The sequence below is a fragment of the Geobacillus sp. G4 genome, from assembly GCF_040327975.1.
Lineage (GTDB): Bacteria > Bacillota > Bacilli > Bacillales > Anoxybacillaceae > Geobacillus > Geobacillus thermoleovorans.
This window is the reverse complement of the sequence record NZ_JBEPJY010000015.1, coordinates 1-51,554: the sequence shown is the minus strand read 5'-3', so window position 1 is coordinate 51,554 and position 51,554 is coordinate 1. Positions and strand designations below refer to the sequence as shown.

Annotated in this window: 53 protein-coding genes, 2 tRNA genes and 2 rRNA genes; 56 read left to right on the top strand and 1 reads right to left on the bottom strand. The window is 52.0% G+C overall.

Annotation, left to right across the window (positions count from 1 at the left end):
- From rrf (ABS784_RS17400) to rsmI, 9 genes are all read left to right on the top strand, one after another.
- A 5S ribosomal RNA gene (gene rrf / locus ABS784_RS17400) occupies window positions 1-74 on the top strand; the annotation flags it as partial.
- A 152-nt stretch (window positions 75-226) separates the two neighbouring features.
- Window positions 227-433: a sigma factor G inhibitor Gin gene (locus ABS784_RS14415; protein WP_011229538.1), complete on the top strand. Its 207-nt coding sequence runs from the start codon at window positions 227-229 to the stop codon at window positions 431-433.
- 170 nt (window positions 434-603) lie between these two features.
- Entirely contained in the window at window positions 604-2,037 is a 1,434-nt protein-coding gene (locus ABS784_RS14410) for an aminotransferase class I/II-fold pyridoxal phosphate-dependent enzyme (protein ID WP_025039043.1), read from the top strand.
- A 26-nt stretch (window positions 2,038-2,063) separates the two neighbouring features.
- The gene (gene tmk, locus ABS784_RS14405; protein WP_014194560.1) at window positions 2,064-2,696 is read left to right on the top strand and encodes a dTMP kinase; all 633 of its coding nucleotides are present in this window, start codon (window positions 2,064-2,066) and stop codon (window positions 2,694-2,696) included.
- 79 nt (window positions 2,697-2,775) lie between these two features.
- Window positions 2,776-3,768 carry a DNA polymerase III subunit delta' gene (holB, locus tag ABS784_RS14400; protein WP_021322628.1) on the top strand — a complete coding sequence of 331 codons (993 nt, stop codon included), beginning with the start codon at window positions 2,776-2,778 and terminating at the stop codon, window positions 3,766-3,768.
- Between the two features lie 14 nt (window positions 3,769-3,782).
- Window positions 3,783-4,610: a PSP1 domain-containing protein gene (locus tag ABS784_RS14395; protein ID WP_012820432.1), complete on the top strand. Its 828-nt coding sequence runs from the start codon at window positions 3,783-3,785 to the stop codon at window positions 4,608-4,610.
- 15 nt (window positions 4,611-4,625) lie between these two features.
- Window positions 4,626-4,988 carry a DNA replication initiation control protein YabA gene (yabA, locus tag ABS784_RS14390; RefSeq protein ID WP_011229543.1) on the top strand — a complete coding sequence of 121 codons (363 nt, stop codon included), beginning with the start codon at window positions 4,626-4,628 and terminating at the stop codon, window positions 4,986-4,988.
- Between the two features lie 60 nt (window positions 4,989-5,048).
- Complete coding sequence (locus ABS784_RS14385; protein WP_014194562.1) at window positions 5,049-5,798, top strand: tRNA1(Val) (adenine(37)-N6)-methyltransferase; 750 nt, start codon at window positions 5,049-5,051, stop codon at window positions 5,796-5,798.
- Window positions 5,799-5,813: 15 nt separating this feature from the next.
- On the top strand, window positions 5,814-6,725 hold the full coding sequence (gene rsmI / locus ABS784_RS14380; RefSeq protein ID WP_014194563.1) for a 16S rRNA (cytidine(1402)-2'-O)-methyltransferase: 912 nt from the start codon (window positions 5,814-5,816) through the stop codon (window positions 6,723-6,725).
- Between the two features lie 16 nt (window positions 6,726-6,741).
- On the opposite strand, the gene ABS784_RS14375 is transcribed toward rsmI, so the two are convergent.
- Entirely contained in the window at window positions 6,742-7,041 is a 300-nt protein-coding gene (locus tag ABS784_RS14375; protein WP_011229546.1) for a transition state genes transcriptional regulator AbrB, read from the bottom strand.
- A gap of 395 nt (window positions 7,042-7,436) precedes the next feature.
- Here ABS784_RS14375 and metG point away from each other — a divergent pair, with 395 nt between their 5' ends.
- The 47 genes from metG to rrf (ABS784_RS14140) form a co-directional block, all read left to right on the top strand.
- Entirely contained in the window at window positions 7,437-9,389 is a 1,953-nt protein-coding gene (gene metG, locus ABS784_RS14370) for a methionine--tRNA ligase (RefSeq protein ID WP_014194565.1), read from the top strand.
- A 136-nt stretch (window positions 9,390-9,525) separates the two neighbouring features.
- On the top strand, window positions 9,526-10,296 hold the full coding sequence (locus tag ABS784_RS14365; protein WP_013143959.1) for a TatD family hydrolase: 771 nt from the start codon (window positions 9,526-9,528) through the stop codon (window positions 10,294-10,296).
- Window positions 10,297-10,496: 200 nt separating this feature from the next.
- Window positions 10,497-11,702, top strand: coding sequence for a G5 and 3D domain-containing protein (locus tag ABS784_RS14360; protein ID WP_014194566.1), 1,206 nt, complete (start codon window positions 10,497-10,499; stop codon window positions 11,700-11,702).
- Between the two features lie 257 nt (window positions 11,703-11,959).
- Entirely contained in the window at window positions 11,960-12,523 is a 564-nt protein-coding gene (rnmV, locus tag ABS784_RS14355) for a ribonuclease M5 (RefSeq protein ID WP_014194568.1), read from the top strand.
- Window positions 12,516-13,397, top strand: coding sequence for a 16S rRNA (adenine(1518)-N(6)/adenine(1519)-N(6))-dimethyltransferase RsmA (gene rsmA / locus ABS784_RS14350; protein ID WP_352512929.1), 882 nt, complete (start codon window positions 12,516-12,518; stop codon window positions 13,395-13,397). Before rnmV ends, rsmA begins: the two co-directional genes overlap by 8 nt.
- 139 nt (window positions 13,398-13,536) lie before the next feature.
- Entirely contained in the window at window positions 13,537-14,436 is a 900-nt protein-coding gene (gene yabG, locus ABS784_RS14345; protein ID WP_014194570.1) for a sporulation peptidase YabG, read from the top strand.
- A gap of 183 nt (window positions 14,437-14,619) precedes the next feature.
- Complete coding sequence (veg, locus tag ABS784_RS14340; RefSeq protein WP_011229553.1) at window positions 14,620-14,877, top strand: biofilm formation stimulator Veg; 258 nt, start codon at window positions 14,620-14,622, stop codon at window positions 14,875-14,877.
- 250 nt (window positions 14,878-15,127) lie between these two features.
- Window positions 15,128-15,307, top strand: coding sequence for a small, acid-soluble spore protein, alpha/beta type (locus ABS784_RS14335; protein WP_013143961.1), 180 nt, complete (start codon window positions 15,128-15,130; stop codon window positions 15,305-15,307).
- Between the two features lie 219 nt (window positions 15,308-15,526).
- Entirely contained in the window at window positions 15,527-16,399 is an 873-nt protein-coding gene (gene ispE / locus ABS784_RS14330; protein WP_023634489.1) for a 4-(cytidine 5'-diphospho)-2-C-methyl-D-erythritol kinase, read from the top strand.
- Between the two features lie 55 nt (window positions 16,400-16,454).
- Complete coding sequence (gene purR, locus ABS784_RS14325; protein ID WP_014194574.1) at window positions 16,455-17,276, top strand: pur operon repressor; 822 nt, start codon at window positions 16,455-16,457, stop codon at window positions 17,274-17,276.
- A 42-nt stretch (window positions 17,277-17,318) separates the two neighbouring features.
- Window positions 17,319-17,693 (top strand): RidA family protein, encoded by a 375-nt coding sequence (locus ABS784_RS14320; protein WP_011229557.1) that lies wholly within the window; start codon window positions 17,319-17,321, stop codon window positions 17,691-17,693.
- 125 nt (window positions 17,694-17,818) lie between these two features.
- A complete protein-coding gene (gene spoVG, locus ABS784_RS14315) occupies window positions 17,819-18,109 on the top strand; it encodes a septation regulator SpoVG (RefSeq protein WP_003247437.1) in 291 nt (96 codons plus the stop codon).
- A 132-nt stretch (window positions 18,110-18,241) separates the two neighbouring features.
- A complete protein-coding gene (gene glmU, locus ABS784_RS14310; protein WP_023634490.1) occupies window positions 18,242-19,618 on the top strand; it encodes a bifunctional UDP-N-acetylglucosamine diphosphorylase/glucosamine-1-phosphate N-acetyltransferase GlmU in 1,377 nt (458 codons plus the stop codon).
- A gap of 12 nt (window positions 19,619-19,630) precedes the next feature.
- A complete protein-coding gene (locus ABS784_RS14305) occupies window positions 19,631-20,578 on the top strand; it encodes a ribose-phosphate diphosphokinase (protein WP_012820445.1) in 948 nt (315 codons plus the stop codon).
- A 77-nt stretch (window positions 20,579-20,655) separates the two neighbouring features.
- Complete coding sequence (locus ABS784_RS14300) at window positions 20,656-21,288, top strand: 50S ribosomal protein L25/general stress protein Ctc (protein WP_012820446.1); 633 nt, start codon at window positions 20,656-20,658, stop codon at window positions 21,286-21,288.
- Window positions 21,289-21,348: 60 nt separating this feature from the next.
- Window positions 21,349-21,909 carry an aminoacyl-tRNA hydrolase gene (pth, locus tag ABS784_RS14295; protein ID WP_021322636.1) on the top strand — a complete coding sequence of 187 codons (561 nt, stop codon included), beginning with the start codon at window positions 21,349-21,351 and terminating at the stop codon, window positions 21,907-21,909.
- Between the two features lie 111 nt (window positions 21,910-22,020).
- Window positions 22,021-22,251 carry an anti-sigma-F factor Fin gene (gene fin / locus ABS784_RS14290; protein ID WP_011229562.1) on the top strand — a complete coding sequence of 77 codons (231 nt, stop codon included), beginning with the start codon at window positions 22,021-22,023 and terminating at the stop codon, window positions 22,249-22,251.
- 89 nt (window positions 22,252-22,340) lie between these two features.
- Window positions 22,341-25,874 (top strand): transcription-repair coupling factor, encoded by a 3,534-nt coding sequence (mfd, locus tag ABS784_RS14285; RefSeq protein ID WP_021322637.1) that lies wholly within the window; start codon window positions 22,341-22,343, stop codon window positions 25,872-25,874.
- Between the two features lie 208 nt (window positions 25,875-26,082).
- Window positions 26,083-26,619 (top strand): stage V sporulation protein T, encoded by a 537-nt coding sequence (spoVT, locus tag ABS784_RS14280; RefSeq protein ID WP_011229564.1) that lies wholly within the window; start codon window positions 26,083-26,085, stop codon window positions 26,617-26,619.
- A 273-nt stretch (window positions 26,620-26,892) separates the two neighbouring features.
- Complete coding sequence (locus tag ABS784_RS14275) at window positions 26,893-28,443, top strand: putative polysaccharide biosynthesis protein (RefSeq protein WP_352512925.1); 1,551 nt, start codon at window positions 26,893-26,895, stop codon at window positions 28,441-28,443.
- Window positions 28,444-28,449: 6 nt separating this feature from the next.
- Window positions 28,450-29,910, top strand: a complete 1,461-nt coding sequence (gene yabN, locus ABS784_RS14270; RefSeq protein WP_014194579.1) for a bifunctional methyltransferase/pyrophosphohydrolase YabN — start codon at window positions 28,450-28,452, stop codon at window positions 29,908-29,910.
- 13 nt (window positions 29,911-29,923) lie between these two features.
- Entirely contained in the window at window positions 29,924-30,205 is a 282-nt protein-coding gene (locus ABS784_RS14265; protein WP_012820451.1) for an RNA-binding S4 domain-containing protein, read from the top strand.
- Window positions 30,206-30,327: 122 nt separating this feature from the next.
- Window positions 30,328-30,633: a sporulation protein YabP gene (gene yabP, locus ABS784_RS14260; protein ID WP_012820452.1), complete on the top strand. Its 306-nt coding sequence runs from the start codon at window positions 30,328-30,330 to the stop codon at window positions 30,631-30,633.
- Complete coding sequence (yabQ, locus tag ABS784_RS14255; RefSeq protein WP_012820453.1) at window positions 30,630-31,262, top strand: spore cortex biosynthesis protein YabQ; 633 nt, start codon at window positions 30,630-30,632, stop codon at window positions 31,260-31,262. The genes yabP and yabQ overlap by 4 nt, the downstream gene beginning before the upstream one ends.
- Before the next feature lie 16 nt (window positions 31,263-31,278).
- Entirely contained in the window at window positions 31,279-31,650 is a 372-nt protein-coding gene (locus ABS784_RS14250) for an FtsB family cell division protein (protein ID WP_014194581.1), read from the top strand.
- A gap of 118 nt (window positions 31,651-31,768) precedes the next feature.
- Complete coding sequence (locus tag ABS784_RS14245; protein ID WP_011229571.1) at window positions 31,769-32,167, top strand: S1 domain-containing RNA-binding protein; 399 nt, start codon at window positions 31,769-31,771, stop codon at window positions 32,165-32,167.
- Window positions 32,168-32,340: 173 nt separating this feature from the next.
- Window positions 32,341-32,417, top strand: a tRNA-Met gene (locus tag ABS784_RS14240).
- Window positions 32,418-32,429: 12 nt separating this feature from the next.
- Window positions 32,430-32,501, top strand: a tRNA-Glu gene (locus tag ABS784_RS14235).
- 197 nt (window positions 32,502-32,698) lie between these two features.
- Complete coding sequence (gene spoIIE, locus ABS784_RS14230; protein WP_011229572.1) at window positions 32,699-35,179, top strand: stage II sporulation protein E; 2,481 nt, start codon at window positions 32,699-32,701, stop codon at window positions 35,177-35,179.
- 29 nt (window positions 35,180-35,208) lie between these two features.
- The gene (locus tag ABS784_RS14225; protein WP_020754013.1) at window positions 35,209-35,985 is read left to right on the top strand and encodes a vWA domain-containing protein; all 777 of its coding nucleotides are present in this window, start codon (window positions 35,209-35,211) and stop codon (window positions 35,983-35,985) included.
- Entirely contained in the window at window positions 35,948-36,922 is a 975-nt protein-coding gene (locus ABS784_RS14220) for a serine/threonine protein kinase (RefSeq protein WP_011229574.1), read from the top strand. The genes ABS784_RS14225 and ABS784_RS14220 overlap by 38 nt, the downstream gene beginning before the upstream one ends.
- Before the next feature lie 68 nt (window positions 36,923-36,990).
- Window positions 36,991-38,385, top strand: a complete 1,395-nt coding sequence (gene tilS / locus ABS784_RS14215) for a tRNA lysidine(34) synthetase TilS (RefSeq protein ID WP_023634494.1) — start codon at window positions 36,991-36,993, stop codon at window positions 38,383-38,385.
- A gap of 13 nt (window positions 38,386-38,398) precedes the next feature.
- Entirely contained in the window at window positions 38,399-38,944 is a 546-nt protein-coding gene (gene hpt / locus ABS784_RS14210) for a hypoxanthine phosphoribosyltransferase (RefSeq protein WP_012820458.1), read from the top strand.
- Between the two features lie 94 nt (window positions 38,945-39,038).
- Entirely contained in the window at window positions 39,039-40,937 is a 1,899-nt protein-coding gene (ftsH, locus tag ABS784_RS14205; RefSeq protein ID WP_011229577.1) for an ATP-dependent zinc metalloprotease FtsH, read from the top strand.
- 127 nt (window positions 40,938-41,064) lie between these two features.
- Entirely contained in the window at window positions 41,065-41,841 is a 777-nt protein-coding gene (locus ABS784_RS14200) for a type III pantothenate kinase (protein ID WP_011229578.1), read from the top strand.
- A 14-nt stretch (window positions 41,842-41,855) separates the two neighbouring features.
- Window positions 41,856-42,740, top strand: a complete 885-nt coding sequence (hslO, locus tag ABS784_RS14195) for an Hsp33 family molecular chaperone HslO (protein ID WP_025039044.1) — start codon at window positions 41,856-41,858, stop codon at window positions 42,738-42,740.
- Window positions 42,741-42,826: 86 nt separating this feature from the next.
- Window positions 42,827-43,753: a cysteine synthase A gene (gene cysK, locus ABS784_RS14190; protein ID WP_011229580.1), complete on the top strand. Its 927-nt coding sequence runs from the start codon at window positions 42,827-42,829 to the stop codon at window positions 43,751-43,753.
- A gap of 114 nt (window positions 43,754-43,867) precedes the next feature.
- A complete protein-coding gene (gene pabB, locus ABS784_RS14185; protein ID WP_011229581.1) occupies window positions 43,868-45,289 on the top strand; it encodes an aminodeoxychorismate synthase component I in 1,422 nt (473 codons plus the stop codon).
- A gap of 5 nt (window positions 45,290-45,294) precedes the next feature.
- On the top strand, window positions 45,295-45,870 hold the full coding sequence (pabA, locus tag ABS784_RS14180) for an aminodeoxychorismate/anthranilate synthase component II (protein WP_023634495.1): 576 nt from the start codon (window positions 45,295-45,297) through the stop codon (window positions 45,868-45,870).
- A 5-nt stretch (window positions 45,871-45,875) separates the two neighbouring features.
- Window positions 45,876-46,751: an aminodeoxychorismate lyase gene (gene pabC, locus ABS784_RS14175; protein WP_011229583.1), complete on the top strand. Its 876-nt coding sequence runs from the start codon at window positions 45,876-45,878 to the stop codon at window positions 46,749-46,751.
- Window positions 46,751-47,602 carry a dihydropteroate synthase gene (gene folP, locus ABS784_RS14170; protein ID WP_011229584.1) on the top strand — a complete coding sequence of 284 codons (852 nt, stop codon included), beginning with the start codon at window positions 46,751-46,753 and terminating at the stop codon, window positions 47,600-47,602. The genes pabC and folP overlap by 1 nt, the downstream gene beginning before the upstream one ends.
- Window positions 47,574-47,954: a dihydroneopterin aldolase gene (gene folB / locus ABS784_RS14165; RefSeq protein WP_013143971.1), complete on the top strand. Its 381-nt coding sequence runs from the start codon at window positions 47,574-47,576 to the stop codon at window positions 47,952-47,954. The genes folP and folB overlap by 29 nt, the downstream gene beginning before the upstream one ends.
- Window positions 47,955-48,482, top strand: a complete 528-nt coding sequence (gene folK, locus ABS784_RS14160; RefSeq protein WP_352512917.1) for a 2-amino-4-hydroxy-6-hydroxymethyldihydropteridine diphosphokinase — start codon at window positions 47,955-47,957, stop codon at window positions 48,480-48,482.
- Window positions 48,434-48,655, top strand: a complete 222-nt coding sequence (locus tag ABS784_RS14155; protein ID WP_011229587.1) for a helix-turn-helix domain-containing protein — start codon at window positions 48,434-48,436, stop codon at window positions 48,653-48,655. Before folK ends, ABS784_RS14155 begins: the two co-directional genes overlap by 49 nt.
- 16 nt (window positions 48,656-48,671) lie before the next feature.
- Window positions 48,672-49,673: a tRNA dihydrouridine synthase DusB gene (gene dusB, locus ABS784_RS14150; protein ID WP_011229588.1), complete on the top strand. Its 1,002-nt coding sequence runs from the start codon at window positions 48,672-48,674 to the stop codon at window positions 49,671-49,673.
- 90 nt (window positions 49,674-49,763) lie between these two features.
- Entirely contained in the window at window positions 49,764-51,248 is a 1,485-nt protein-coding gene (gene lysS / locus ABS784_RS14145) for a lysine--tRNA ligase (protein ID WP_011229589.1), read from the top strand.
- A gap of 221 nt (window positions 51,249-51,469) precedes the next feature.
- Window positions 51,470-51,554: ribosomal RNA gene (rrf, locus tag ABS784_RS14140) — 5S ribosomal RNA — on the top strand; the annotation flags it as partial.

Here is a 51,554-nt window from a genome sequence, read left to right as displayed (position 1 = left end):
ACACGGAAGTTAAGCCCTCCAGCGCCGATGGTAGTTGGGGCCAGCGCCCCTGCAAGAGTAGGTCGCTGCTAGGCAATAAACGAGCAGCCAGTTGCATTGGTGCAATTGGCTGTTTTCGTTTTTTGAGGAAAAAACGATAAGGACCCGCTCAATGTCTCTCTTCCTTTCATCTACTAGTATAGAATGTTAGCAATGTGGGAAACATAGAGGATGGGAGGTGGAGAGCGTGAGGACATCAATAGCAGACCGGAATCAACGCGAACATGTATGCATCGTTTGTGAACAGGAAAAAAAGGAAGGGATTTTCCTTTTTGGCCATTTTCTTTGTTTGGACTGCAACCGGGCGATTGTGCAAACGAATACGGACGACCCGAACTACTCGTTTTATGTGCGGCAGCTGCGCAAAATGTTTACATCGAAAATTCACTCGTAATCAGGTCCTGCATTTGGGCCTGTTTTTATTTGCGATTGACGCGACTCGTGCGTTTTTTCGGGCGTTTGTGATACTATATGTTTGATGTTTCTCCTGCATATCCCATGCATTTCGGCAGTCTGCCCGGATGATGGCCGTTCTGGGACAGACAGCAAGGAAAGAGGATGATGATGGATCAAACGAAAACTCCTTTATATGACGCTCTCGTGCACCATTGGGCGCGCCGCCCGGTTTCGTTTCACGTGCCGGGACATAAATACGGCGCTTTGTTTTCGAAACGAGGGAGAGATATGTTTGCGCCGCTGTTGGCGTTGGATGCGACGGAAATTTCCGGCTTGGATGACTTGCATCATCCTGAGTCGGTGATTGCCGAGGCGCAGGCGCTGGCGGCGGAGCTGTATGGCGTTAGGGAGACGTTTTTCCTTGTGAACGGTTCGACGGCAGGGAATTTGGCAATGATCGCCGCCGTGTGTGATGGAAAGAGGAAGAAAGTGATTGTACAACGCAATTGCCATAAATCGGTGATGCATGCATTGCAACTCATGGAAGCCACTCCTGTTCTACTTGCTCCCGAGTTTGATCGTGATGTGTGTGTCGCTTCGCACATTCGTCCTAAAGCGGTCAAAGAGGCGTTGGCGCTTCATGATGATGTTGCTGCGGTTGTATTGACGAACCCAAATTATTATGGAATGGCCGCCGATTTGACAGAAATCGTCCGTCTAGTTCATGAACATGGCATTCCGGTGCTGGTTGATGAGGCGCATGGCGCCCATTTCGTTGTCGGCCCCCCTTTTCCGACATCGGCGCTTCGCTATGGCGCCGATGTTGTCGTGCAGTCGGCGCATAAAACGTTGCCGGCGATGACGATGGGAGCGTTTTTGCATGTAAACAGCGAGCGGGTTGATCTTGAGCGGTTGAAATATTTTTTGCAGTTGTTTCAGTCAAGCAGCCCGTCTTACCCGATTATGGCGTCGCTCGATTTGGCGCGGAGTTATGTCGCCCAGCTTTCAAAAAGCGATGCGGCGGCGATCGTGGCAGAAATTGAGAAGTTTAAAGCAGCCTTGGCCGATATTGACGGGGTGGCAGTCGTTTGTTCCCGCCATTTTGGCGTACAGACCGACCCGCTGAAAGTAACGGTGCAGACGCGCTGTTCCTTGACCGGGTATGAACTGCAACGTTGGCTTGAGCGCGAAGGGGTGTTTGTCGAGCTTGCTGATCGAATGAACGTGCTTTTCGTTTGCCCGCTGGCGGTAACCGGGCGGCTTCAGGAAGCAGCGGAGAAAATCAAACGAGCGTGGCGCGATTTGCCAGATGGCGAGGCGCCGGTGTGTGACGCTTCGCCTTTTCTCGGACCGCTTCTATCGGTTTTAGTCCCGTATAATGAACTGCGCCATTTGCGGACAAAAGCTGTGGCGCTCGAGGAAGCTGAAGGACATATAGCGGCGGAAACGGTCATTCCATATCCGCCTGGGGTGCCGCTCGTGTGGGTCGGAGAACGGATCGGCCGCGGCCATATTGAACAGATCCGCCAGCTTCTTTGTCAGCGGGCGCACATACAAGGCGGAAGCCGGCTGAAAGATGGTCAGCTGGTTGTATACGAATAGGAAGGATGGAAAGGATGCCGCGAGTGATGAACGGATGCTTTTTTTCGTTTGAAGGACCGGAAGGAGCCGGCAAAACGACGATGATCAGCAAATTGGAGTCGTTGTTGCGTGAGCGGGGGATTGACGTCGTGGCGACGAGGGAACCGGGCGGGGTGCGCATTGCCGAGGCGATTCGCTCAATCATTTTAAACCGTGATTATACGGAAATGGACGGGCGGACGGAGGCGCTTTTGTATGCGGCGGCGCGCCGGCAGCATTTGCTTGAGAAAATCGTGCCGGCGCTTGAGGCTGGGTGCGTCGTCCTTTGCGACCGGTTTGTTGACAGTTCCCTCGCCTACCAGGGATTTGCCCGCGGGCTTGGCATTGAGGAAGTATGGAAAATTAATGAGTTCGCTATTGATGGGTATATGCCGTCGCTGACGATTTATTTTGATATCGATCCGCAAATTGGGCTTGAACGAATCCGACGAAACCGCAGCCGGGAAGTGAATCGGCTTGACCTTGAAACGTTGTCTTTTCATGAGAAGGTGCGAGAAGGGTATCGGGAACTCGCCAGACGGTTTGCCGACCGCATTGTCGTCATCGACGCGAACCGCCCGCTTGATGATGTATTCGCTGAAACAACGGCCGCGGTGCTTTCCCGTTTGAAAGGAAGATGACAGCGCCATTTCCATGAATCCGACCGTGATGATTCCTAGTGGACATGATAGAATAGAAATAAGAAATCAAGGAAGAGTGATGGCGATGCGATGGGAACAGCTAGCGAAACGCCAGCCGGTGGTGGCGAAAATGCTGCAAAGCGGCTTGGAAAAAGGGCGGATTTCTCATGCGTACTTGTTTGAGGGGCAGCGGGGGACGGGCAAAAAAGCGGCCAGTTTGTTGTTGGCGAAACGTTTGTTTTGTCTGTCCCCAATCGGAGTTTCCCCGTGTCTGGAGTGCCGCAACTGCCGGCGCATCGACTCCGGCAACCACCCTGACGTCCGGGTGATCAGCCCAGACGGAGGATCAATCAAAAAGGAACAAATCGAATGGCTGCAGCAAGAGTTCTCGAAAACAGCGGTCGAGTCGGATAAAAAAATGTACATCGTTGAGCACGCCGATCAAATGACGACAAGCGCTGCCAACAGCCTTCTGAAATTTTTGGAAGAGCCGCATCCGGGGACGGTGGCGGTATTGCTGACTGAGCAATACCACCGCCTGCTAGGGACGATCGTTTCCCGCTGTCAAGTGCTTTCGTTCCGGCCGTTGCCGCCGGCAGAGCTCGCTCAGGGACTTGTCGAGGAGCACGTGCCGTTGCCGTTGGCGCTGTTGGCTGCCCATTTGACAAACAGCTTCGAGGAAGCACTGGCGCTTGCCCAAGATAGTTGGTTTGCCGAGGCGCGAACATTAGTGCTACAATGGTATGAGATGCTGGGCAAGCCGGAGCTGCAGCTTTTGTTTTTCATCCACGACCGCTTGTTTCCGCATTTTTTGGAAAACCATCAGCTTGACCTTGGACTTGATTTGCTTTTATATTTATACCGCGATTTATTGCATATTCAAGCCGGGCAGATGGACGGCGTGTTATACCGCGATCAGCTGGACCGCCTGCAACGATGGGCGCTTGCTTGCCCGCAGCGGCGGATTTTGGCTGGCATGGAAGCGATTTTACAAGCGAAAACGCGTTTAAATACAACAAATATGAGCACAGCGTTGCTTGTTGAGCAGCTCGTTCTTCAATTAAAGCGGTAAAGGAGGGAGAGCCGTTGTATACGGTAGTCGGCGTCCGTTTTAAAAAAGCAGGGAAAATTTATTATTTTGACCCTGGCGATGCCGTTATTCCCGTCGGCGAATTCGTCATTGTCGAGACGGTCCGAGGCATTGAGTACGGAAAAGTCGTCATCGCCAATAAACAAGTCGACGAAAACGACATCGTGCTGCCGCTCAAAAAAGTGATCCGCGTGGCGAATGAGAAAGATAAATGGATTGTAGAAGAAAACAAAAAGGCGGCGCGCGAGGCGTATGACATTTGCTTGCGCAAAGTGGAGGAGCACGGGCTGGAAATGAAGCTCGTCGATGTGGAATATACGTTTGACCGCAATAAAGTGATCTTTTATTTCACTGCCGATGGGCGCGTCGATTTCCGCGAGCTTGTGAAAGACTTAGCGTCGATTTTCCGCACGCGCATCGAGCTGCGGCAAATCGGGGTGCGCGATGAGGCGAAAATGCTTGGCGGCATCGGGCCGTGCGGCCGCATGCTTTGCTGTTCGACGTTTTTAGGCGATTTTGAACCGGTGTCGATCAAAATGGCGAAAGATCAAAACTTGTCGCTCAATCCAACGAAAATTTCCGGGCTGTGCGGCCGGCTGATGTGTTGCCTGAAATATGAAAACGAAGAGTATGAGACGGCGAAAGAACAACTCCCGGATTTAGGGGAATATGTCGAAACACCGCACGGCTTCGGCAAAGTCGTCGGCTTGAACATTTTAGAGCGGGTGTTGCAAATCGAGCTTCCAGAATTCGGACGGGTCGTCGAATATACACTCGATGAGCTGATGAAAAACGGGACGTTGTCCATTCGCGTCGCGGATTAATTTGGGGTGGGGCCAGTGGAAAAAGTAGATAAAAAAGAAGTGTTTCGATCAGTGGCCAATATGGAAGAGCAACTTAGTTATTTTTACCGCGAGCTGGTGCAGCTGAAACAGCGCGTAACGGAGCTGTTAGAAGAGAATCACCAGCTGCAAATCGAAAATGCTCATTTGCGCCGTCGGCTTGAACAATTGTCAGAAGCATGGGAAGAAGGCAAACGAAAAGGGGACAAACATGGCAAAAAACTCATCGACATTGGCGAAGGGTATGACAATTTAGCCCGCCTTTACCAAGAAGGGTTTCATATTTGTCACATCCATTACGGAAGCATTCGCACCGAGGGCGATTGTTTGTTTTGCTTGTCGTTTTTGAACAAAAACTAAAGGCAGCGCCACCCTTTCCGTTTCGGAAAGGTTATTTTTTTCAATGGAGGATCGTGCGTCATGGTGGAATTGTACGAGGATGAACGGCTCGATTATTTGTTTAACGAAGAGCTCCGCATCATTCAAAGTCCATCTGTATTTTCGTTTTCCCTTGATGCCGTGCTCCTTGCTCATTTTGCCTATATGCCGATTCAAAAGGGGCAGATTGTTGATTTGTGCACGGGCAACGGGGTGATTCCCCTCTTGTTGAGCCGGCGAACAAAAGGGACGATCATCGGCATCGAAATTCAAGAACGGCTTTGCGACATGGCGAGGCGAAGCGTGCAATACAACGGGCTTGAAGGACAAATCGAGATCATACACGGCGACATTAAAGAAGCGCCGCAACGGATCGGTTACAGCCGGTACGATGTCGTCACGTGCAACCCCCCGTATTTTCCGGCAGTCGGCAAAGACGAACTGAGCAAAAATGAACATATCGCCATCGCCCGCCATGAAATTTATTGCACCCTAGAGGATGTGATTCGAGTCAGCAGCCAGCTGTTGAAGCAAGGAGGGAAGGCGGCGTTCGTCCACCGGCCCGGGCGGCTGCTTGATCTTGTGACGCTCATGCGCCAATACCGTCTTGAGCCGAAACGGCTCCGCTTTGTGTACCCGAAAGAGGGCAAAGAGGCGAACATGATTTTAATTGAAGGGACAAAAGACGCAAGCCCGGACTTAAAAGTGTTGCCTCCGCTTGTCGTGTATAATGAGAATAACGAATATACTGAGGAGACGAAGCGGATCTTATATGGCATTATTTCATCTTAAAGGGGCGGAACAAGGATGCTTTGGCAGCAAAAAAGTTTTACCGAACAAACGGAGCAAGGGACACTGTACATCGTGCCGACGCCGATCGGCAATTTGGAGGATATGACGTTTCGTGCGGTTAGGACGCTTCAGGAAGCTGACGTCATCGCCGCCGAGGACACAAGGCAGACGAAAAAGCTGCTCGCCCATTTCGGCATTCATACGCCGCTCGTCAGCTACCATGAGCATAATAAATACGCGAGCGGCCGGCAGCTTGTCGAATGGCTGAAGGAAGGAAAAACGGTGGCATTGGTGAGCGACGCCGGGATGCCCGGCATTTCCGATCCGGGTTATGAGCTTATTGTTGCGGCGCTTGCCGAGCGCTGCCGCGTCGTCCCTCTTCCTGGAGCGAACGCGGCATTGACAGCGCTTGTCGCCTCCGGGCTGCCCACGGACCGCTTTTTGTTTGTCGGCTTTTTGGAACGGGCGAAAAAAGAGAAAAAAGAGCAGCTGCTGTCATTAAAAACAGCGGCGGAGACGTTAATTTTTTATGAGGCGCCCCACCGCTTGAAAGAAACGCTCGCTCTTATGTATGATATATTCGGCAATCGGCGCATCGCTCTTGGCCGCGAGTTGACGAAACGGTTTGAGGAGTTCATCCGCGGCGATTTAAGCGATGCGGTCGCCTGGGCGGAAGAACATGACACCCGCGGTGAATTTTGCCTCATTGTCGAAGGGGCGCGAGACGGGAATAAACAAGAGCAAGAGGGAGAGGAATGGTGGCAGCCGCTTTCGCTTGTCGAACATGTCGATTATTATATTCGCGAGCACAGCCTTTCCGTCAAGGAGGCGGTGAAACAGGCGGCCAGTGATCGAAATATGTCGAAACGCGACGTTTATCGGCAGTATCATCAACAGCAAGAAGAAGAAAAAAAAGAGTTTCTCTGAAGCCAGAGAAACTTTTTTATTCTTTTTCTTTGTCTGTTGCTGCTTCTAGATGCTGTTGGATCTCCTGCAGCAAAATTTCTGCGCCTTCGCGGCTTAAAATGATTTTGCCGCCGGCCAGTTTGAAGTTGTCGTCCGACACTTCGCCGGTGACGACACACGTCATGTTCGGCTTATACTTTTTCAAAATGATGCGGTCATCGTCAACATAAATTTCCAACGCATCTTTTTCGTTAATATCCAACGTACGTCGCAGCTCAATTGGAATGACGACGCGGCCTAACTCATCGACTTTACGCACGATCCCTGTCGATTTCATCGTCGATTCTCCTCTCCGCAAAAAAGTTTTTTGTCGTTTATTCGTCAATATTCGACAAATTTCCTACAACCTAATCATATCAGTGTTTCCATTAAGCGTCAATCCTTTAATATGTAAAATTTAAAAAAAATGTATATTGTTATTTCAAAAAAAGTTTGTTTAGAAAGAAAGGAGAAAACGAATGAATTTGCCCATCTAAACTCTATCCTTGTATAACAAATTCGCAGCGATGGCTGAAAACGCGGCCGTATTTTTGCCGGTTTGGGTATATTTTTTCAGCCCACGAGAAATAGATGTTTTTGTAGAATGAAAAAATTATGTAAAATAGAAGTAACGCCGCTCTCGTCGCCGGACGGGGGCTTTTGTGCTCAACAGTACGAGGGAGGGCCTAACCGATGGAGAAAAAAACGTTTTATTTGACGACGCCGATTTATTACCCGAGCGACCGCCTGCATATCGGTCATGCTTACACAACGGTGGCGGGGGACGCCATGGCTCGCTATAAACGGATGCGCGGCTACGATGTTATGTATTTGACCGGCACCGATGAGCATGGGCAAAAAATTCAGCGCAAGGCGGAAGAAAAAGGAGTAACGCCGCAGCAATACGTCGATGAGATCGTCGCTGGCATTCAGGAGCTATGGAAGAAGCTCGACATTTCCTACGACGATTTTATTCGCACAACGCAGGAGCGGCATAAAAAAGTCGTCGAACAAATTTTTACCCGTCTTGTCGAACAAGGCGATATTTATTTGGGCGAATATGAAGGCTGGTATTGTACGCCGTGCGAATCGTTTTACACTGAGCGGCAGCTTGTGGACGGCAACTGTCCGGACTGCGGCCGGCCTGTTGAGAAAGTGAAAGAAGAGTCCTATTTCTTCCGGATGAGCAAATATGTCGACCGCTTGTTGCAATATTACGAAGAAAATCCCGATTTTATCCAACCGGAATCGCGGAAAAATGAGATGATCAACAACTTCATTAAGCCGGGGCTTGAGGATTTGGCTGTGTCCCGGACGACGTTCGATTGGGGCATTAAAGTGCCAGGCAATCCGAAGCATGTCATCTATGTCTGGATCGACGCGCTTGCCAACTATATCACAGCGCTCGGCTACGGCACGGACAACGATGAAAAGTTCCGCAAATATTGGCCGGCGGACGTCCATTTGGTCGGCAAAGAAATCGTCCGTTTCCATACGATTTATTGGCCGATTATGTTGATGGCGCTCGGCTTGCCGTTGCCGAAAAAAGTATTCGGCCATGGCTGGTTGCTGATGAAGGATGGAAAAATGTCCAAATCGAAAGGAAATGTCGTCGACCCGGTGACGCTCATCGACCGGTATGGGCTTGATGCGCTCCGCTATTATTTGCTGCGGGAAGTGCCGTTCGGCGCTGATGGCGTGTTTACGCCGGAAGGATTTATTGAGCGCATCAACTATGACTTGGCCAACGACTTAGGCAACTTGTTGCACCGTACTGTGGCGATGATCGAGAAATATTTCGACGGCGTTATTCCGCCATACCGCGGGCCGAAAACACCGTTTGACCAAGAGTTGGCGCAAACGGCGCGCGAAGTGGTGCGTCAATATGAAGAAGCGATGGAGGGAATGGAGTTTTCCGTCGCGCTCGCCGCTGTTTGGCAGTTGATTAGCCGGACGAACAAATACATCGATGAAACGCAGCCATGGGTATTGGCGAAAGACGAACAGAAACGGGATGAGCTTGCCGCCGTCATGACCCACTTGGCTGAATCGCTTCGCCATACGGCGGTGCTGCTCCAGCCGTTTTTGACGCGCACGCCGGAGCGCATGTTCGCTCAGCTCGGCATCACTGATCATTCATTAAAAGAATGGGACAGCTTGTACGATTTCGGCCTCATTCCGGAAGGGACAAAAGTGCAAAAGGGAGAACCGCTCTTCCCGCGCCTCGACATCGAAGCGGAAGTGGAGTACATTAAGGCGCATATGCAAGGGGGCAAACCGGCCGCCGAACCGGTAAAAGAGGAAAAAAAAGCAGCGGAGGCGGCGGAAATTTCGATTGACGAGTTCGCCAAAATCGATTTGCGCGTCGCTGAAGTCATCCATGCCGAACGGATAAAAAACGCCGATAAGCTGTTGAAGCTTCAGCTTGACCTTGGCGGCGAGAAGCGGCAAGTGATCTCCGGCATTGCTGAGTTTTACAAACCAGAAGAACTAGTCGGCAAAAAAGTCATTTGCGTCGCCAATTTAAAACCAGCCAAGCTTCGCGGCGAATGGTCGGAAGGCATGATTCTAGCCGGAGGCAGCGGCGGGGAATTTTCGCTGGCGACGGTTGATCAACACGTGCCGAATGGAACGAAAATCAAATAACGGTTTGCTTGGCAGGGGGGTGTTGCGCTTGACACCTCCTTGTCGCTATTTTGTAATGGAAATGTTAACGAAATGTGACGTATGTAACCAATTTCTATGCTACACTTAACATCAAGGTGGAAAAGAGGGCATTAGTATGCTGTTTGATACGCACGCACATTTGAATGCAGTCCAATACGAAGAAGATTTGGAACAAGTCATTGAACGCGCCCGCGATGAAGGGGTTTCACACATTGTCGTCGTCGGGTTTGACCGTCCGACGATCGATCGGGCGATCGAGCTGGCCGAGCGGTATCCGTTTATTTATGCGGCGGTTGGCTGGCATCCGGTTGATGCGATCGAGATGACGGACGATGATTTGCAGATGATTGAACAGCTCGCCGCTCACCCGAAAGTCGTGGCGCTCGGCGAGATGGGGCTTGACTACCATTGGGATAAATCGCCGAAAGACGTGCAACAAGAGGTGTTCCGGCAGCAAATCCGGCTGGCTAAAAAGGTGAAGTTGCCGATCATTATTCATAACCGTGAGGCGACGGCAGATATTTTAAAAATTTTGCAAGAGGAAAACGCCGCCGAAGTCGGCGGGATTATGCATTGTTTCAGCGGCAGCGTCGAGGTGGCCAAACAGTGCATGGACATGAATTTTCTCATTTCCCTTGGCGGACCGGTCACGTTTAAAAATGCGAAAAAACCGAAGGAAGTGGCGAAGGAGATTCCACTGAGCCATTTATTGATCGAAACCGATTGTCCATATTTAACGCCTCACCCTTTCCGCGGCAAACGAAACGAGCCGAGCTATGTCAAATACGTTGCCGAAGCGATCGCACAGATCAAAAACATTTCTTTTGCCGAAGTAGCGGAAACAACGGCGGAAAATGCCAAAAAATTGTTCGCCATCGACCGCTAAAATTAGGCGTCGAACAGCGGGGAAGCTTGTCGAAGGTGCGGCGAAGACGATAAAATTCTACAAATTCAGCCGATATGAGCCAACCGCGTGTCGACAAGTCTTCCTTCCTTTTTCACTGAATTTTCTGCATAATAGAGTATGCTCGTGCGTACATGTTAAAGGGAGAGGGGAATTCCGTAGAAAAAGGAGGCGTTCATCTGATGTTGCCGAATGGGAGGAAATGGCTGGACTTATGGAGGAAAAACGTGACCGTCACAGCGGGCGGGTTTCTCGCCATCTCCGCGACGACAGGGGTTGCTGGATATGAGATGGCCAAAGACGATGTGACGCTGATCAAAAACGGAAACAAACAAGAAATTCGCACTCATGCGAAAACGGTGAAAGAGCTGCTTGCGGAGCAAAACATTCAACCGCGCAAAGAAGATTATGTTTATCCGTCTCTCCACTCACCGATCACCGACGATCTCCATATCGTTTGGGAAGCGAGCAAAGAAGTGACGCTGACGGTCAATGGAAAAAAGAAAAAGATATGGACGACAGCCGATACAGTCGCGGAGCTGCTCCGTTCGCAGCACGTGGCAGTCGGGCCGTATGACAAAGTGGCGCCGGCGCTTTCGGCGAAAATTCAAAAAGGCATGGACATCGGCGTTGAAAAGGCGTTTCCAGTCCACGTCAATGTCGGCGGTAAACAACAGCAGGTATGGACAACTTCGACTACGGTCGCTGACTTTTTGAAGCAGCAAGGGATTCAGCTAGGTCAACTCGATCGGATAGAGCCCTCCTTGCACGAAATGGTCAAAGAACAGATGACCATTTGTGTGGTCCGAGTAAAAAAAGTCACCGATGTAGTGGAAGAACCCGTCGACTTTGCCGTGGTGACAAAACGGGACGACTCATTGCCGAAAGGAGAGCGGCGCGTCATTCAGCCTGGAGAAAAAGGGATGGTTCAAAAAACGTATGAGGTGACATTGGAAAACGGCAAAGAAACGGCGCGCAAACTAATCGCTGCGAAAACGCTAAAAGAAAGCAAGGCGCGCATTGTCGCCATCGGCACGAAAACTGTGCGCTCAGCTGCCGCGCCCGACCGCCCGTCCTCGCGCGGCTCGGACCATGCCGCGAAGGAATTTTACGTCACCGCCACCGCCTACACTGCCTATTGTGCAGGCTGTTCAGGCATAACAAGCACGGGCATCAACTTGCGCAAAAATCCTTCCGCTAAAGTGATTGCGGTCGACCCGTCCATCATCCCCCTTGGGTCGAAAGTGTATGTGGAAGGATACGGATATGCCATTGCCGCTGACACCGGCTCAGGCATCCGCGGATATAAAATTGATGTGTTTTTCCCGGAACGATCGGATGCGTTTCGTTGGGGCAGAAAGCGCGTGAAAATACGGGTATTGCCATAGAGATGCGATGGGAGAACGAAGCGGAGGGTTTTTTCCCTCTGCTTTTTTTCGCTATAATGGCATTGTGCCGCGACAATGCGCGCCGTTTCTACTAAATTAGACGATGCAAACGGAAAAAAAGTTTCAGCGAAATTCAAAAAATAATAAGGGAATGAAGCGGCTTTCGGCGATGATTCGCCTTACTTTTGATTTTACCGGAAAGGAGGCATTGCAGAAATAGGAAAAAGAGACGATTCCGTTGTTTCTGCAATGGGAGGATGAAGATCAAAGAAGTGATCGTTGTGGAAGGAAAAGATGATACGGCGGCGATCCGGCGCGCCGTCGATGCCGATACAATCGAGACAAACGGAGCAGCAGTGGGCGCGGATGTCATTGAGCGGATCAAGCTGGCGAAAGAGCGCCGCGGCGTGATCATTTTTACCGATCCCGATTTTCCCGGCGAAAAAATTCGCCGCACGATTGCCGAACAGGTGCCGGGGTGCAAGCATGCCTTTTTGCCGCGCGAGGCAGCCAAAGCGAAAAACGGCAAGGGCATCGGGGTTGAGCACGCGTCCCCTGACGAAATCCGTCGGGCGCTCGCCAACGTGTATGAAGAGGCGTCGGATTGGAAGGAAGAAATTACGTTTGCTGAACTGATCGAGGCTGGGTTGATCGGCGGTGCGATGGCGCGCCGGCGGCGGCAGCGTCTCGGCGAGGAGCTGAAAATCGGCTATGCGAACGGTCGGCAGTTTCATAAGCGGCTGCAAGTGTTCCGCATTTCCCGTGATGCTTTTTATGCCGCGTTAGCGCACGTGATGCAGGAGGAGGCAGACGATGTATAAAGATATTGCAACACCGCGGCGGACGAAAGAAATTTTGGAGCGATATGGCTTTTCGTTTAAAAAGAGCCTTGGGCAAAACTTTTTGATCGATGCGAACATTTTGCGGAAAATCGTGGATGTTGCCGACATCTCCCCTGATACAGGAGCGATTGAAATCGGACCGGGCATCGGAGCGTTGACGGAACAATTGGCGCGACGGGCGAAAAAAGTCGTCGCTTTCGAAATCGACGGCCGACTGTTGCCCATTTTGGCCGACACGCTGTCTGCTTATGACAATGTGCGCATCTTTCACCAAGATGTATTAAAGGTCGACTTGCATGCCGTCATCGCCGAGGAACTGGCTGATGTAAGCGACCGGATGGTCGTCGCCAACTTACCTTATTATGTGACGACACCGATCATTATGAAGCTGCTTACCGAGCGGTTGCCGATCCGAGGCATGGTCGTCATGCTGCAAAAAGAAGTCGCCGACCGTCTTGCCGCTAAGCCAGGGACAAAAGATTACGGCTCGCTGACGATCGCTGTGCAGTATTATACCGAAGCGGAAGTCGTCATGACGGTGCCGCGCACCGTCTTTATGCCGCAGCCGAACGTTGATTCTGCTGTCATCCGGCTCGTAAAGCGGCAGCATCCGCCTGTTGTTGTCGACGATGAGGGCGTGTTTTTCCAAGTGGTGCGGGCAAGCTTCGCCCAGCGCCGCAAAACGCTGTTCAACAACTTAACAAACAATTTGCCGGGAGGAAAAGAGAACAAAGAGCAAATTGAACGAGTGCTCGTTGCTTTGGGCATTGACCCGCGCCGCCGCGGAGAGACGCTTGACATCGCTGAGTTTGCTTCATTAAGCAACGCGTTGGCACCGCTTTTCGGCAAATGAAGGAGTCGTAAAGAAAGCGCTCCTCTAGGGGGCAGCGGTCTTTTCGTCAACCAAAGCCGTCCAAACAGGCGTCTATCACCTATTGTCCGCACGTGCATATCGTATGGATGACAACGATTATGCAATGGAGTGAGCGGTGATGGACGTCATTAAAATCGGCGATATTGTCGCCCGCAAGTCTTACCAATGTGATTTATTGTTCCGAGTGATTGATATTAAAGAAAAAAACGGCGAGTGGGAAGCGATTTTGTATGGTGAAGACGTGCGCCTCGTCGCGGACGCTCCGTGCAGCGATTTAGTCGTCATCGATGAGCAGGAGCAACAGGAACGGAAAAAGCGGGAAATCGAGCTGATCGAACAATCGTATCGGCTTTTTCGCCAAGATTATCAGGCGATCAAGCAAAAAGTCGAATATCGGGCGACCGGCGGATACCGGGTGGAGAAAGATTTTTTTCAAATTCCGGGGCGCGTTCTTCATTTGGATGGCGACCCGTTATATTTGCGCAAATGTATGGATTTGTATGAGCGGATCGGCGTGCCGGTGCACGGCATTTACTGCGAGGAAAGCGAAATGCCGGAAAAAGTTGGCTACTGGATCGAGCAGTTTCGCCCTGATATTTTAGTCATCACCGGGCATGATTCGTATTCGAAGTCAAAAGGAAAGGTGCATGAGTTAAAAGCGTACCGCCATTCGCGCCATTTTGTGCAAACGGTGAAAGAGGCGCGCAAAAAAGTGCCCCATTTGGACCAACTGATCATTTTCGCCGGCGCCTGCCAGTCGCACTTTGAGTCGCTCATCCGCGCTGGGGCGAATTTTGCTAGTTCACCAGCGCGGGTGAACATTCATGCTCTGGACCCCGTCTATATCGTTTCGCGCCTCAGCTTCACCCCGTTCACCGAAACGGTCGACGTATGGGATGTGTTGCGCAACACGTTAACTGGGGAAAAGGGGCTTGGTGGGGTGGAAACGAAAGGCGTGCTCCGCACCGGGATGCCGTTTCGCCTCATTGAGAATCGAGAGGAAAACCGCCGCAGTTGATGGGCGGTTTTTTCTATACGTCCGTCACATTTTTTTTACAAAAAAGTTCCACATCACACATAAAAAGAAGGATATTGTAGAAAAATATACATTGACAGAAATAAAAATGCCCTGATATAATTTTTATTTTTTGACTTTAGACATCATCTTTGTTATAATTACAAATAGTGAGGTGGATGATGAATGCCAAAGACTTTATCCGATATTAAAAAAACGCTGGATTCCAATATCGGGAAACGGTTGACGCTGCGGGCCAACGGCGGACGCAGAAAAATGATTGAGCGTTGTGGTATTTTGGCGGAAACATATCCATCCGTATTTGTCATTGAGCTGGATCAAAAAGAGAATTCGTTTGAACGCGTATCGTTCAGCTACGCCGACGTATTGACAGAGACGGTAAAGTTGACGTTTTGGGATGATGAGCAAGCAGGGGGGCAGTAGACAGATTTGTTTGCTGCTTTTTGTTTTTTGTTTTGTCATAAATAGGTGACGTGAACTACTCCCACTTCGTTTTGTTTGAAGCGGGAGTTTTCTTTCGGAACTATGATAAAACCGCCCTCTTTATTTCATACTAAAACTGCCGCAGCCGCCTTTTGCCCGGCCAAATGCAAAGCCGGCTTGTTGATGCGCCGGCGGGTTGCCAAACGTTTCATGCCATAGCGCCAATGAACATGGAAAGGGGTTGCTGACATTGGGTCGACGCCGCGGGATTATGTCGCAACGCTTGAAAGAAGAGCTGGCGAAAGAGTTGGGCTTTTACGATGTCGTGCAACGTGAGGGGTGGGGCGCCATCCGCGCGAAAGACGCAGGAAACATGGTCAGATTGGCGATTGAACGGGCGGAGCGGCAGCTGGCCGGAACAACGGAATAGCGCCGGCAGCGGGGCGTGTTGCGGCGAGGGTGTCCCGAACGGGGCGCCCTTTTTTGCATACATATATTGTTTGGCGTCGTCGCCAGAACATGGTAATATGATAAAATGGGTTGACGAAAGAAAGGCGGATGAGACGGGGCAAAGACGGCGGAGACGGAAAGCAGCCGATGGATGCCGATCCGCTTATTCATGATTGCGCGTGGAAGCAGGTGAGGATGAGTGAGGTTGTCGATAAAAGCGCCGGCGAAAATCAATTTGTCACTCGACGTTCTTTATAAGCGCCCGGATGGTTACCATGAAGTGAAAATGGTGATGACGACGATCGATTTGGCCGATCGCATTGAGCTTGTCGCGTTGCCGGAGGAAGATGCGATCCGCATCGTTTCGCAAAACCGCTTTGTGCCGGATGATTGCCGCAACTTGGCGTATCAGGCGGCTAAGCTTCTTAAAGAGACGTTTTCGATCCGCCAAGGGGTGGCCATTTCGATTACGAAGCATATTCCGGTGGCCGCCGGATTGGCGGGAGGAAGCAGCGATGCGGCGGCGACGCTGCGTGGGTTGAACAAGCTTTGGCAACTTGGATTAACGATGGATGAACTGGCAGAGCTCGGGGCGAAAATCGGATCAGATGTCGCTTTTTGCGTCTACGGCGGAACCGCCTTGGCGACGGGGCGCGGGGAAATCATCACTCCGATCCCTTCACCGCCGCCGTGCTGGGTTGTGCTGGCCAAGCCCCCGATCGGTGTATCGACGGCGGAAGTGTACCGAAACTTGGAACTTGAGCGTGTCAGCCATCCAGACGTCGATGCGATGGTGAGAGCGATCGAGCGGCAAGATTATGCGGCGATCTGCCGGTTGGTCGGCAATGTTCTTGAGGAAGTGACGTTGAAAAAATATCCGGAAGTCGCGCATATTAAAGAACAAATGAAGCGGTTTGGCGCTGATGCGGTGCTGATGAGCGGCAGCGGGCCGACCGTGTTTGGACTGATCGAGCACGATTCGAGAATGCAGCGGGTATACAATGGGTTGCGCGGCTTTTGTGACCAAGTGTTTGCGGTGAGAATGTTAGGAGAACGACATTCTCTTGATTAAACACGTACATTTTTGTTAAAATATATTTATAATATTCGGTTTCAGGAGGTCGGCTATGAAGCTAAGGCGAAGCGGCCGTTTAGTTGATATGACGCATTATCTTCTTGAACGGCCACATCAGCTCATTCCGCTTACATTTTTTGCCGAGCGGTACGAATCGGCCAAATCGTCGATCAGCGAAGATTTGGCCATCATTAAGCAGACGTTCGAGCAGCAAGGAATCGGAACCGTTCGGACGCTGCCCGGCGCTGCCGGTGGCGTGCAATACATTCCAAAAATGGCTGCTGAGGAAGCGGAAGAAGTGGTTGCGTATTTGTGTGAACAACTGTCGCGTCCGGATCGGCTTCTTCCCGGCGGATATTTGTATATGACCGACATTCTTGGCGATCCCCGTATTATGAACAAAATCGGCCGCCTTTATGCGTCGATGTTTGCCGACCGTCCGGTGGATGTCGTCATGACGATCGCCACCAATGGGATTCCGTTCGCGTATGCCATCGCCAACTTTTTGTATGTGCCCGTTGTCATCGTCCGCCATGACAATAAAGTGACAGAAGGACCGATGGTGAGCATCAATTACGTATCCGGCTCGTCCAAACGCATCCAAACGATGGTCCTATCGAAGCGCAGCTTAGCGGAAGGAGCCAATGTGCTCATCGTCGACGATTTTATGAAGGCGGGGGGTACAATCAACGGCATGATCAGTTTGCTGCAGGAGTTTAACGGCAATGTCTCCGGCATTGGCGTGCTCGTCGAGTCGGAGGAGGCGAAAGAACGGTTGGTCGACGAATACATTTCACTCGTCAAACTGTCCGAGGTCGACGTAAAAGAAAAGCGGATCGCTGTCAAAGAAGGCAATTACAAAGCGTTTTTATAGCACTCGCTGCTTGACATAAAAATCAAGAAAGGAGACTGGCTCATGAGAAAGGTAGAGACAACGAAGGCGCCGCAAGCGATCGGCCCATATTCGCAAGGGATCATCGTCAACAACATGTTTTACAGCTCGGGGCAAATCCCGCTCACTCCAGAAGGGGAATTGGTGAAAGGCGACATTCAAGCGCAGACGCATCAAGTGTTCCAAAACTTGAAGGCCGTATTGGAAGCGGCCGGCGCTTCGCTCGATACGGTGGTGAAAACGACCGTATTTCTGAAAAATATGGATGATTTCGCGGCCATGAATGAAGTGTACAGCCAATACTTCCCGAACCATAAGCCGGCGCGCTCGTGCGTGGAAGTAGCCCGGCTGCCGAAAGATGTCCTTGTCGAAATTGAAGTCGTTGCCCTCGTTCCGTAATGATTAGCCCCACTTTTTCCCTACATAAAAATTTATAAAAAATTTTTCGAAAAAAGAAGGAAATGACTCGAGCACGTGGAATTAATTACATCGAGTCTCATATAGGGGAAAAGGTGGTGAGCAAAATGGAAGTGACAGACGTAAGATTACGCCGCGTCAATACCGAAGGACGGATGAAAGCGATCGCCTCCATTACGTTGGACAACGAGTTCGTCGTCCATGACATCCGCGTCATCGACGGAAACAATGGGCTGTTCGTCGCGATGCCGAGCAAGCGCACACCAGATGGGGAGTTCCGTGATATCGCTCATCCGATCAATTCCGCCACGCGCGGGAAAATCCAGGAGGCGATCCTCGCTGAATATCACCGCCTCGGGAAGTTGGAAGAAGAACTTGAAGAAGCTGGCGCTTCGTAAACATATGAAAGGGAGCTTAGGTGAAATTCACCAAGCTCTCTATTTTTTTGGCAACCGCATTGTTTCCTTGAAAAGTGCCACTGATTCATATATATTCAATTATGGATAAAAGGGTAATTGGAGGCCTTTCACATGAAGCGATATGCGGTCATTTTGGCGGCCGGACAAGGGACGAGGATGAAATCAAAGTGGTATAAAGTGCTTCATCCCGTTTGCGGCAAGCCAATGGTTCAGCACGTCATCGACCAAGTGTCGAAGCTTGGGGTGGAAAAAACGATTGCGGTAGTGGGATTTGGGGCGGAACAAGTGAAAGAACAGCTCGGCTCTCAGTGTGAATATGCCCTGCAGGAGGAGCAACTCGGGACGGCGCATGCAGTAATGCAGGCGGCTCCGCATTTGCGCGGCCTTGAAGGAGTGACGATTGTCGTCTGTGGGGATACGCCGCTCATCACCGCTGAGACGATGGAGACGCTCGTCGAGCATCATATGGCCGCCAAGGCGAAGGCGACCGTATTGACGGCCATCGCTGATGATCCGTCCGGATATGGCCGCATTGTCCGCAACCAGGCTGGCCATGTCGAGAAAATTGTCGAACATAAGGATGCGAGCGAGCAAGAGCGGAACATTCGCGAGATTAACACGGGAATCTATTGCTTTGACAACCAGACATTGTTTCAAGCGCTTACAAAAGTGACCAACCACAACGCTCAAGGTGAATATTATTTAACGGATGTGATTGAAATTATCAAAGCCGACGGCGGCGTTGTATCCGCCTATCAGGCGCCGTCGTTTGAGGAAACGATCGGCGTAAACGACCGCATCGCCCTCGCCGAAGCGGAGCGGATCATGCGTGCTCGAATTTGCCGTCAGCATATGAAAAACGGGGTCACGATCATCGATCCGGCTTCCACTTATATTTCCGCCGAGGCGATGATCGGACGCGACACGGTCATTTACCCCGGCACGGTGATTGAAGGCGAGACGGTGATCGGTGAAGACTGCGTCATTGGACCAAATTCGGAAATTAAAAATTGCTATATCGGCCATCGCACATCGATTCGCCATTCGGTCGCCCATGACAGCGAGATTGGTTCGGATGTGACGATCGGCCCGTTCGCCCATATTCGACCGCTGTCAAAAATCGACGATGAGGTGCGGATCGGCAATTTCGTCGAGGTGAAAAAATCGACGTTCGGCAAAGGAAGCAAGGCGCCGCATTTGAGTTATATCGGCGATGCTGAAGTCGGCGCCGATGTCAATCTTGGCTGCGGGTCGATTACGGTCAACTACGACGGCGTGAATAAGCATATGACCAAAATCGAAAATGGGGCGTTTATCGGTTGCAATGTCAATTTGATTGCACCGGTTACGGTAGGACAAGGCGCTTACGTCGCCGCCGGATCGACGATCACGAATGACGTCCCCGGTCGCGCGCTCGCCATTGCCCGCGCCCGGCAAGTCAATAAAGAAAATTATGTCGATCGCCTGCCAGGCAAGAAAAAATCTTAGCGGAGGTCTATCATGTCTGACTGTCAGCATCAATTAAAATTGTTCGCTCTGAACTCGAACATGAAGTTGGCGAAGGAAATTGCAGAAGTCATGGGAATCGAGCTCGGCAAATGTTCCGTTTCCCGTTTCAGCGACGGGGAAATTCAAATCAACATTGAAGAAAGCATCCGCGGCGACGATGTGTTCGTCATTCAATCGACGAGCGTGCCGGTCAATGAGCATTTGATGGAGTTGCTTATCATGATCGACGCGTTAAAGCGCGCCTCGGCCCGCACGATCAATATCGTGATGCCGTATTACGGCTATGCCCGTCAAGACCGGAAAGCGCGTTCGCGCGAACCGATTACAGCGAAGCTGGTCGCCAACTTGCTCGAGACGGCCGGAGCGTCGCGCGTCATCACGCTTGATTTGCATGCCCCCCAAATTCAAGGATTTTTCGATATTCCAATCGATCATTTGATGGGTGTGCCCATTTTGGCGGATTATTTCAAAAGCAAACAATTGGAAGATATTGTCGTCGTCTCTCCGGACCATGGGGGTGTCACAAGGGCGCGCAAGCTCGCCGACCGCTTGAAAGCGCCGATTGCCATTATCGATAAGCGCCGGCCGAAGCCGAACGTGGCGGAAGTGATGAACATTGTCGGGCAAGTGGCGGGGAAAACGGCCATTTTGATTGATGACATTATCGATACGGCCGGCACGATTACACTCGCGGCCAACGCTCTAGCGGAAAGCGGAGCGAAGGAAGTGTACGCGTGCTGCACCCATCCGGTGCTGTCTGGTCCAGCGATCGAGCGCATTCAAAGTTCCAAAATTAAGGAACTGGTCGTCACCAATTCAATTGCCTTGCCAGAAGAGAAAAAAATTGATAAAATTGTAGAGCTGTCGGTGGCTCCGCTTATTGCTGAAGCGATTACGCGCGTGTATGAAATGAAGTCTGTCAGCGTCCTGTTCGACTAACGCAAGAAAACATGTTTAGCCCTTCTTGTTTTAGGATAAAGTAGTCAATAGATTCTAATTCAGGAAGGTGAAGAAACATGGCGATTGTGTTGGAAGCGAAAGAACGCACAGACAAAAAACGTTCGACATTGCGGCGTATTCGTTCGCAAGGCGGCATTCCAGCGATTTTGTACGGCAAAAAAGTCGAAAACAAAATGATTTTCGTCAGCGCCGCTGAACTGGAAAAAGTGCTTCGTGAAGGCGGACGCACAAGCTTGCTGACGCTGAAAGTCGGCGGCGAGGACTACTCGGTGTTGCTGCGCGAGATGCAGCGCGATCCGTTGCGTGGCGAGTTGCTTCACGCCGATTTTCAAGCGGTTGATCTATCGACAGAAGTTGATATTGACGTTGAAGTTCGCTTAGTAGGCGAGGCGCCTGGCGTGAAGGATGGCGGCGTGTTGCAGCAAAACTTGCATGAGCTGTCCATCCGCGTCCTGCCGGCGAACATTCCTCCAGTGATCGAAGTGGACATTTCCGGACTGCAAGTCGGTGATACCGTCACCGTTGGCGACGTGCAAACGGACGGCAAATTTGAAATCAATCATGAACCTTCCGAAGTGATCGCCACGATCTTGCCGCCGCAACAAGAGGAAGAAATCGATAGCGGCGAACAGCAAGAGGCAGGGCAGCCTGACGCTGCGGAAGGAAGAGAAACGACGCCAGAAGAGTGACAGACGTAACCGTTTCGGTTACGTCTTTTGTAGTATCATGCAAAGAGAGGAGCGCGAGGATTGAAGCTGTTTGTCGGGCTCGGCAATCCGGGCAAGGAGTATGAGCAAACAAGGCACAATGTCGGCTTTTTCGTCATCGACGAACTGGCGAAGCGCTGGAATGTATCGTTAAAAACCGCTAAATTTCGCGGCTTGTTCGGAACGGCGTCCGTTTCTGGCGAAAAAGTGGCATTATGCAAACCGTTGACATATATGAATTTATCAGGGGAATGTGTTCGCCCACTTATGGATTACTACGACATTGCCATCGATGATGTCATCGTCATTTACGATGACCTCGATCTCCCGCCGGGAAAAATCCGCCTTCGTCTGAAAGGAAGCTCCGGCGGCCATAATGGCGTCAAATCGCTCATTCACCACCTTGGCACCGAGCAGTTTAAGCGCATTCGCATTGGCATCGGTCGGCCAACGAACGGGCAACCGGTTGCGGATTACGTGCTCAGCCGCTTTACGGAAGAGGAGAAACCGGCGGTGGACAAAGCGGTGCTGCGGGCTGCCGATGCGTGTGAACAGGCGGTGAAGGCGCCATTTATTCAAGTGATGAATGATTTTAACGAGTGAATATTTTCCTCTGAACTGGTGCACAATGTGAGTACGGGAGGCGGCCGAAGCGTCGGCTTCGCCTGCCTTGTGGGCGGAACAGCCCGGTGCCCAGTGAGGAGGTTGGCTTGAATGGCGCTACATTACTATTGCCGCCATTGCGGTGCAAAAGTCGGAACGATTGAGCAAATGCCGATATACAGCGAGAAACTGGGATTCCACCACTTAACGGAAGAGGAACGGCTCGAGATGATTTCGTATGAACCGAACGGTGACATTCATGTGAAAACGATTTGCGAAGACTGTCAAGAGGCGCTGGCGCGAAACCCAGAATGGCATCAATACGAAAAATTCATCCATTAAGGGCGGCTTTGGGCGACCAAAGCGTTTTTGTGTTTGCGCCAGGCCAATGAAACGGAAAGAAACTGGCGTTGAGAGGAGGGAGAATAGGGGTGCTTTCGTTGCATCGCTATTTAGCTGAAAACCAAGATGTCCGTACGATCATCGAGGGGCTCCATGTCCGTTTGAAGGAACAGCTTGTCGCCGGGCTGTCCGGATCGGCCCGGTCTGTTTTTATTTCCACGCTTTACAAGGAGACAGGCCGGCCGCTGTTAGTCGTCTCTCACAATTTGTTTCAGGCGCAAAAAATGTATGACGATCTCGTTTCGTTGCTCGGGCCGGAAGACGTGTTCCTTTATTCAGTAAACGAAGTGATCGCCGCTGAGATGGCGGTCGCCAGCCCGGAGCTGAAGGCACAGCGCCTAGAGATTATGAACCATTGGGCGCAAGGCGGAAAAGGAGTCGTCGTCTGCCCGGTCGCCGGCTTGCGGCGTTTGTTGCCGCCGCCGTCGCTTTGGAAGCAGTATTTGTTCACCTTCTCCGTTGGACAAGAGTTCGATGTAGAACGTTGTAAACAGAAGTTTGTGCAAATGGGGTACAAACGGGTCGGCACCGTTTCCGCCCCCGGAGAGTTCAGCGTCCGCGGCGGCATCATCGACATTTATCCATTGACCGCTGAGCTTCCGTACCGCATCGAGCTGTTTGATACGGAAATCGAATCGATTCGGACGTTCACCCCTGACGACCAACGTTCGCAAGGGCAAATCGAGCGCATCATGATCGGGCCGGCCGATGAAATCATTCTCGATGGTGAGACGCGGCGCCGAGGAATCGAGCGGATTGAAGCGGGGCTTGCGTCGAGTTTGGAGACGATGAAAGATGAGGCCGCCAAACAGCGGATGTATGAACATATTCACGCTGAGCTTGAGCAATTGCGCGAGGGGCAGGAAATCGAGCAACAATATAAATATATGTCCCTTTTTTATGAAAAGGTTGCGAGTTTGCTAGATTACCTGCCAGAAGACGGCGTGCTGCTCATGGATGAAATGAGCCGGCTGCAAGAGGCGGCGGAACGGTTGGACCGCGAAGAGGCGGAATGGTATACGAGTTTGCTTGACAGTGGGAAAATGATTCATGGCGTGCCGCTTTCGCATTCGTTTTCTGAATTATTGCAAAAACATCGATTCCAGCGGGTATACTTATCGTTGTTTTTGCGCCATGTTCCGTATGCCCACCCACAAAACGTCGTCAATATTACGTGCAAACAAATGCAAAACTTCCATGGGCAAATGGCGCTTCTTCAATCCGAAGTCGAGCGGTGGAAAAAGGCAAACTATGCGGTCGTCTTTTTGGCGCCGAATGCAGAGCGGGTGAAAAAGCTGCAATCATTGCTTCAAGATTATGAGATTGACGCGCTGCCGCTCGCGCGCGATGCGGCTTTGCTGCATGGCAAATGCCAGCTCCTTGAAGGAGATTTAAATACCGGGTTTGAATTGCCGTTGCAAAAAATTGCCGTCATCACAGAAGAAGAGTTGTTCAAAAAACGGGTCAAACGCCCGGTGCGCCGGCAAAAGCTGTCCAACGCCGAGCGGATCAAAAGCTACGCCGAATTGCAAGTCGGCGACTACGTCGTCCATGTCAACCATGGCATCGGGAAATATTTAGGCATCGAGACGTTAGAAATCAACGGGGTGCATAAAGACTATATTCATATCCAGTACCAAGGCGGCGATACGCTGTATGTTCCGGTCGACCAAATGGATCAAGTGCAAAAATACGTCGGCTCGGAAGGAAAAGAACCAAAAATTTACAAACTAGGCGGTTCGGAATGGAAAAAGGTCAAAAAGAAAGTGGAATCATCCGTCCAGGATATTGCTGAAGATTTAATCAAGCTGTACGCCGAGCGTGAGGCAAGCAAAGGATATGCGTTTTCGCCGGACACCGAGATGCAGCGCGAATTTGAAGCGGCGTTTCCGTATCAAGAGACGGAAGATCAGCTTCGGTCGATTGAGGAAATTAAGCGTGATATGGAGAGCGACAAACCGATGGACCGCCTCCTTTGCGGCGACGTCGGCTACGGGAAGACGGAAGTGGCGTTGCGGGCGGCGTTTAAAGCCATTATGGACGGCAAACAAGTGGCCTTTCTTGTGCCGACCACGATTTTGGCCCAACAGCATTACGAAACGGTGCGCGAACGGTTTCAAGGGTTCCCAATCAACGTCGGACTGTTGAACCGCTTCCGGACGAAAAAGCAACAAGCCGAGATCATCAAAGGGCTAAAAGATGGGACGATCGATATGGTCATTGGAACGCATCGGCTGCTGTCGAAAGACGTGAAGTTTAAAGATTTAGGCTTGCTCATTATCGACGAGGAGCAACGGTTTGGCGTGGCGCATAAAGAAAAAATTAAGCAGCTGAAGGCGAACATCGACGTGCTCACCTTAACGGCGACGCCGATTCCGCGTACGTTGCATATGTCGATGATCGGCGTGCGCGATTTGTCGATCATCGAGACGCCGCCTGAAAACCGATTCCCGGTGCAAACGTATGTCATGGAATATACGCCCGAACTCGTCAAAGAGGCGATTGAACGTGAGCTCGCCCGCGACGGGCAGGTGTTTTTCCTTTACAACCATATTGAAGATATCGACTTGAAAGCGGAAGAAATCGCACAGCTTGTCCCGGAAGCGCGCGTCACTTACGTGCATGGTCGCATGTCGGAAACGGAGCTCGAATCGACGATTTTGGCGTTTTTGGAAGGGCAATACGATGTGCTGGTGACGACGACGATCATTGAAACGGGCATCGATATTCCGAATGTCAACACGCTTATCGTCTATGACGCCGACCGGATGGGATTGTCGCAGCTGTATCAGCTGCGCGGGCGCGTCGGCCGCTCCAACCGCGTCGCTTATGCGTATTTCACCTATCGGAAAGATAAAGTGCTCAATGAAGCGGCAGAAAAGCGGCTGCAAGCCATTAAAGAGTTTACCGAGCTCGGCTCTGGTTTTAAAATTGCCATGCGCGATTTGTCGATCCGCGGCGCGGGCAACATTCTCGGCGCCGAACAGCACGGCTTTATCGACTCGGTCGGATTCGATTTGTATTCGCAAATGTTGAAAGAAGCGATCGAGAAACGGCGCGGCATCAAGCGAGAAGACGAGCGGCCGGATGTCGTCATCGATGTCGAAGTCGACGCCTATATTCCGAGCACATACATTGCAGACGAGTTGCAAAAGATCGAGATGTACAAGCGATTTAAGGCAGTGGAGACGCTCGAAGACGTTGAGGCGCTGCGTGAGGAAATGGTCGACCGCTTCGGCGATTATCCAGATGAAGTTGCGTATTTGTTCCAAATTGCTGAGTTGAAGGTGTTGGCCAAGCAGCTTGGCGTCGAATCGATGAAGCAACATAAGCAGCAAATTGACATCTTGTTTACTGAACAGGCATCGAAAACGGTGGAAATCCAGCGTCTATCTGACATCGGACGCCGGCATGGCCGCTTATTCGGGTTTGGCATGGACGGAGCGAAGCTGAAAATTGTGCTCTATATCAAGGAAATGAAGCCGCACGAGTGGCTGATGATTTTAGAGGAGACGCTGCGGCGGCTGTCTGGGGTGGAAAATGAGAAGTCGGTGACGGCATAATCAAGAAAAAGTTTTATGATGTTTATCGTTTCCTGCATGTGGCGATAATGAAGGATGGGCAATTTTATCTAAAATGGCCAAAATCACTTTCATCACGTATAGAACGTGGATTGTGAAGGATACTAATGACAACAATGGTGAATTCCCCATTGAAAGGGTTCATCGGAGTATCCTTCAAATCCTAGATGAAAGTGAGGGTATACAAGGCATGAAAGCAACCGGTATTGTTCGTCGCATTGATGATTTAGGGAGAGTTGTCATTCCGAAGGAAATTCGCAGAACGTTGCGCATTCGCGAAGGAGATCCGCTCGAAATATTTGTTGACCGCGATGGAGAAGTCATTTTGAAAAAATATTCGCCGATCAGTGAATTAGGCGACTTTGCCAAAGAGTACGCCGAAGCGCTGTTTGACAGCCTCGGCCAGCCTGTGCTCATTTGCGACCGCGATGTATACATCGCTGTCGCCGGCGTTTCGAAAAAAGAGTATATGAACAAAAGCGTCAGCCCGTTGGTGGAAAAAGCCATGGAAGACCGCAATTCCATCCTCCATACGGAGGAAGGGGAAGTCGAGCTCGTTGACGGGATGACGGAAACGTTGAAGTCGTATACGATCGGCCCGATTGTCGCCAACGGCGATCCGATCGGAGCAGTCATCATTTTATCGCGCGAGAAAACGCTTGGTGAAGTGGAGCATAAAGCAGTAGAAACAGCCGCCAGCTTTTTGGCTCGACAAATGGAACAATAGGCGAAACAACAAGGCAGCTTCACAGGCTGCCTTTTTTTCCGCCCGGCAAATGGGGGCGAGATGCCTTGAATCCCGGAATCGCTTCCACATCCTGCTTTTTCGTCCGCTTGGCTTGCGGAACAGCGCATGAAGCCGTGCGAGTTGACCATCACCTTTGTCCAACAGGCGGAAGTTGCGCTATAATATCGAGCGTAGCCATAATGGCGCTTGGCGGCTTCTATCGCCCTCCGGCGTCTAGGTTGAGTGGGTTGTCTATGCGAGGGGAGAAACTGGATGGGAAACGTATGGAAAGGGGCGGCGATCTTAACGGCCGCCGCTTTGGCCGCGAAACTATTAAGCGCTTTGTACCGTGTTCCGTATCAAAATATGGTCGGGGACATTGGTTTTTATATTTACCAACAAGTGTACCCGATTTATGGCATCGTCGTCGCACTCTCGCTGACCGGCTACCCGGTTGCCGTCTCGAAGCTTGTCGCCGAGCGGTTGGCGGGACAGGATGAAGCGGGCGCTGCCGCTAGTGTGCGCGTCGCCTTGTTGGTGTTAGGCGTCCTTGGCGTCATCCTGTTTGCTTCGCTGTATCTAGGGGCGGGGGTGATTGCCTCGGCGATGGGCGATGGACGGCTTACGCCGCTCGTGCGCTTGCTTTCATTTTCGTTTTTGCTGTTTCCGCCCATCGCATTGTTGCGTGGCTATTTCCAAGGGCGGCATGATATGACGCCGACAGCGGCGTCCCAAGTTGGCGAGCAATTCGTCCGGGTGACGGCGATTTTAGGGCTGTCGTATGGAGCGGTGCAGCGCGGCGCCGACGTCTATGCTTGCGGCATGGCAGCGGTCGCAGGGACGCTAGTAGGCATGGCGGCGGCGCTTTTCATTTTGCTTTTCTTCCTGTCCCGGCGTCGGCGGCTAAAAACGTCGGGCCGCACGCCGCCAGCTTGGGATCGACAGGTGGGCCGGCGTTTATTGACGGCGGGGACGGTCATTTGCTTGACGAATATGGCGTTGACGCTGATTCCACTCGTCGATTCATTTTTATTCGTTCCGCTTCTACAGGAAGCGGGGGCAAGGCTCGATGAGGTGCAGCGGCTAAAAGGAGTGTACGACCGCGGTCAGCCGCTCATTCAGCTCGGCACGGTCGTCGGCACGTCGTTTTCATTGGCGCTTGTTCCACTTCTTTCCGGAGCGCGCCGCCAAGGTGCCGTTTTCGCCTATGGAGCGCTGTCCATCCGGCTTGCCGTTGTCATTGGGCTTGGTGCTTCGTTAGGGCTCATTTGCCTCATTCGACCGATCAATGCGATGTTGTTCGAGAATGACTACGGTTCGTCGGTTCTCGCCGTCTTGTCCTCCTCTGTCTTTTTTACTACGATCGCGTTGACCGCCTCTGCATTATTGCAAGGAATGGGGAGGGAATGGACGGCCGCTGCCGGCGTGGCGTTGGCAGTGGCGGGGAAGGCCGCGCTTATGCATTGGCTTGCTCCGCGGTTTGGAGCGCTTGGCGCCGCCGCGGCGACGACGGGTGCTTATGCGCTCATGGCAGGCTTTTTATGCGCCTTTTTGCCGCGTGAATATCGGACGGCGGGCCGGAAATACATGTACCCAACCGTGAAAGCGGCCGCTATGATGGCCGTCGTCTTGCATGGGTATAGGTGGCTGATGGACAGCTCGAGCGAGGGGCGGCTATGGGCGGCTGCCGAGGCGCTTGGCGGCGTTGCCATCGGTGCTGTCGTTTACCTTGCGTGTATTGTGAAAGGACATGTTTTTTCTGAACAGGAGTTGGCAGCTTTCCCATTGGCTAATAAATTCCGTCTACGATTAGGAGGCAGGTGATCGGCGATGAATACGATTTATGTGTTCGGCCTCGGCGCCGGAGATGTAAAACAGCTGCCGATCGGTGTGTACCGAAAGCTAAAGCGGGCGCATCCGCTCTTTTTGCGGACGAAAGAACACCCGGTGGTCAAATGGCTTACGGAGGAAGGGATTGCGTTTACGTCATTTGATGAAGTGTATGAAAAACACGAGCAGTTTGCGGATGTGTACGCTGACATCGTCGATCGATTGACGGAACAGGCGAAGCGCGGCGATGTGTTTTACGCTGTTCCCGGCCATCCGCTTGTTGCCGAGCGGACGGTGCAGCTTCTTTTCGAAGCTGAGCGGCGCGGCGTCTGCCGAATCGTGATCGAAGGTGGTCAAAGCTTTTTGGATGCGCTGTTTACGGCGGTGCGCATCGATCCAATTGAAGGGTTTCAGTTGCTTGATGCGACGACTTTTCGAGGAGAAGAATGGTCGCCCTCACTGCATGCTGTTTTTTGTCAAGTGTACGATTCGTTTGTGGCCTCGAACGTGAAGCTTTCTTTGATGGAGCAGCTTCCCGACGATTACCCGATCTACATTGTCACCGCGGCAGGCACGAAGGACGAGCAAGTAAAGCGCGTGCCGCTTTATGAGTTGGACCGCGAGACGGGGCTTGACAACTTGACAAGCGTCTACGTGCCGCCGGTGAAGGACGAGCCGTTGCTTTACCACCGGTTTGAGACGCTGCGCCGCGTCATCGCCACGCTGAGAGGGCCGAACGGCTGTCCATGGGATCGGAAGCAGACGCATGCGTCGCTGAAGCGCTATTTGCTTGAGGAGGCGTATGAGCTGCTCGAGGCGATTGACGAGGGTGACGATGATCATATGGTCGAGGAGCTCGGCGACGTATTGCTGCAAGTAATGCTCCATGCGCAAATCGGCGCCGACCGAGGGTTGTTTTCGATCGACGACGTCATCCGCACGCTGACGGCGAAAATGATCCGACGCCACCCGCATGTGTTTGGCGATGTCACGGCCGAGACGGCCGAACAAGTCGTTGCCAACTGGGAGAAGATCAAGGAGAAAGAAAAAGGAGGCGGGCTTTCGGAATCGATTCTTGCCGACATTCCGAAAAGTCTGCCGGGGACGATGCGGGCGTACGAGCTGCAGAAACGAGCGGCGAAAGTCGGGTTTGACTGGGATGATGCCGCGCCGATATGGCAAAAAGTCGAAGAAGAAATGGCCGAGTTTCGAGCCGAAACGTCCGGCGGCCGTCGCGATCGGCTTGTCGGCGAGTTTGGCGATCTATTGTTCGCGCTCATCAACCTTGCCCGTTATTACGGGATTCAACCGGAAGAAGCGTTGCAAATGGCCAACGACAAATTTGCCCGCCGTTTCGCTTATATCGAGGAACAAGTGCGAAAAAGCGGCCGGTCGATCACCTCGTTTTCGCTTGCCGAACTCGATCGTTTTTGGGAAGAAGCCAAAGAAAACGAACGGTAAGGGGGATCATGCAATGCGCCTTGATAAATTTTTAAAAGTGTCCCGCCTCATCAAACGCCGCACGTTGGCGAAGGAAATCGCCGATCAAGGGAGAGTGTGGATCAACGGCCATGTCGCCAAAGCGAGCTCCGATGTGAAAGTCGGCGATGAATTGACGATTCAATTTGGGCAAAAGCGGGTAACGGTAAAAGTGACGGATCTAAAAGAAACAACGAAAAAAGAGGAGGCAACCGGGCTGTACGAATTGATCCGCGAAGAACGGACCACCCCGGCGCCGGAACAAGACGACGTCTAATTTGTCCTGCAGGCTTGTTCTAAACCATCCCCCGCTGACATACATATGGTACAAACAACGGATGAGAAAAGGCGGTTGGCCTTGCCGGCTTTCTATACTAAATGGAAATGCGGGGGATGAACATGAGTCGACACGATGAATTTGGCGGAAGCACGAACAAAGGTCCGGTCCAGGAACATGATGTGATCATGCGCGGCCGGCGCCTTCTTGACATCACCGGGGTGAAACAAGTCGAGAGCTTTGACAACGAGGAGTTTTTGCTTGAGACGGTCATGGGCTTTTTGGCCATCCGCGGGCAAAACTTGCAGATGAAAAACTTAGATGTCGACAAAGGCGTTGTTTCGATTAAAGGGCGCATTTTCGACCTCGTTTATTTAGATGACCATCAGGAGAAGGCTAAAGGATTCTTTAGCAAGTTGTTCAAATGAATGTCAGCATACAGCTGTACACCATGCTGGCGATGATTGGCATGGGCGGCTGGCTTGGCCTGGCGTGGGATACGTACAGCCGGATGTTGAAACGGCATGAGCGGGCGCACTGGCTCGTCTTTGTGAATGACGTGCTGTTTTGGGCGGTGCAGGCGCTCATCGTGTTTTATGTGCTTCTTTTCGTCAATGAAGGCGAGCTTCGCTTTTATTTGTTTCTCGCGCTTTTATGCGGATATGCCGCTTATCAAAGCTTGCTCCGCTCCTTTTATGTTCGGGTGCTCGAGTGGTTCATTGGGCTGGCGGTAAGACTCGGACAGACGCTCGTTCAGCTGTTCCGCCTCATGGTCATGCGCCCGCTCATCCTCCTTGGGCAAATGGCGCTGGCACTTCTATTGTTCGCTTGGCGGCTTTTGTTGTGGATCGTTCGGTTTGTGCTGCTGGCTGTTTGGAAGATGATCCGCCTTTTGCTTGCCCCGCTGCGTTGGACGGGCATCATGATTTGGCGGCGGGTGCCGCCGCAAAGACGAGCCGGGGTGGAAAAATTTTTTCGACGTTTAAAAGGATTTGCTGGACAAATCAAGAATACAAAAGAGAAAATAAGCATGTGGTTTGCGAAATGGCGCGAGTAAAAGAGGTGTAAACGCGATGAACGTGCCCCGGAGAACGAATGTGACGAAGCTGTCGTCGACGTACATAGCGGAGCATGAGGAGAAAAAGCAGAAGGCGGCGAGAAGACGGCGGGTTGTCGCTGTCCGTTTGGTTGTCTGGTCGTTGTTGTTTGCGATATTCGCCTCCGCTCTTGTCTACACCTTGCACTCGCAAGCGAAGGCGATCGATGCAAAAACGGCGGAACAGCAAAAGCTGAAAGAGCAGCTTGCGGAGCTTGAACGGAAGGAAAAGCAACTGAAAGAGGAAATGAAAAAGTTGCATGATGATGACTATATCGCCGAGCTGGCGCGGAAAAAATATTACTTATCGAAAGATGGAGAAATTATTTTCGTCTTGCCGGAAAAATAATTTTGCCTGCGAATGCCCGTTTTCTATGGGCATTCGTCATATTGACACGCATTTTTTTCATTCGCTATAATAAAAAAAACACCATCTTTAAAGCGTTTTAAGGAGGAGCACTTTTTTTATGTCGATTGAAGTAGGCAGCAAGTTACAAGGCAAGGTCACGGGCATTACGAAATTTGGGGCGTTTGTGGAGCTGCCGGAGGGGGTCACAGGACTCGTTCACATTAGCGAGGTAGCCGATAACTATGTCAAAGACATCAACGATCATCTGAAAGTCGGCGATATGGTGTATGTCAAAGTCATCAACGTCGGTCAAGATGGAAAAATCGGCCTGTCCATTCGCAAAGCAAAAGACACGCCTTCTTCGCAGCGGCCGCGCCATCGGACAAACGACCGCTCCGCGGCGGACAGCTTAGAACAAAAAATCAGCCGATTCTTAAAAGAGAGTGAAGACCGATTGGCATCGCTGCGCCGTCATACGGAGTCGAAGCGGGGAGGTCGTGGAGCGAGACGAGGGTAACTTGCTGCTGAAAGATTGTTTGAAGGATGACAAATTCGGAAACAAGCATCCGTCGCTATGGATGCTTTTTTGTTTCTGTATGGAATAAGAGGATATATTTCCCCTCTGCATTTTCCGCCTATATGTATTGACAATCGTCATCTCCTCCGTTATGATATAAACTGTTGTCACACGGCGGTGTAGCTCAGCTGGCTAGAGCGTACGGTTCATACCCGTGAGGTCGGGGGTTCGATCCCCTCCACCGCCACCAACAATCCAAAATGGCCCGTTGGTCAAGTGGTTAAGACACCGCCCTTTCACGGCGGTAACACGGGTTCGAATCCCGTACGGGTCATCGCAAACGAGCATGCGCCATCAAGCGACATGCTCGTTTTTCTTTTTTGCCTCTTTCTGTCGGAACAAGCCTGTTGACCGCGTTTTGCCGTGGAAAACGTCGAACGATTTTTTATTTTTCTCTGTGGTTTTGACAAATTTCTGACAATTCAAGCGATATAATAGGGGGTAATAGAAAGGTAAAGGAGAGGATCGGGAATGGAAAGAGTAGAAAGAGGGACGGTGCGCCGCAGCATTTCGGAAGTGCCGATTCATGACACGCAAGCAACGGTGTCGCGCTGGATGCGCCATGTGAAGCTGCGCCTCGGTCATCTGTTCATCCATCAAGGCTTTTTGCTTCTTCTTGTCGGCTTTTTGCTTGGACGAGCATTGATTTTATCGAAGCTGACCCCGTTCGCTTTGCCATTTTTCGTTTCGGTCTATATGCTGCGCCGCGACAAGGCCGCTTTTGCGTTGATCTCGCTGTTGGCCGGTGCTTTGACGCTGTCGCTTGATGTGGCGCTGTTTGTCGGCGTTTCCATTTTTGGCTTTCTCTTTATTTACGGATGGGTGCGGAGGGTGATCAGTGAGTCACTGAAAATCGTTCCATTTGTTGTGTTTGTGCTGTCTCTTTCCGCCAAATGGCTGATCTCCTATTATTGGCTCGGAGAGCGATCGGTCTACGGCGCCGCCATGGCGGTCGTCGAAGCCGGGCTGTCGCTTGTATTGACCTTGATTTTTATGCAAAGCATCCCGTTGTTGACAGTGCAGAAGCATAAACATGCGTTGCGAGCGGAAGAGATCATTTCGTTGATCATTTTGCTCGCCTCGATGTTGACCGGGATGATCGGTTGGGCTGTGTACGGTTTGTCGCTTGAGCATGTGATGTCGCGCTACCTCGTTTTGTTGTTCGCGTTTGTCGCCGGAGCGGCGACCGGCTCCACCGTCGGCGTTGTCACCGGGCTTGTACTGAGCTTGGCAAATGTCGGCAACTTGTCGGAAATGAGTTTGCTTGCTTTCGCCGGGCTGCTTGGCGGGTTGCTGAGGGAAGGGAAAAAACTTGGGGTGGCGTTCGGCCTCCTCGTCGCGACGCTGTTGCTTGGTTTATACGGCGAAGGGAAGAGTGAGCTTGTGCCGACGCTGTTTGAATCCGGCATCGCAATTATGCTGTTTTTTGGTACATCCCGTTCACTGACGGAGAAAATCGCCAAATACATTCCCGGCACGGCAGAATATATAAATGAGCAACAACAATACGTCCGGAAAATCCGCGATATGACGGTGCAACGCGTCTCGCAGTTTTCCAACGTCTTTCAGGCGCTGGCGGAAAGCTTTTCGCCCGAACCGCTTCCGGATGCTAATGAATACAGCGACCGTGAAGTCGACTATTTTTTGAGCGACATCACGGAAAAAACGTGCCAAACGTGCTTTAAGAAGACGCAATGCTGGGCGGACAACTTTCGTACAACCTATGCGTACATGAAGCAAATGATGGGCGAGGCGGACGAAAAAACATTGTCGCAAAACCATCAGTTGCTGCGCGAGTGGGAGCGGTATTGCGTCAAGGCCGGCAAAGTCGTCGACGCGATTGAAAAAGAGATGGTTGCTTATCAAGCAAACCGCAAGCTCAAACGGCAAATCCACGAAAGCCGGAAGCTTGTCGCTGAACAGCTGTTGGGCGTTTCGCAAGTGATGGACGATTTCGCCAAAGAAATGCAGAAAGAACAGGAAAACCATTATTTGCAGGAAGAACAAATTTACCATGCGCTGCAAGAGTTTGGCATCGAAGTGGGCCATGTCGACATTTACAGTTTGGAAAAAGGAAATATCGATATTGAAATGAGCATTCCTTACTGCGAAGGGCGGGGTGAGTGCGAAAAACTGATTGCGCCGATGCTGTCAGATATTTTGGGAGAGACGATCGTCGTCAAGCGCGAAGAGTGCGCCGCCTACCCGAACGGCTACTGCCGCGTCGCCTTCGGCTCGACGAAAGCGTTCGTCGTCGAAACGGGCGTCGCGTTTGCCGCCAAAGGAGGGGGGTTCATTTCTGGCGACAGTTATGCAACGATTGAACTTGCTACCGGCAAGTACGCCGTTGCCATCAGCGATGGCATGGGCAATGGGGAGCGGGCGCATGACGAAAGCCGCGAGACGCTGCGCCTGTTGCAAAAGATTTTGCAGACGGGAATGGACGAGTCGATTGCCATCAAATCGATCAATTCGATTTTGGCATTGCGGACGACAGAAGACATGTATGCGACGCTGGATTTGGCCATCATCGACTTGCAAAACGCGGCGACGAAGTTTTTGAAAATCGGATCGACGCCAAGCTTTATTAAGCGCGGTGACAAGGTGATGAAAGTGGAAGCGAGCAACTTGCCGATGGGCATCATTAAAGAAGTGGAATTTGACGTTGTCACCGAGCAGCTGAAATCGGGCGACTTGCTCATTATGATGAGCGATGGTGTGTTTGAAGGGCCGATGAACGTCGAAAACCATGATGTTTGGATGAAGCGGAAAATTCAAGAATTAAAGACGAACGACCCGCAGGAAGTCGCCGATTTGATCATGGAAGAAGTGATCCGCCAATGCGGCGGCGAGATTGAAGACGATATGACCGTCGTTGTCGCCAAAGTTCGGCACAATACGCCGAAATGGGCGACGATTCCGGCATACATGTATATGAAAAAGGCGCAATAGCTAGCGTATAAAAACGTTCCCCTGCGGCGATGATGGTAATACATTCGCCAAGGAGGGGAACGAACGTGCGAAAGGGAACGTTGCGGCAAATTTTGCTCATTACCGATGGCTGCTCCAACCATGGTGAGGACCCAGCCGCCATGGCGGCGCTAGCCCGTGAGCAAGGCATTACGGTGAACGTGATCGGCATCTTGGACCAAGGTGCGATGGATGAAAACGGACGGCGGGAAATTGAAGCGATCGCCGCGGCTGGCGGCGGGATGAGCCAAGTCGTGTACGCGAAACAGCTGTCGCAAACCGTGCAAATGGTGACGCGCCAAGCGATGACTCAGACGTTGCAAGGGCTCGTCAATCGCGAGTTGAAACAAATCTTTGGTTCTGACGTTTCGCTTGAGGACTTGCCGCCGGACAAGCGCGGCCAAGTGATGGAAGTCGTCGATGAACTCGGGGAAACGGTTGCCCTTGATGTGCTCATTTTGATCGATACGAGCGGGAGCATGAAAACAAAACTGCCGACCGTCAAAGAGGCGCTCATCGATTTATCGCTCAGCTTAAATGCGCGCATGGGCGAAAACCGCTTTTCGGTGTTCATCTTCCCGGGAAAACGGGCGCACGCCGAAAAAATGATCGACTGGACGCCAAGGATTGAAGAGTTGTCCACTATCTTTCCGAAATTGGCGTCGGGCGGGCTGACGCCGACCGGACCGGCGCTGCGTGAGGCAATCGCCTATTTTGAGCGTAAACGGTCGTTAAGGAGCTGGATCGGCGATGGCGATGAGCCATACATCGAAGAATCGTCTTTGTAATTTGCCGCCTGGTACGGTCATCACTGGGAAATGGCACGGCCGTTCCTACCGGCTGCTGCGGCGGCTTGGCAGCGGGGCGAACGGCGTCGTCTATTTGGCGGAGAACGGCCGGACTCGCGTCGCCGTCAAGTTGAGCGATGACTATGCGTCATTGGCATCGGAAATGAATATATTGCGCCGTTTTGCTAAGGTCCAGGGAGCCGCCCTCGGGCCTTCTTTGCTGGAAGCCGATGACTGGCAAAGCCCGTTTGCGCGGGAGACGATCCCGTTTTATGTGATGGAGTATATTGAAGGGGAGAATTTCGCTGCTTTCATCCGCCGCCGTGGAAAAGAATGGGCGCCCGTGCTCGTGATGCAGCTGTTGTCGGTGCTTGATCGGCTTCATCAAGAAGGATGGGTATTTGGGGATTTAAAGCCGGATAATTTGATCGTTACCGGGTCGCCGCCGTCGGTTCGGTTGCTTGATGTGGGCGGGACGACGCTGCAAGGAAGGGCGGTAAAAGAGTTTACTGAGCTGTATGACCGCGGCTATTGGGGGCTTGGATCGCGCAAAGCGGAGCCATCTTACGACTTGTTTGCGGCGGCGATGGTGATGATTTCTTCTTGCTGCCCGGGGCCGATTGAGAAAAAGGGTGACGGTCGGGCGCAGCTGTTGTCCATCATCGAAACGGACCGCTTTTTAACCCGATACAAGGAGGTGCTGCAAAAGGCGCTTGACGGCCGATATCGAAAGGCGGCCGATATGCGTCGCGACTTATTGGCCGCCTCTTCCCGCCATACATCGGCGGAAAACGAAAGAAAGGCAGTGCCAAGCCGTCGGTCGGGGCGGCAGGTGAAACGGCGCCGCCAAGCGAGAGGGATTGTCGAAACGGTGGTCATCGCCGCCGCATTGCTGGGCGCCTATGCCTTTTATATATATTGGCAGCTGGCGATGTAATTTTTTTTGAGAAAACAGGGCGGACGTGTTACGATGAAGCTGAAAGAAACGCAAAGAGGTTGGCTCGGATGATCGACAAAGTGCGCGCCTTTATCCACAGGCATCAACTGCTTTCAGAAGGAGCGGCCGTCATCGTTGGCGTCTCCGGAGGCCCGGATTCGCTTGCGTTGCTGCACGTTTTTTTGTCGCTGCGCGACGAATGGAAGCTTCAGGTCATAGCGGCCCATGTTGACCATATGTTTCGTGGGCGGGAGTCAGAAGAAGAGATGGAGTTTGTGAAACGTTTTTGCGTGGAGCGCCGTATTTTATGTGAGACTGCGCAAATCGACGTCCCGGCCTTTCAGCGCAGCGCAGGTCTCGGCGCCCAAGAGGCGGCGCGGATCTGCCGCTACCGCTTTTTTGCCGAACTGATGGAAAAGCATCAAGCGGGGTACGTCGCCGTAGGCCATCATGGCGACGATCAAGTCGAGACGATTTTAATGCGGCTTGTGCGCGGCAGCACAAGCAAAGGATACGCTGGTATCCCCGTCAAACGGCCGTTTCACGGCGGCTATCTCATCCGTCCGTTTTTGGCTGTCAGCCGGGCGGAGATTGAAGCGTATTGCCGGCAGATGGGGCTGTCTCCACGCCGCGATCCGAGCAATGAAAAAGACGATTATACGCGCAACCGGTTCCGCCATCATATTGTCCCGTTGCTGCGGCAGGAAAATCCGCGCCTGCACGAGCGGTTTCAGCAATACAGCGAAATGATGGCGGAAGATGAGCAATTTTTGGAGGAATTAGCCGCGGACGCGCTGAATAAAGTAATGGAAAAACAACATCGCGATGCGGCGCTTTCCATCGGACCATTTTTGGAGCTGCCGCGACCGCTGCAGCGCCGGGTGCTGCAGCTGTTGCTTCTCCGTCTTTATGGCGGCGTTCCGCCGACATTGACTTCCGTACATATCGGCCATATACTGATGCTTTGTGAGCGCGGCCGCCCTTCCGGAATGATCGATTTGCCAAAAGGGCTCAAAGTGATTCGCTCGTACGACCGCTGTTTGTTTACTTTTGACGCAGAAAGCGGCGAGAAAGGCTATTGGTTTGAACTGCCGGTTCCGGCGCTATTGCCCCTCCCAAACGGCTATGCAATCATCAGTGAATTTGGGGAACACTATCCAAGAAAGCAGGCCGGGAATGATTGGTTCGTCGTGGATCCTGCTTCCGTCTCCTTGCCGCTTCGCGTGCGGACGCGTCGGCGCGGCGACCGGATGGTGCTCAAGGGGACGGGAGGCACGAAAAAATTGAAAGAAATTTTCATTGAAGCAAAAATTCCGCGGATGGAAAGGGATCGCTGGCCGATTGTCGAAGATGCCGACGGTCGCATCCTTTGGATGCCTGGCTTGAAAAAATCGGCTTTCGAAGCGCAAAACCGTGGGCAAGCTCGCTATATTTTGCTGCAATATCAGGCGATGAACAGCTAGGAGGAAAAATAAGATGGGGATGAAAGACGATATTCAAAAAGTGTTGATCACTGAAGAGGAAATTCAGGCAAAAGTCAAAGAACTCGGCGGTTTGTTAACGAAAGAATATGAAGGCCGTTTTCCGCTCGCTGTCGGCGTTCTCAAAGGGGCGATGCCGTTTATGGCCGATTTGCTCAAACATATTGATACATATTTAGAAATGGATTTTATGGACGTATCAAGCTATGGCAATGCGACCGTTTCATCCGGCGAAGTGAAAATCGTCAAAGACTTGAACACCTCCGTCGAAGGACGGGATATTTTGATCATTGAGGATATTATTGACAGTGGGCTGACGCTCAGCTATTTGGTCGACTTGTTTCGCTACCGGAAGGCGAATTCGATCAAAATCGTCACGCTTCTTGACAAGCCGTCTGGACGGAAGGCGGACATTCAAGCCGATTACACCGGATTTACCGTCCCGGATGAATTCGTCGTCGGCTATGGGCTCGATTACGCGGAAAAATACCGCAACCTCCCGTTTATCGGCGTCTTAAAGCCGGAAGTGTACCAAAAGTAGAACGGTTGCTGGGCGACGGCCGAATTGTTTGTATTGAAACAAATTTCTATGATAGTATTGAGTATAGTGTGTTTCATATGGGAGGAGGCAAGAAATGAACCGGATTTTCCGCAATACCATCTTTTATTTGCTGATTTTCCTCGTCGTGATCGGCGTCGTCAGCTTTTTTAACGGCACGAACCAGCGAACGGAGCCGATGACGTACGATGCGTTCATCACTCATCTGGAAAACGGGGATGTCAAGTCGTTTTCCATTAAGCCGGAGCGCGGCGTATATGAAATCAAAGGCCAGTTGAAAACATATAGCGAAGGGCAGTACTTTTCCACCTACGTCATGAACAGTGACAAAGTGCTTGACCGCATCGATGCGGCGGCGGCGCGGACGCGGGTGGAAGTCGTGCCAGCGGACGAAACGAGCGGATGGGTGACGTTTTTCACTTCCATCATCCCATTTGTTATTATTTTTATTTTGTTCTTCTTCCTTTTGAACCAGGCACAGGGCGGCGGCAGCCGGGTGATGAATTTCGGCAAAAGCCGGGCGCGGCTGTATACGGATGACAAGCGGAAAGTCCGCTTCCGCGATGTGGCTGGGGCAGATGAGGAAAAGGAAGAGTTGGTGGAAATCGTCGAGTTTTTAAAAGATCCGCGCAAGTTTGCGGAACTTGGCGCCCGCATTCCGAAAGGGGTATTGCTCGTTGGGCCGCCCGGAACCGGGAAAACGCTGTTGGCGCGCGCGGTTGCCGGAGAAGCGGGCGTGCCGTTTTTCTCGATCAGCGGGTCGGATTTCGTGGAAATGTTCGTCGGGGTCGGGGCATCGCGGGTGCGCGACTTGTTTGAGACGGCGAAAAAAAATGCCCCGTGCATCATCTTCATTGATGAGATCGACGCCGTCGGCCGCCAGCGCGGCGCCGGCCTTGGCGGCGGCCATGACGAGCGTGAGCAGACGCTCAACCAACTGCTTGTCGAAATGGACGGCTTTAACGGCAACGAAGGGATCATTATTATCGCGGCCACCAACCGGCCGGACATTTTAGACCCGGCGCTGTTGCGCCCGGGTCGCTTCGACCGGCAGATTACCGTCGACCGCCCGGACGTCAAAGGGCGCGAAGCGGTGCTGCGCGTGCATGCCCGCAACAAGCCGCTCGATGAATCCGTTGACCTGAAGACGATCGCGATGCGGACGCCTGGATTTTCCGGCGCCGACTTGGAAAACTTGCTGAATGAGGCGGCGCTCGTTGCAGCGCGCCGCAACAAAAAGAAAATTGATATGAGCGACATCGACGAGGCGACGGACCGGGTGATTGCCGGACCGGCGAAAAAAAGCCGCGTCATTTCGGAAAAAGAACGGCGCATCGTCGCGTTTCACGAAGCTGGGCATACGGTCATCGGCATGGTGCTCGCCGATGCGGAAATGGTGCATAAAGTGACGATTGTGCCGCGCGGCCAAGCCGGAGGCTATGCGGTCATGCTGCCGAAAGAAGACCGCTACTTTATGACGAAAGCCGAACTGATGGATAAAATCACCGGACTGCTCGGCGGGCGCGTTGCCGAGGAAATCGTGTTCAATGAAGTGAGTACAGGGGCCCATAACGATTTTCAGCGGGCGACAAACATCGCGCGCCGGATGGTGACGGAGTTTGGCATGAGCGAAAAGCTTGGTCCGCTTCAATTCGGCCAACCGAGCGGGCAAGTGTTTTTAGGACGTGACTTACACAACGAGCAAAACTACAGCGACAAAATCGCCTATGAAATTGACTTAGAGATTCAGCGCATCATTAAAGAGTGCTATGAAAAAGCGAAACAAATTTTGACCCAACATCGGGACAAATTGGATTTGATCGCCAACACGCTGTTGGAAGTCGAGACGCTCGATGCGGAGCAAATTAAACATTTGTTCGAACATGGCACGCTGCCCAAAGACCGGAACGGGCGCGAGGAGTCCGGCAAAAGCGACGGCGATGTGAAAATCAACATCCAAAAGAAAGAGGAGTAATCGATGTCTCTGTTCGGAGGCATCTTTTTTTTGGCCGGCGGCCCAGGGAAAGAAGGACAGTTTTTTTCCCGTAAGTATGATATGATAAAGAATGGGAATTTATCGAGGAAAAGCGAGGAATGAAGCGATGATTTTTGTATTGGACGTCGGCAATACAAACACGGTGTTAGGGGTGTATGACGGGGACGAACTGAAACATCATTGGCGCATTGAAACAAGCCGCTCGAAAACGGAAGACGAATACGGCATGATGATCAAAGCGCTCTTGAACCATGTCGGCTTGCAGTTTTCCGACATTCGAGGCATCATCATTTCCTCGGTTGTGCCGCCGATTATGTTTGCTCTTGAACGCATGTGTCTAAAATATTTCCATATCAAACCGCTCATCGTCGGTCCGGGCATTAAAACCGGGCTCGACATCAAATATGACAATCCGCGTGAGGTGGGCGCCGACCGGATTGTCAACGCGGTCGCCGGCATCCATTTGTACGGCAGTCCGCTGATTATCGTCGATTTTGGCACGGCGACGACGTATTGTTATATTAATGAACATAAACAATATATGGGAGGGGCCATTGCCCCGGGAATTATGATCTCGACAGAGGCTCTGTTCGCGCGGGCGGCGAAATTGCCGCGCATTGAAATCGCCCGCCCGGATGATATCATCGGCAAAAATACGGTCAGCGCCATGCAAGCCGGCATTTTATACGGTTATGTCGGACAAGTGGAAGGCATCGTGTCGCGAATGAAGGCGAAAAGCAAAATCCCGCCGAAGGTGATTGCTACTGGCGGTTTGGCTCCGCTCATTGCCAGCGAATCGGACATCATCGATGTCGTTGATCCGTTTTTGACGCTGACTGGCTTAAAATTGTTGTACGAGAAAAACACCGAGAAAAAAGGATGAAAGGCTTGATGAAGATGGGAGACTACTTAGTCAAAGCACTCGCTTACAATGGACAAGTGAGAGCGTATGCCGCAAGAACGACGGAAACTGTCGCCGAGGCGCAACGCCGCCACCAAACATGGCCGACCGCCTCAGCGGCTCTCGGCCGGGCGTTGACCGCCGGTGTTATGATGGGAGCGATGCTGAAAGGCGAGGAAACGTTGACGATTAAAATTGACGGCGGCGGCCCGATCGGCGTCATTTTAGTCGACAGCAACGCCAGAGGGGAAGTGCGTGGCTATGTAACGAATCCACATGTACATTTTGAGCTGAACGAGCATGGGAAACTTGATGTGGCACGGGCGGTCGGCAAAAATGGGATGTTGACGGTTGTGAAGGATCTTGGGCTGCGCGACTTTTTCACCGGACAAGTGCCGCTTATCTCCGGGGAGCTTGGCGATGATTTTACGTATTATTTTGCTTCGTCCGAACAAATTCCGTCATCGGTTGGCGTCGGGGTGCTCGTCAATCCCGACCATACCATCCGAGCCGCCGGAGGATTTATTATCCAGTTGATGCCCGGGACGGAGGAGAACACGATCACTCGCATTGAAGAGCGGCTGAAACAAATTCCGCCCGTGTCGCGCATGATCGAAAGAGGGCTCAGCCCGGAACAGCTGCTCGAACAACTGTTGGGAGATGGAGGCGTCCGTGTGCTCGAGACGATGCCGGTGTCATTCGTCTGCCGCTGTTCGCGCGAGCGGATCGCTGATGCCCTTATCAGCCTAGGGCCCGAGGAAATCCAAGACATCATCGACAAAGAAGGGCAGGCGGAAGCTTCGTGCCATTTTTGCAATGAAACGTACCATTTCGACAAAGCGGAGCTGGAACAGTTGAAACAACTCGCAAAAAAAGAATGAAAACAGTAAAATGATTGACAATTACGCCAATAGTTGATACATTGGAGACAAAGTCGATAAAATTAATGGGGATTAGAGGTGGAACAATGGCACGCACAGTCAACTCGATAACCGAATTGATCGGCGATACGCCGGCCGTGAAACTGAACCGCATCGTTGATGAAGACAGCGCGGATGTGTATTTGAAACTGGAATTTATGAACCCGGGCAGCAGCGTCAAAGACCGGATTGCGTTGGCGATGATTGAAGCGGCGGAAAAAGCGGGCAAGCTGAAGCCGGGCGACACGATCGTTGAGCCGACAAGCGGCAACACTGGGATCGGATTGGCGATGGTCGCGGCGGCGAAAGGATATAAGGCGGTATTAGTCATGCCGGATACGATGAGCTTGGAGCGCCGCAACCTGCTGCGGGCGTATGGAGCCGAGCTTGTGCTCACACCGGGTGCACAAGGGATGCGCGGAGCAATCGCAAAGGCGGAAGAGCTCGTCCGCGAGCACGGCTACTTTATGCCACAGCAATTTAAAAACGAGGCGAACCCGGAAATCCATCGCTTGACGACCGGGAAAGAGATCGTGGAGCAAATGGGCGACCAGCTTGATGCGTTTGTTGCCGGCGTTGGCACGGGCGGAACGATCACCGGAGCAGGCAAAGTGTTGCGCGAAGCTTACCCAAACATTAAAATTTACGCCGTTGAACCGGCCGATTCCCCAGTCTTGTCGGGAGGAAAACCGGGCCCGCACAAAATCCAAGGGATCGGCGCTGGCTTTGTTCCAGATATTTTGGATACGAGCATTTACGATGGGGTTATTACGGTAACGACGGAAGAAGCGTTTGCGGCGGCCCGCCGCGCGGCTCGCGAGGAAGGCATTCTCGGCGGCATTTCGTCCGGTGCTGCGATTCATGCGGCATTGAAAGTGGCGAAAGAGCTCGGCAAAGGGAAAAAAGTGCTCGCCATCATCCCGAGCAACGGCGAACGTTATTTGAGCACGCCTCTTTACCAATTTGAAGACTAAGCAGACTTTTTCGGCAGGGGCAACCCTGTCGAATTTTTTTACGAGGATGGTGACCCAGACGGACAATCATTGTACAATAAAAGTAACTATGGACATCGTAAGGAGCTGACGAGGATGGAACAGCGGCGCAGGCGACTGAAACGAACTATCGATTATCGCGGACGGGATTGGTTCCGCCAGTACGAACAGCTGGCCTATAGCCGGCCTCATCATGTGTTGCTTGAGAGCGGCCAAGGGGGAAGGTACAGCATTATCGGCCTTGACCCGATCGGAGTGATCCGCGCTGACGAGCGGCGGCTCATCATCAAGCAGCGCGGGGTTGAAACGGTGCTGGATGGCTCGCCGCTCGAAGGGCTCCGGCAATGGCTTCGGTGTTTCGCCGTGCCGGATGAGGGGGAGTCGTTGCCTTGCCAAGGCGGGCTGATCGGTTTCATTAGCTATGATGCGGTTCGCTATATGGAACGGCTCCCGGTGCTCGCGCAAGATGATTTGCGGCTGCCGCTCATGTATTTTTTCCTCTTTGACGACGTAGCGATTTATGATCACCAAACTGAACAGCTTCATTTGCTTGCCTACGCGAATGAAGGGGAGGAAAGCGAAGCAAACCGGCGGCTTGCGCGGCATGCACGGATGTGGCTCGAGGATCGGAATGAAGCGCTGGTCTGGCCGCTTGCTGCCTCGACAGCTGCGCCGTCTGTTTCAATGACAAAAGAGAGGTTTATGGATGCGGTTCGCCGCGTGCAACGCTATATTGCGGCGGGCGATGTGTTTCAAGTCAACTTATCGGTGCGTCAGTCGCAGCCGCTGGTGACGCATCCATTTGCCGTCTACAAGCAGTTGCGGATGCTGAATCCGTCCCCTTACATGGCGTATTTGCATACCCCGGAATTTCAAGTCGTCAGCGGCTCGCCGGAGTTGCTCGTCCGCAAGCGGGGATGGCGTCTTGAGACGCGGCCGATTGCCGGCACACGTTCGCGCGGTCGGACGGCGGCAGAGGATGAACAAATTGCTCGCAAGTTGCTTGCGAGTGAAAAGGAGCGGGCCGAGCACGCCATGCTCGTTGATCTTGAACGGAATGACCTTGGGCGCGTCTGTGCATACGGGACGGTTCGAGTTGACGAATGGATGACCGTCGAAAAGTATTCTCATGTGATGCATATCGTTTCTCACGTATCCGGCACTATGACGATGGAGCACGATGCGTTTTCCGTCATTCGCGCCATGTTTCCCGGCGGGACGATCACCGGCGCCCCGAAAGTGCGAACAATGGAAATTATTGAAGAGTTGGAACCGGTCCGCCGCGGCTTGTACACGGGCTCGATCGGTTGGATCGATTTTCAAGGAAACATGGAGCTAAACATCGCCATTCGAACGATGGTCGTCAAAGACGGATTGGCGCATGTACAGGCAGGAGCGGGCATCGTCATCGATTCCAACCCAGAGCATGAGTACAAGGAATGTGTAAAGAAAGCGGCTGCCCTTTGGAAAGCGAAAGAGCTGAGCGAAGCAGAGGCATTATTTCCGAGCATGAGGTGAGAATGATGATCGTCATGATTGATAACTACGATTCATTTACGTACAATTTGGTGCAATATTTGGGCGTGTTGGGAGAAGAGCTGATTGTCAAACGGAATGATGAAATTACGGTGGCTGAAATCGAACGACTCCGCCCTGATTTTATTATGATTTCCCCCGGTCCATGCACACCGAATGAGGCAGGGGTCAGCCTGGAAGTCATCGATCGCTTTGCCGGCCAAATTCCGATTTTCGGCGTCTGCCTCGGGCATCAAGCCATCGCCCAGGCGTTCGGCGGCCGCGTTGTCCGCGCTCCAAGGCTGATGCACGGGAAAACATCGTCCGTCTACCATGATGGGGAGACGATTTTCTGCGGCGTGCCGAACCCGTTTACGGCAACGCGCTACCATTCCCTTATCGTCGAGAAAGAGACGCTTCCGGACTGTTTCGTCGTGTCGGCTTGGACGAAAGAGGATGAAGTGATGGCGATTCGCCATAAAACGCTGCCGGTGGAAGGCGTGCAGTTTCACCCGGAATCGATTATGACAAGCCATGGGATGCAACTGTTGAAAAACTTTATCAACACGTATAAAAAGGCGTGACAGTCATGTACGTGTATATCAACGGCGCGGTCGTTCCGCGCGAAGAAGCGCAGTTATCAGCGTTTGATCACGGCTTTTTATATGGGCTTGGCTTATTTGAAACATTCCGCACGTATAGCGGCCACCCTTTTTTGCTTGACGATCATTTGGCCCGATTGAACAAAGGGCTGTCTGAGCTTCACATCGAAAGGCAGTTCGGCCGCGCCGAAGCGGTGGCGATCATCGAGCAGTTGCTCGAGGCCAATGGCTTGCGCGACGCTTATGTGCGCTTCAATGTATCGGCCGGGGTCGGCGATCTCGGCTTGCCGATCGAACGTTACCGAAACCCGACCGTCATCGTCTATATGAAGCCGCTTCCGCCGCCCGTCCCTCCGGAAGGAAAAGAAGGGGTGGTGCTCGCGGCAAGGCGAAACAGCCCGGAAGGCAATGAGCGACTAAAGTCGCACCATTATTTAAACAATATGATTGGGAAATGGGAGCTCGGACATCGACCTCATGCGGAAGGAATTTTTTTGAATTCAGATGGTGCGGTAGCGGAGGGGATCGTTTCCAATATTTTTTGGGTGAAAGACGGCATCGTCTACACGCCAGCGCCGGCTGTCGGCATATTAAACGGCATCACAAGACAATTCATCATTGCTTTGCTCAAGCAGTTGCGCATCCCAGTTGAAGAAGGGGTATATCCGCTGTCCCATTTGTTGCAGGCTGATGAAGCATTTATCACCAACTCTGTGCAGGAAATTGTACCCCTTTGCCGCATTGGCCATTGCGTTTACCAAGGAAAAAATGGTCCGGTGGTCCGGGCCTTGCAGCACCATTACCGACGCTTGACCCATCGGTTATGGACGAGGAACGAATTGGCGGAAAGGATGAACGACTGATGACAACATCGATGCGCCCTCTTCGGCTTCAATGCCGCGGGCATGAGCTTGACTTAAACAAAAAAACGTTGATCATGGGCATTGTCAACGTCACGCCCGATTCGTTTTCCGACGGCGGCCGGTTTTACGACGTGGAAAACGCGGTCAAGCACGCGAAGCGGCTCGTGGCGGAAGGAGCAGACATCATTGACATCGGCGGTGAATCAACTCGTCCGGGGGCGGATCCAGTGCCGCTTGATGAAGAATTGCGCCGCGTCATTCCGGCGGTAAAAGCGATTGCTAAGGCGGTGAGTGTACCGATCTCAATTGACACGTACAAAGCGGAAGTAGCGCGGCAAGCCATGGAAGCCGGGGCGCACATCATCAACGACGTTTGGGGAGCCAAGGCGGACCCTGATATGGCCCGCGTCGCCGCCACGTACGGCGCGCCGATCATTTTAATGCACAACCGCCGCGATATGGCCTATCGCGATTTGATTTCCGACATGATCGCCGATTTGAAAGAAAGCATTCGCATTGTCAAAGAGGCGGGTGTGAAAGATGAGAACATTATTTTAGATCCGGGGATCGGCTTCGCCAAGACGGTCGAGCATAACTTGGAGGTGATGCGGCGCCTTGATGAATTTGCCGCTCTCGGCTATCCGCTTTTGCTTGGCACGTCGCGCAAACGATTTATCGGCCATGTGCTCGGCGTGCCTGTCGAGGAGCGGGTCGAAGGAACAGGAGCGACCGTTTGTCTCGGCATCATGAAAGGGGTGCACATCGTCCGAGTCCATGATGTATTGCCGATTGCCCGCATGGCCAAAATGATGGATGCTATGCTTGGGAAGGGAGAGAGCGGTCATCGATAAAATTTATGTGCAAGGCATGGAGTTTTACGGCTACCACGGGGTGTTTCGCGAAGAAAACATCCTCGGCCAGCGATTTTTGGTCGATGTGACGTTGGAGCTCGACTTGCAGCCTGCCGGGCGGAGCGATTGTCTTGAGTATACCGTCAACTACGCCGATGTGTACGAGCGCTGCCGGGCGATCGTTGAGGAGCGGACGTTCGCCTTGATCGAGGCGGTCGCTGAAGCGATCGCCGCCGACTTGCTCGCTGCCTTTCCTGTTGTCGAGCGCTGCATTGTCAAAGTGACGAAGCCGAATCCGCCGATTCGCGGCCATTATCAACATGTCGCAGTCGAAATTGATAGGGGTCGTTAAATGGAAAACATCGCATATCTCGCTTTAGGCTCCAACCTCGGAGATCGTGTTTCCTATTTGCGTTCTGCCATTGAAGCGCTCCATCATCATCAGGAAATTTTTATCACATCGAGCTCATCGATTTATGAAACCGATCCGGTCGGCTATGTCAACCAAGGCAAGTTTTTAAACATGGTGATCGAGGTGGCGACCACGTTGTCGCCGTTTGCCTTGCTTGACGTGACCCAGCAAATCGAACGAAAACTTGGAAGAAAAAGGGAAATTCGCTGGGGACCACGGACGTTAGACCTTGACATTTTGCTGTATAATCATGAAAATATTGAAACAGAGCAGCTGACGATCCCGCATCCGCGCATGGCGGAGCGGGCGTTCGTGCTCATCCCGTTGTTTGAAGTCAACTCCCACGTGGCAATACCGAACCTTTCCGAGCCGTTAATCGACATCATTGGCCGACTACCTGACAAAAAAGGAGTTCATGTATGGAAGCGGAAAGATGGGGAAGACGTATTCGCGCTTTTCGAAAGTTGAAAGGATATACGCAAGAAAGACTGGCGAAAGAACTAGGCATTTCCGTATCGATCCTTGGTGAAATTGAACGGGGGAACCGGATGCCGTCCGATTCGCTCGTTGGACAAATCGCCGAACGGCTGAATATATCGGTGGAAGAACTGGCGCCGCCGAAACTCGAATCGAACAAGTAGAAAGGAGGCATCTGCGATGTTTCGCATTGGCGATGTCGAAATTAAAAACCGCGTCGTGCTCGCTCCGATGGCAGGCGTATGCAACTCCGCGTTCCGCCTGACCGTCAAAGAATTCGGCGCCGGGCTTGTATGCGCCGAGATGGTAAGCGACAAAGGAATCGTATACAACAACGAAAAGACGTTAAACATGTTATATATTGATGAACGGGAAAAGCCGATCAGCTTGCAAATTTTCGGCGGCGAGAAAGAAACGCTCGTCAAAGCGGCGAAATTTGTCGATAAAAATACGAATGCAGATATCATCGACATCAACATGGGTTGCCCAGTGCCGAAAATTACGAATTGCGACGCTGGAGCGAAATGGCTGCTTGACCCGAATAAAATTTATGATGTCGTTGCCGCGATCGTCGATGCCGTTGAAAAACCGGTCACGGTGAAAATGCGGATCGGTTGGGATGAAAAGCACATTTACGCCGTCGAAAACGCTCAAGCCGTTGAGCGCGCCGGCGGGAAGGCCGTCGCCGTCCACGGACGGACAAGGGTGCAAATGTATGAAGGAAAAGCGGACTGGAACATCATCAAGCAAGTGAAAGAAGCCGTCAACATCCCGGTTATCGGCAACGGAGATGTCAAAACGCCTCAAGATGCAAAGCGGATGCTTGAAGAAACAGGGGTCGACGGCGTCATGATCGGACGGGCGGCGCTTGGAAACCCTTGGATGATCTATCGCACTGTCCGTTATTTAGAAACTGGAGAGCTCATCCCGGAACCGACGCCGAGGGAAAAAATCGATGTCTGCCTGCTGCATTTAGACCGATTAATTGCCTTAAAAGGCGAATATATCGCCGTCAAAGAAATGCGTAAACACGCTGCTTGGTATTTAAAAGGCATTCGCGGCGCAGCGAAAATCCGCAACGCCATCAATGAATGTGAAACGCGGGACGAACTGGCCGCACTGTTGCTTCGCGTGGCGGAGGAAGCGGAAGTCCAAGCAGCGGCGAACGCCGAAGCCGTTTAAACAACGGAGATGACGTTCATGCAGCGGAGGACTGCCAGCGAGCGCTGGCAGTATTTTTCGTAAAAAATCGCTAAATGGAGTGAATGAGGTATGAGTCATGAAGAATTGAACGACCAACTGCGCGTCCGCAGGGAAAAGCTGAAAAAAATTGAGGAATTGGGTGTCGACCCGTTTGGCAAACGGTTCGAGCGCACTCATAAAGCGCAAGAACTGTTCGAACTGTACGGTGATTTGTCGAAAGAGGAACTTGAAGAAAAGCAAATTGAAGTCGCCGTCGCCGGCCGCATCATGACAAAGCGCGGCAAAGGAAAAGCCGGGTTCGCCCATATCCAGGATGTCACCGGGCAGATTCAAATTTACGTCCGTCAAGACGATGTTGGCGAACAGCAGTACGAACTGTTTAAAATCTCTGACCTTGGCGATATCGTCGGCGTGCGCGGCACAATGTTTAAAACAAAAGTTGGTGAACTTTCCATCAAGGTGTCGTCGTACGAATTTTTGACGAAAGCGCTGCGTCCGCTGCCGGAAAAATACCATGGTTTGAAAGACATAGAGCAACGCTATCGCCAGCGTTATCTCGATTTAATTATGAATCCGGAGAGCAAAAAGACGTTCATCACCCGCAGTTTGATCATTCAATCGATGCGGCGGTATCTTGACAGCCGTGGCTATTTGGAAGTTGAAACGCCGATGATGCACGCTGTGGCTGGAGGCGCTGCGGCGCGCCCGTTCATTACGCATCATAACGCATTGGATATGACGCTTTATATGCGAATCGCTATCGAGCTCCATTTAAAACGGCTTATCGTCGGCGGTTTGGAAAAAGTGTACGAGATCGGCCGCGTTTTCCGGAACGAGGGCATTTCCACCCGCCATAACCCGGAGTTTACGATGCTCGAATTGTACGAGGCGTACGCCGATTTCCGCGACATTATGGAACTAACGGAAAACTTGATCGCCCACATTGCCACTGAAGTGCTTGGAACGACGAAAATTCAATACGGCGAGCATGTCGTCGACTTAACGCCCGAGTGGCGGCGCCTCCATATGGTCGATGCGATCAAGGAATATGTCGGCGTCGACTTCTGGCGGCAGATGAGCGACGAAGAGGCGCGGGAGCTGGCGAAAGAACACGGAGTGGAAGTTGCTCCACATATGACGTTTGGCCATATTGTCAACGAATTTTTTGAACAAAAAGTCGAGTCTCACCTCATTCAGCCGACGTTCATTTATGGCCATCCGGTTGAAATTTCACCGTTGGCCAAGAAAAATCCGGACGACCCGCGTTTTACCGACCGATTTGAGCTGTTTATCGTCGGGCGCGAACATGCCAACGCCTTTACCGAATTGAATGATCCGATCGATCAGCGCCAACGCTTTGAGGCGCAGCTGAAAGAGCGTGAACAAGGAAACGATGAAGCACATGAAATGGACGAAGACTTCCTTGAAGCGCTCGAGTACGGCATGCCGCCAACAGGCGGGCTTGGCATCGGGGTCGACCGTCTGGTCATGCTGCTGACGAACTCGCCGTCGATCCGCGACGTGTTGCTTTTCCCGCAAATGCGTCATAAATAAATTTGATCGCTCCCTGCAAAGACAAGCAGCAGGGGGCTTTTCATTTATGTAAAAATAGTTGTCGTTGTTTTGTTGAAAAACAAACACAGGAAGTCGAGTTGACAAACCACTCCCAACGTGTTATATTATGATAGCACGTTGAAATGACAGCACTAATCAAAAACAAGGATCTAGTTGACAAATAAATAAATTTAATTATAATATAACTTGTCTGTTGATTGTCTAATGATGATAGCGGAGGGGAAACACCCGTTCCCATCCCGAACACGGAAGTTAAGCCCTCCAGCGCCGATGGTAGTTGGGGCC

Bases quoted from the DNA above. Each gene is read 5' to 3' on its own strand.
- ABS784_RS14410 (WP_025039043.1), top strand. From the start codon at position 604: ATGGATCAAACGAAAACTCCTTTATATGACGCTCTCGTGCACCATTGG.
- tmk (WP_014194560.1), top strand. From the start codon at position 2,064: ATGAACGGATGCTTTTTTTCGTTTGAAGGACCGGAAGGAGCCGGCAAA.
- holB (WP_021322628.1), top strand. From the start codon at position 2,776: ATGGCGATGCGATGGGAACAGCTAGCGAAACGCCAGCCGGTGGTGGCG.
- ABS784_RS14385 (WP_014194562.1), top strand. From the start codon at position 5,049: ATGGTGGAATTGTACGAGGATGAACGGCTCGATTATTTGTTTAACGAA.
- rsmI (WP_014194563.1), top strand. From the start codon at position 5,814: ATGCTTTGGCAGCAAAAAAGTTTTACCGAACAAACGGAGCAAGGGACA.
- ABS784_RS14375 (WP_011229546.1), bottom strand. From the start codon at position 7,041: ATGAAATCGACAGGGATCGTGCGTAAAGTCGATGAGTTAGGCCGCGTC.
- metG (WP_014194565.1), top strand. From the start codon at position 7,437: ATGGAGAAAAAAACGTTTTATTTGACGACGCCGATTTATTACCCGAGC.
- ABS784_RS14365 (WP_013143959.1), top strand. From the start codon at position 9,526: ATGCTGTTTGATACGCACGCACATTTGAATGCAGTCCAATACGAAGAA.
- ABS784_RS14360 (WP_014194566.1), top strand. From the start codon at position 10,497: ATGTTGCCGAATGGGAGGAAATGGCTGGACTTATGGAGGAAAAACGTG.
- rnmV (WP_014194568.1), top strand. From the start codon at position 11,960: ATGAAGATCAAAGAAGTGATCGTTGTGGAAGGAAAAGATGATACGGCG.
- rsmA (WP_352512929.1), top strand. From the start codon at position 12,516: ATGTATAAAGATATTGCAACACCGCGGCGGACGAAAGAAATTTTGGAG.
- yabG (WP_014194570.1), top strand. From the start codon at position 13,537: ATGGACGTCATTAAAATCGGCGATATTGTCGCCCGCAAGTCTTACCAA.
- veg (WP_011229553.1), top strand. From the start codon at position 14,620: ATGCCAAAGACTTTATCCGATATTAAAAAAACGCTGGATTCCAATATC.
- purR (WP_014194574.1), top strand. From the start codon at position 16,455: ATGAAGCTAAGGCGAAGCGGCCGTTTAGTTGATATGACGCATTATCTT.
- ABS784_RS14320 (WP_011229557.1), top strand. From the start codon at position 17,319: ATGAGAAAGGTAGAGACAACGAAGGCGCCGCAAGCGATCGGCCCATAT.
- spoVG (WP_003247437.1), top strand. From the start codon at position 17,819: ATGGAAGTGACAGACGTAAGATTACGCCGCGTCAATACCGAAGGACGG.
- glmU (WP_023634490.1), top strand. From the start codon at position 18,242: ATGAAGCGATATGCGGTCATTTTGGCGGCCGGACAAGGGACGAGGATG.
- ABS784_RS14305 (WP_012820445.1), top strand. From the start codon at position 19,631: ATGTCTGACTGTCAGCATCAATTAAAATTGTTCGCTCTGAACTCGAAC.
- ABS784_RS14300 (WP_012820446.1), top strand. From the start codon at position 20,656: ATGGCGATTGTGTTGGAAGCGAAAGAACGCACAGACAAAAAACGTTCG.
- fin (WP_011229562.1), top strand. From the start codon at position 22,021: ATGGCGCTACATTACTATTGCCGCCATTGCGGTGCAAAAGTCGGAACG.
- spoVT (WP_011229564.1), top strand. From the start codon at position 26,083: ATGAAAGCAACCGGTATTGTTCGTCGCATTGATGATTTAGGGAGAGTT.
- ABS784_RS14275 (WP_352512925.1), top strand. From the start codon at position 26,893: ATGGGAAACGTATGGAAAGGGGCGGCGATCTTAACGGCCGCCGCTTTG.
- yabN (WP_014194579.1), top strand. From the start codon at position 28,450: ATGAATACGATTTATGTGTTCGGCCTCGGCGCCGGAGATGTAAAACAG.
- ABS784_RS14265 (WP_012820451.1), top strand. From the start codon at position 29,924: ATGCGCCTTGATAAATTTTTAAAAGTGTCCCGCCTCATCAAACGCCGC.
- yabP (WP_012820452.1), top strand. From the start codon at position 30,328: ATGAGTCGACACGATGAATTTGGCGGAAGCACGAACAAAGGTCCGGTC.
- yabQ (WP_012820453.1), top strand. From the start codon at position 30,630: ATGAATGTCAGCATACAGCTGTACACCATGCTGGCGATGATTGGCATG.
- ABS784_RS14250 (WP_014194581.1), top strand. From the start codon at position 31,279: ATGAACGTGCCCCGGAGAACGAATGTGACGAAGCTGTCGTCGACGTAC.
- ABS784_RS14245 (WP_011229571.1), top strand. From the start codon at position 31,769: ATGTCGATTGAAGTAGGCAGCAAGTTACAAGGCAAGGTCACGGGCATT.
- spoIIE (WP_011229572.1), top strand. From the start codon at position 32,699: ATGGAAAGAGTAGAAAGAGGGACGGTGCGCCGCAGCATTTCGGAAGTG.
- ABS784_RS14225 (WP_020754013.1), top strand. From the start codon at position 35,209: ATGATGGTAATACATTCGCCAAGGAGGGGAACGAACGTGCGAAAGGGA.
- ABS784_RS14220 (WP_011229574.1), top strand. From the start codon at position 35,948: ATGGCGATGAGCCATACATCGAAGAATCGTCTTTGTAATTTGCCGCCT.
- tilS (WP_023634494.1), top strand. From the start codon at position 36,991: ATGATCGACAAAGTGCGCGCCTTTATCCACAGGCATCAACTGCTTTCA.
- hpt (WP_012820458.1), top strand. From the start codon at position 38,399: ATGGGGATGAAAGACGATATTCAAAAAGTGTTGATCACTGAAGAGGAA.
- ftsH (WP_011229577.1), top strand. From the start codon at position 39,039: ATGAACCGGATTTTCCGCAATACCATCTTTTATTTGCTGATTTTCCTC.
- ABS784_RS14200 (WP_011229578.1), top strand. From the start codon at position 41,065: ATGATTTTTGTATTGGACGTCGGCAATACAAACACGGTGTTAGGGGTG.
- hslO (WP_025039044.1), top strand. From the start codon at position 41,856: ATGGGAGACTACTTAGTCAAAGCACTCGCTTACAATGGACAAGTGAGA.
- cysK (WP_011229580.1), top strand. From the start codon at position 42,827: ATGGCACGCACAGTCAACTCGATAACCGAATTGATCGGCGATACGCCG.
- pabB (WP_011229581.1), top strand. From the start codon at position 43,868: ATGGAACAGCGGCGCAGGCGACTGAAACGAACTATCGATTATCGCGGA.
- pabA (WP_023634495.1), top strand. From the start codon at position 45,295: ATGATCGTCATGATTGATAACTACGATTCATTTACGTACAATTTGGTG.
- pabC (WP_011229583.1), top strand. From the start codon at position 45,876: ATGTACGTGTATATCAACGGCGCGGTCGTTCCGCGCGAAGAAGCGCAG.
- folP (WP_011229584.1), top strand. From the start codon at position 46,751: ATGACAACATCGATGCGCCCTCTTCGGCTTCAATGCCGCGGGCATGAG.
- folK (WP_352512917.1), top strand. From the start codon at position 47,955: ATGGAAAACATCGCATATCTCGCTTTAGGCTCCAACCTCGGAGATCGT.
- ABS784_RS14155 (WP_011229587.1), top strand. From the start codon at position 48,434: ATGGAAGCGGAAAGATGGGGAAGACGTATTCGCGCTTTTCGAAAGTTG.
- dusB (WP_011229588.1), top strand. From the start codon at position 48,672: ATGTTTCGCATTGGCGATGTCGAAATTAAAAACCGCGTCGTGCTCGCT.
- lysS (WP_011229589.1), top strand. From the start codon at position 49,764: ATGAGTCATGAAGAATTGAACGACCAACTGCGCGTCCGCAGGGAAAAG.